47 protein-coding genes and 5 tRNA genes (2 of these 52 running past the window's edge) are annotated in these 57,671 nt (G+C 49.6%); 46 read left to right on the top strand and 6 right to left on the bottom strand.

Annotated elements, in window-relative coordinates:
• A protein-coding gene (envZ, locus tag CWI70_RS07140; RefSeq protein WP_126771809.1) for a two-component system sensor histidine kinase EnvZ crosses the window boundary here: on the top strand, positions 1-729 show its 3' portion. Its footprint begins 606 nt before the window's first position; only the last 729 of its 1,335 coding nucleotides appear in the window; its start codon lies off the left edge, out of view; it ends in the stop codon at positions 727-729.
• A gap of 8 nt (positions 730-737) precedes the next feature.
• On the opposite strand, the gene sthA is transcribed toward envZ, so the two are convergent.
• Positions 738-2,144 (bottom strand): Si-specific NAD(P)(+) transhydrogenase, encoded by a 1,407-nt coding sequence (gene sthA, locus CWI70_RS07135; protein ID WP_126771807.1) that lies wholly within the window; start codon positions 2,142-2,144, stop codon positions 738-740.
• A gap of 124 nt (positions 2,145-2,268) precedes the next feature.
• Between sthA and nudE the strand changes: the two genes are divergently transcribed.
• Together nudE and cysQ are read left to right on the top strand one after the other, a co-directional pair.
• Complete coding sequence (gene nudE / locus CWI70_RS07130) at positions 2,269-2,817, top strand: ADP compounds hydrolase NudE (RefSeq protein ID WP_126771805.1); 549 nt, start codon at positions 2,269-2,271, stop codon at positions 2,815-2,817.
• The gene (gene cysQ, locus CWI70_RS07125) at positions 2,814-3,653 is read left to right on the top strand and encodes a 3'(2'),5'-bisphosphate nucleotidase CysQ (protein ID WP_126771803.1); all 840 of its coding nucleotides are present in this window, start codon (positions 2,814-2,816) and stop codon (positions 3,651-3,653) included. Before nudE ends, cysQ begins: the two co-directional genes overlap by 4 nt.
• Here cysQ and CWI70_RS07120 read toward each other — a convergent pair.
• Together CWI70_RS07120 and CWI70_RS07115 are read right to left on the bottom strand one after the other, a co-directional pair.
• On the bottom strand, positions 3,622-3,843 hold the full coding sequence (locus CWI70_RS07120) for a YheU family protein (protein WP_126771801.1): 222 nt from the start codon (positions 3,841-3,843) through the stop codon (positions 3,622-3,624). The two genes, cysQ and CWI70_RS07120, sit on opposite strands and share 32 nt — an antisense overlap.
• On the bottom strand, positions 3,843-5,738 hold the full coding sequence (locus tag CWI70_RS07115) for an ATP-binding cassette domain-containing protein (RefSeq protein ID WP_126771799.1): 1,896 nt from the start codon (positions 5,736-5,738) through the stop codon (positions 3,843-3,845). Before CWI70_RS07115 ends, CWI70_RS07120 begins: the two co-directional genes overlap by 1 nt.
• Positions 5,739-5,807: 69 nt before the next feature.
• Here CWI70_RS07115 and CWI70_RS07110 point away from each other — a divergent pair, with 69 nt between their 5' ends.
• From CWI70_RS07110 to CWI70_RS07085, 6 genes are all read left to right on the top strand, one after another.
• A complete protein-coding gene (locus CWI70_RS07110) occupies positions 5,808-6,029 on the top strand; it encodes a YheV family putative zinc ribbon protein (RefSeq protein ID WP_126771798.1) in 222 nt (73 codons plus the stop codon).
• A 25-nt stretch (positions 6,030-6,054) separates the two neighbouring features.
• Positions 6,055-6,474, top strand: a complete 420-nt coding sequence (locus CWI70_RS07105; protein ID WP_126771796.1) for an MAPEG family protein — start codon at positions 6,055-6,057, stop codon at positions 6,472-6,474.
• Positions 6,475-6,477: 3 nt separating this feature from the next.
• On the top strand, positions 6,478-7,734 hold the full coding sequence (locus CWI70_RS07100; RefSeq protein ID WP_126771794.1) for an MgtC/SapB family protein: 1,257 nt from the start codon (positions 6,478-6,480) through the stop codon (positions 7,732-7,734).
• Between the two features lie 97 nt (positions 7,735-7,831).
• Positions 7,832-8,746, top strand: a complete 915-nt coding sequence (locus CWI70_RS07095; RefSeq protein WP_126771792.1) for a M14 family metallopeptidase — start codon at positions 7,832-7,834, stop codon at positions 8,744-8,746.
• A 68-nt stretch (positions 8,747-8,814) separates the two neighbouring features.
• Complete coding sequence (locus CWI70_RS07090; protein WP_126771790.1) at positions 8,815-9,261, top strand: YybH family protein; 447 nt, start codon at positions 8,815-8,817, stop codon at positions 9,259-9,261.
• Positions 9,210-9,800 carry a DUF1415 domain-containing protein gene (locus tag CWI70_RS07085; RefSeq protein WP_198677661.1) on the top strand — a complete coding sequence of 197 codons (591 nt, stop codon included), beginning with the start codon at positions 9,210-9,212 and terminating at the stop codon, positions 9,798-9,800. Before CWI70_RS07090 ends, CWI70_RS07085 begins: the two co-directional genes overlap by 52 nt.
• On the opposite strand, the gene queG is transcribed toward CWI70_RS07085, so the two are convergent.
• Positions 9,797-10,912, bottom strand: a complete 1,116-nt coding sequence (gene queG / locus CWI70_RS07080; protein ID WP_126771788.1) for a tRNA epoxyqueuosine(34) reductase QueG — start codon at positions 10,910-10,912, stop codon at positions 9,797-9,799. The genes CWI70_RS07085 and queG overlap by 4 nt on opposite strands.
• A gap of 64 nt (positions 10,913-10,976) precedes the next feature.
• Here queG and CWI70_RS07075 point away from each other — a divergent pair, with 64 nt between their 5' ends.
• The 31 genes from CWI70_RS07075 (at position 10,977) to CWI70_RS06925 (ending at position 45,165) form a co-directional block, all read left to right on the top strand.
• Positions 10,977-12,488, top strand: coding sequence for an NAD(P)H-hydrate dehydratase (locus CWI70_RS07075; RefSeq protein ID WP_198677660.1), 1,512 nt, complete (start codon positions 10,977-10,979; stop codon positions 12,486-12,488).
• Positions 12,485-12,961, top strand: a complete 477-nt coding sequence (tsaE, locus tag CWI70_RS07070) for a tRNA (adenosine(37)-N6)-threonylcarbamoyltransferase complex ATPase subunit type 1 TsaE (RefSeq protein WP_126771786.1) — start codon at positions 12,485-12,487, stop codon at positions 12,959-12,961. Before CWI70_RS07075 ends, tsaE begins: the two co-directional genes overlap by 4 nt.
• Positions 12,961-14,274 (top strand): N-acetylmuramoyl-L-alanine amidase, encoded by a 1,314-nt coding sequence (locus tag CWI70_RS07065; protein ID WP_126771784.1) that lies wholly within the window; start codon positions 12,961-12,963, stop codon positions 14,272-14,274. Before tsaE ends, CWI70_RS07065 begins: the two co-directional genes overlap by 1 nt.
• Positions 14,275-14,282: 8 nt before the next feature.
• A complete protein-coding gene (gene mutL, locus CWI70_RS07060) occupies positions 14,283-15,989 on the top strand; it encodes a DNA mismatch repair endonuclease MutL (RefSeq protein ID WP_126771782.1) in 1,707 nt (568 codons plus the stop codon).
• Positions 15,986-16,936 (top strand): tRNA (adenosine(37)-N6)-dimethylallyltransferase MiaA, encoded by a 951-nt coding sequence (gene miaA, locus CWI70_RS07055; protein WP_126771780.1) that lies wholly within the window; start codon positions 15,986-15,988, stop codon positions 16,934-16,936. Before mutL ends, miaA begins: the two co-directional genes overlap by 4 nt.
• A gap of 156 nt (positions 16,937-17,092) precedes the next feature.
• On the top strand, positions 17,093-17,347 hold the full coding sequence (gene hfq / locus CWI70_RS07050; RefSeq protein WP_126753540.1) for an RNA chaperone Hfq: 255 nt from the start codon (positions 17,093-17,095) through the stop codon (positions 17,345-17,347).
• 29 nt (positions 17,348-17,376) lie between these two features.
• Positions 17,377-18,672, top strand: coding sequence for a ribosome rescue GTPase HflX (gene hflX / locus CWI70_RS07045; protein WP_126771778.1), 1,296 nt, complete (start codon positions 17,377-17,379; stop codon positions 18,670-18,672).
• Positions 18,673-18,726: 54 nt separating this feature from the next.
• On the top strand, positions 18,727-19,923 hold the full coding sequence (hflK, locus tag CWI70_RS07040) for an FtsH protease activity modulator HflK (protein WP_126771776.1): 1,197 nt from the start codon (positions 18,727-18,729) through the stop codon (positions 19,921-19,923).
• A gap of 3 nt (positions 19,924-19,926) precedes the next feature.
• Positions 19,927-20,811, top strand: coding sequence for a protease modulator HflC (hflC, locus tag CWI70_RS07035; RefSeq protein WP_126771774.1), 885 nt, complete (start codon positions 19,927-19,929; stop codon positions 20,809-20,811).
• Positions 20,812-20,985: 174 nt separating this feature from the next.
• The gene (locus CWI70_RS07030) at positions 20,986-22,146 is read left to right on the top strand and encodes an aminotransferase class V-fold PLP-dependent enzyme (RefSeq protein WP_126771772.1); all 1,161 of its coding nucleotides are present in this window, start codon (positions 20,986-20,988) and stop codon (positions 22,144-22,146) included.
• An 81-nt stretch (positions 22,147-22,227) separates the two neighbouring features.
• Entirely contained in the window at positions 22,228-23,526 is a 1,299-nt protein-coding gene (locus CWI70_RS07025) for an adenylosuccinate synthase (RefSeq protein WP_126771770.1), read from the top strand.
• Between the two features lie 89 nt (positions 23,527-23,615).
• Positions 23,616-23,691 (top strand) — tRNA-Thr (locus CWI70_RS07020).
• Positions 23,692-23,706: 15 nt separating this feature from the next.
• Positions 23,707-23,791 (top strand) — tRNA-Tyr (locus tag CWI70_RS07015).
• Between the two features lie 63 nt (positions 23,792-23,854).
• Positions 23,855-23,929, top strand: a tRNA-Gly gene (locus CWI70_RS07010).
• A gap of 13 nt (positions 23,930-23,942) precedes the next feature.
• A tRNA-Thr gene (locus CWI70_RS07005) sits at positions 23,943-24,018 on the top strand.
• A 99-nt stretch (positions 24,019-24,117) separates the two neighbouring features.
• On the top strand, positions 24,118-25,302 hold the full coding sequence (tuf, locus tag CWI70_RS07000) for an elongation factor Tu (RefSeq protein WP_126771768.1): 1,185 nt from the start codon (positions 24,118-24,120) through the stop codon (positions 25,300-25,302).
• A 321-nt stretch (positions 25,303-25,623) separates the two neighbouring features.
• Positions 25,624-25,700 (top strand) — tRNA-Trp (locus CWI70_RS06995).
• A gap of 109 nt (positions 25,701-25,809) precedes the next feature.
• The gene (gene secE / locus CWI70_RS06990) at positions 25,810-26,190 is read left to right on the top strand and encodes a preprotein translocase subunit SecE (protein ID WP_126771766.1); all 381 of its coding nucleotides are present in this window, start codon (positions 25,810-25,812) and stop codon (positions 26,188-26,190) included.
• Between the two features lie 3 nt (positions 26,191-26,193).
• Positions 26,194-26,736: a transcription termination/antitermination protein NusG gene (gene nusG, locus CWI70_RS06985; RefSeq protein WP_126771764.1), complete on the top strand. Its 543-nt coding sequence runs from the start codon at positions 26,194-26,196 to the stop codon at positions 26,734-26,736.
• Positions 26,737-27,042: 306 nt separating this feature from the next.
• A complete protein-coding gene (gene rplK, locus CWI70_RS06980) occupies positions 27,043-27,474 on the top strand; it encodes a 50S ribosomal protein L11 (protein WP_126763538.1) in 432 nt (143 codons plus the stop codon).
• A 1-nt stretch (position 27,475) separates the two neighbouring features.
• On the top strand, positions 27,476-28,171 hold the full coding sequence (gene rplA / locus CWI70_RS06975) for a 50S ribosomal protein L1 (protein WP_126771762.1): 696 nt from the start codon (positions 27,476-27,478) through the stop codon (positions 28,169-28,171).
• Between the two features lie 256 nt (positions 28,172-28,427).
• Positions 28,428-28,946, top strand: coding sequence for a 50S ribosomal protein L10 (rplJ, locus tag CWI70_RS06970; protein ID WP_126771760.1), 519 nt, complete (start codon positions 28,428-28,430; stop codon positions 28,944-28,946).
• Between the two features lie 53 nt (positions 28,947-28,999).
• Positions 29,000-29,377 carry a 50S ribosomal protein L7/L12 gene (gene rplL / locus CWI70_RS06965; protein ID WP_126771758.1) on the top strand — a complete coding sequence of 126 codons (378 nt, stop codon included), beginning with the start codon at positions 29,000-29,002 and terminating at the stop codon, positions 29,375-29,377.
• Between the two features lie 215 nt (positions 29,378-29,592).
• Positions 29,593-33,621, top strand: a complete 4,029-nt coding sequence (rpoB, locus tag CWI70_RS06960) for a DNA-directed RNA polymerase subunit beta (RefSeq protein WP_126771756.1) — start codon at positions 29,593-29,595, stop codon at positions 33,619-33,621.
• A gap of 35 nt (positions 33,622-33,656) precedes the next feature.
• Positions 33,657-37,895, top strand: coding sequence for a DNA-directed RNA polymerase subunit beta' (rpoC, locus tag CWI70_RS06955; protein ID WP_126771755.1), 4,239 nt, complete (start codon positions 33,657-33,659; stop codon positions 37,893-37,895).
• 113 nt (positions 37,896-38,008) lie between these two features.
• The gene (locus CWI70_RS06950) at positions 38,009-39,622 is read left to right on the top strand and encodes a serine hydrolase domain-containing protein (protein WP_126771753.1); all 1,614 of its coding nucleotides are present in this window, start codon (positions 38,009-38,011) and stop codon (positions 39,620-39,622) included.
• A gap of 167 nt (positions 39,623-39,789) precedes the next feature.
• Positions 39,790-40,164, top strand: a complete 375-nt coding sequence (gene rpsL, locus CWI70_RS06945) for a 30S ribosomal protein S12 (protein ID WP_126771751.1) — start codon at positions 39,790-39,792, stop codon at positions 40,162-40,164.
• Between the two features lie 77 nt (positions 40,165-40,241).
• Positions 40,242-40,712, top strand: coding sequence for a 30S ribosomal protein S7 (gene rpsG, locus CWI70_RS06940; protein ID WP_126771749.1), 471 nt, complete (start codon positions 40,242-40,244; stop codon positions 40,710-40,712).
• 27 nt (positions 40,713-40,739) lie between these two features.
• Positions 40,740-42,863 (top strand): elongation factor G, encoded by a 2,124-nt coding sequence (fusA, locus tag CWI70_RS06935; protein ID WP_126771747.1) that lies wholly within the window; start codon positions 40,740-40,742, stop codon positions 42,861-42,863.
• A gap of 59 nt (positions 42,864-42,922) precedes the next feature.
• Positions 42,923-44,107 (top strand): elongation factor Tu, encoded by a 1,185-nt coding sequence (gene tuf, locus CWI70_RS06930; RefSeq protein ID WP_126771745.1) that lies wholly within the window; start codon positions 42,923-42,925, stop codon positions 44,105-44,107.
• A 260-nt stretch (positions 44,108-44,367) separates the two neighbouring features.
• Positions 44,368-45,165, top strand: a complete 798-nt coding sequence (locus CWI70_RS06925; RefSeq protein ID WP_126771743.1) for a type 2 periplasmic-binding domain-containing protein — start codon at positions 44,368-44,370, stop codon at positions 45,163-45,165.
• Between the two features lie 3 nt (positions 45,166-45,168).
• On the opposite strand, the gene glsB is transcribed toward CWI70_RS06925, so the two are convergent.
• The gene (glsB, locus tag CWI70_RS06920) at positions 45,169-46,125 is read right to left on the bottom strand and encodes a glutaminase B (protein ID WP_126771741.1); all 957 of its coding nucleotides are present in this window, start codon (positions 46,123-46,125) and stop codon (positions 45,169-45,171) included.
• Between the two features lie 9 nt (positions 46,126-46,134).
• Entirely contained in the window at positions 46,135-48,966 is a 2,832-nt protein-coding gene (uvrA, locus tag CWI70_RS06915; protein ID WP_126772797.1) for an excinuclease ABC subunit UvrA, read from the bottom strand.
• Between the two features lie 130 nt (positions 48,967-49,096).
• Here uvrA and CWI70_RS06910 point away from each other — a divergent pair, with 130 nt between their 5' ends.
• The 6 genes from CWI70_RS06910 to CWI70_RS06885 all read left to right on the top strand — a co-directional run.
• On the top strand, positions 49,097-50,482 hold the full coding sequence (locus CWI70_RS06910; protein WP_126771739.1) for an MFS transporter: 1,386 nt from the start codon (positions 49,097-49,099) through the stop codon (positions 50,480-50,482).
• Between the two features lie 15 nt (positions 50,483-50,497).
• Positions 50,498-51,052: a single-stranded DNA-binding protein gene (ssb, locus tag CWI70_RS06905; RefSeq protein ID WP_126771738.1), complete on the top strand. Its 555-nt coding sequence runs from the start codon at positions 50,498-50,500 to the stop codon at positions 51,050-51,052.
• 269 nt (positions 51,053-51,321) lie between these two features.
• Positions 51,322-52,281 (top strand): hypothetical protein, encoded by a 960-nt coding sequence (locus tag CWI70_RS06900; RefSeq protein ID WP_126771736.1) that lies wholly within the window; start codon positions 51,322-51,324, stop codon positions 52,279-52,281.
• 182 nt (positions 52,282-52,463) lie between these two features.
• A complete protein-coding gene (locus CWI70_RS06895; protein ID WP_126771734.1) occupies positions 52,464-53,396 on the top strand; it encodes a type 2 periplasmic-binding domain-containing protein in 933 nt (310 codons plus the stop codon).
• Positions 53,396-55,843, top strand: a complete 2,448-nt coding sequence (locus tag CWI70_RS06890) for a GGDEF domain-containing phosphodiesterase (protein ID WP_126771733.1) — start codon at positions 53,396-53,398, stop codon at positions 55,841-55,843. Before CWI70_RS06895 ends, CWI70_RS06890 begins: the two co-directional genes overlap by 1 nt.
• Positions 55,844-55,905: 62 nt before the next feature.
• Positions 55,906-57,671 carry the 5' portion of an alpha/beta hydrolase family protein gene (locus CWI70_RS06885; protein WP_126771731.1) on the top strand. The gene runs 193 nt beyond the window's last position, so only the first 1,766 of its 1,959 coding nucleotides appear in the window; it begins with the start codon at positions 55,906-55,908; its stop codon lies beyond the right edge, outside the window.

Genomic DNA, 57,671 nt, shown 5'->3' with positions numbered 1-57,671 from the left:
GTGGAACGTGGTTCTACTGAGGTCATTGCGGTAACCCGAGCATTTAATCAAATGACCCAAGGGGTGAAGCAACTCGAGCAAGATCGCGCCTTATTAATGGCTGGCGTATCACACGACTTGAGAACGCCGCTCACGCGTATACGTTTAGCGACAGAAATGATGCCACCGAGTGAAGACTTTCTCGCCGAGGGAATTATTAGTGATATTGACGATATGAATGCCATCATTGATCAGTTTATTGATTACGTGCGCATTGATACGCAAGCTGACACTGATTGTGAGAATCTTAACTACTTGGTTGAAGATGTTGTGGGCCATGTGCCGGAAAATTGGCAAGCTGACATCGTTGTGAACTACGGGGACATGCCTGAAATCCCGGTCCGAGCGATATCGATCAAGCGGGTCTTACTCAATTTGTTGGAGAACGCTGAACGCTACGGTAGCGGCAGAGTACTCATTGAAACCGGTTATAACACCGAACGCGAGCGCGTTTGGGTAACCGTGAGTGATGACGGTGAAGGTATCCCCGCTGCGCAAATTGAGCACGTATTGCAGCCCTTCACACAAGGCGACAAAGCGAGGGCAACCAAAGGCTCTGGCCTAGGTCTGGCGATCGTGAAGCGGATTGTTGAACGCCACGGCGGACGGATAACATTTGGTCGTAGTACGAAGCTTGGCGGCTTGGCAGTTCGAATTGAGCTGCCAAGCGTTAAAGCTGAGCCCTGCTAATAGCAACGTTAAGCGCGAATTCGGTTCAAACCGTTGAGCGCCGCGACGCGATATGCTTCGGCCATGGTCGGGTAGTTGAACGTGGTGTTAACGAAATACTCAAGGGTATTGCCACCGTTTTTCTGTTCCATGATGGCCTGACCAATGTGAATGATTTCGGCAGCGCGCTCACCAAAACAGTGAATACCGAGAACCTCTTTGGTTTCGCGGTGGAATAAAATCTTCAAACTGCCAACCGCCATATTGGAAATTTGCGCACGTGCTAAATGTTTGAACTGCGCACGACCCACTTCGTAAGGAACCTTTTGCTGGGTCAGCTCTTCTTCAGTTTTGCCCACCGAGCTAATCTCTGGAATGGTGTAGATCCCGGTAGGAATGTCACTAATCAAGCGTTGTTCGCACTCGCCCTCGAGCATTGCGGTCGCACAGATACGACCTTGGTCATAGGCGGCCGATGCTAACGATGGATAGCCGATGATATCGCCCACAGCGAAAACATTTTCGACTTCGGTTTGATACTGATTCGATACCTCAAGTTGACCGCGCGAATTTGGTTTTAAGCCTAACGCTTCAACATTCAGATCTTCGATATTACCCGACCGACCATTGGCGTATAGCAAGCAGTCGGCATCGAGACGTTTACCCGATTTGGTAAAGAGCGTTACACCTTCGTCGTGGCCTTCAATGCGTTCGTATTCTTCGTTGTGTCGAATGACCACACCGTTGTTACGCAGGTGGTAGCTCAGCGCGTCAGATATCTCGGCATCAAGAAACGAAAGCAAGCGATCGCGCGTGTTGATCAAATCCACTTTAACGCCCAACCCACGGAAAATACTCGCATATTCACTACCAATGACACCGGCACCATAAATAATGATGCTTTTCGGCTCGTGCTTTAATGAGAGGACAGTGTCCGAGTCATAAACACGCTCGTGCGTGAAGTCGACGTCAGGCGGATGATACGGACGCGAACCGGTGGCAATGACGATTTGCTTGGTGCCAATGTATTCGATGGTGCCATCGCCTTGGGTGATTTTGATGGTGTGAGGGTCTTCAAAGCTTGCGGTACCATGCAGCACCGTTACCCCATTGCGTTGGTAAAACCCGCTGCGCATTTGTACTTGCTGCTGAATGACGCCCTGCGCATGCTTCAATATGTCGGCAAATGACATACTGTGCGGAGCGCAAGCGCCCATAAATAGCGGGTTAGTGTTGTACTCGATCAAGCGACTGACGGAGTGACGCAGGGCTTTTGATGGAATCGTGCCCCAATGGGTACAACCACCGCCAAGGGAGTTATGCTTTTCGATCATGGCAACACTGCGACCTTTTTTGACCAATTGCATTGCTGCACCTTCGCCGCCAGGGCCGCTGCCGATGACTACTGCGTCAAATTGTGTCGTAACTTCGCTCATGAAAAGCTCCTGTTGGTTGTACCGCTTATAACGAGTCGCTATAGTAACCGAAACGGTCGGTGCAGAGCTAGTAATGCAGGCTTATTCCGGCTATTCGCAGAAAACATTTCGTTGGCGGTAAAGCATGGCCCGAAAACAAGTTCCGGAAATCCTTCAACGTCAAATTGTAGCTCGTAGTCGCTTGTTGCGCATCGAAGCTGTCGATTTGAAGTTTAGTAATGGTGTCGAGCGGCAATTTGAACGCATGCAAAGCAGTGGTCGTGGAGCGGTGATGATCGTGCCCTTTATTGACGACGAGCAAATCATGTTGGTGCGCGAATACGCGGCGGGACTTCATAATTATCAGCTCGGCTTCCCCAAGGGGCTGATCGATCCAGGCGAAACCCCAGAAGAAGCTGCTCTACGTGAGCTTAAAGAAGAAATAGGATACGGCGCACGGGAATTAATTCCTTTGAAAAGCGTGACCATGGCGCCGCAATTTTTTTCCGCTACTATGCATATCTTTATTGCCCGTGATCTGTACCCAGAGAAACTCGAGGGTGATGAACCTGAGCCGCTCGAGCAAGTACCTTGGCAATTGCATAAAGCAGAAGCCTTATTAGCCCAAGAGGATTTTACTGAGGCACGCAGTATTGCTGCATTATTAATGACCTTGAGGAAACTGCAAAAGTGAGCGCGAACGACGACGCTAAATTACTTGAAGGCGCGGCCTTAATCGCACAGCGTGCGGGCGACTTAATCATGGAGCTCTACGAAGAGCAGGCTTATGCCACGTACGAAAAAGCGGACGAATCGCCAGTTACTAGTGCGGACTACGCAGCGCACCGTTTCATCACTGAACAGCTGGCCGAGTTGTCACCCGACATCCCCATTCTTTCCGAAGAAGGTGCGCACTTATCGCTTGCAGAACGCCAGCAATGGTCACGTTATTGGCTGATTGATCCGATCGACGGAACCCAAGAGTTTATCGCGCGCAGTGGCGATTTTACCGTCGTCATCGCATTAGTTGAGCAACACCAACCGCACTTAGGTGTCATCTATTGGCCTGCCGGCGATAAGCTTTATCTGGCCCAGCGCGGAGCAGGGGCGTTTCGCCGTGACATTAATGGTGAGCAGCGTCTGCGCGTGCGACAGTTGCAACAACCTGACAGTGACCCAGTAATTTTAGCCATTAGTCGCCGACAACCACGTGAGCGGGTCATGCAACGCATGAATCCTGACCGCAATTTGAGTACCTTGCCAGCAGGTAGTTGCTCATTAAAGGCGTGTTTGATCGCTGAAGGGCAAGCAGATTGTTTCTTACGTGTTGGACCTACGGGTGAATGGGACACGGCAGCCGCCGACGTTATTGTTGGCGAAGCCGGCGGAAGTATTGTTAGCGAGTCGTTTACCCCGCTCACCTATAATGAAGAATCCCAGTTAGGCAACCCGAACTTCTTGATCCTAGGCGACCCTCGTGTGCCTTGGCAGGATGTTTTTATTCGGCATCGAAATCCGTCTGAGGCATGATATTCACGGTTTCATGTAATTCCGACCAGACTAAAATCGCTTCGCCACTGCGCAGTTGCTCGCGTACATCCTCGACCTTTTCGGCCAAGGACTTCTCGTCCTCACCGTAATCAGTGCCTTCACGTAGCACAAAGGCCTCGATAATGGCGTCTAAGGTTGCCGGGTCAATTTGCTGCCATGGAATTTGCATTAGCTGTTGGCCTCTTCAACTTGGAGTGCCTCTTCGGCCTCCATCCATTGTTCCTCTGCTTGGCTCAAAGTTTGCTGCAACGATGCTTGTTGCTGCAGCAACTCGGTTAAACGTGGCTTATTTTCCGCTTCGTAGAGGCTATTGTCGGCGAGTTGCGCGTTGATGTCCGCCAAGGCTTGCTCGCACTTGTGGACCTCTTTTTCATAGTTAGCCACCGCATCTTTGAACGGTTTAAGCTGCTGGCGGCGGGCGGCAGCTTCACGCTTTTCGGTCTTACGGTCAACCTTAGGACTTGATGGACTTTCTTGTGATTCACTACGCGCTTTTTGTTGGTTTTGCAGCCATTCGTGGTAGCTATCCAGATCGCCGTCAAACGGCTGCACTTGGGCGTTAGCAACCAAAAAGAATTCGTCAACCGTGGTGCGTAATAAATGCCGATCATGCGAAACAATAACCATGGCACCGGCAAAATCTTGTAGCGCATACACCAACGCTTCACGCATGACACTATCGAGGTGGTTAGTGGGCTCATCGAGTAGCAGTAAATTGGGCTTTTGATACACAATAATAGCGAGTACCAGTCGCGCTTTTTCGCCGCCTGACATAGGCGCAACTTGCCGCGTCGCTTGATCACCTGAAAACCCGAAGCTCCCTAAAAAATCACGTAGTTGTTGTTCAGTTGCGTGCGCATCAAGACGTTGAATGTGTTGTAGCGGCGTTGCTTGGCTATCGAGCAACTCCAACTGATGCTGCGCAAAATAGCCTAATTTAATACCGCTATTCAGTTGCAAGGTGCCTTGTTGCGGTTGGAGTTCACCGGCGAGCAGTTTGACTAAGGTGGATTTACCCGCGCCATTACGGCCCAGTAAGCCGATACGGCTACCCGGTACCAAATTGAATTTAATCGAGCGCAAAATAACCGTGTCACCATAACCAGCTTGCACGTCATCCAGCGTCAAAAGTGGATTCGGCAGCTGCTCTGGGTCGCGGAAACCAAATTGAAACTGACTGTTAGCGACCAGTGGCGCACTCGCGGTAAGGCGTTCAAGAGCCTTGATGCGACTCTGCGCCTGACGTGCCTTGCTTGCTTTGTAGCGAAAGCGGTCGATGTACTTTTGCAAATGTTTACGTTGCGCTTGCTCTTTCTCGAATTGTGCTTGCTGCTGGGCGATTTGTTCGGCGTATTGCCGCTCGAAGCTGGAGTAATTGCCATTGTACGAGGTTGCTGTTTGTTGCTCGATGTGCACGATTTGTTGGCATACCGCATCGAGAAAGTCGCGGTCATGCGAAATCAGTAATAAGGTTCCAGGGAAGCGTTGCAGCCAATCCTCAAGCCAGAAAATGGCATCGACGTCTAAGTGGTTGGTCGGCTCATCGAGTAACAACAGGTCAGCGCGAGCAATCAAGGCTTGCGCGAGGTTCAGGCGCATCCGCCAGCCGCCAGAAAAGGCTTTGACTGGCTGTTGAAACTGTTCATCACTAAAGCCAAGGCCTGCCAGTAATGACGCTGCGCGAGCAGGGGCCTCGTAGGCACCGATAGTGGCCAATTGATCGTGTAGGCGGCCAATAGCATGGCCATCATTCTGCACTTCAGCCTGCTTTAATTGATCCTCGAGGGCGCGTAACTCAGTATCACCATCAAGCACATAGTCGAGCGCAGCTTGTTCCAAACCTGGAGTTTCTTGCTTTACGCTGGCGATGCGCCATTGTTTAGGGACATCACACTCGCCTTGTTCGACTTGCAGTTCACCACGCATGAGCGCAAACAGGGAGGATTTGCCCGTGCCATTGCGTCCCACAACGCCGACGTGATGGCCAGGGAAAATGGTAATGTCGGAATTTTGCAGTAAGACGTTGCCGCCGCGCATAAGCGCCATGCCGCGGATAGAAATCATGCAGAACCTTGTGCTTGGTGTTGATTAATGAATCTGCGACAATTATACCTGAAGCAACACGAGGTGAATATGGCACGCACACGGAAACGATTTATTGCTGGCGCAGAATGCCCAGCTTGCGGAGCTGCAGATACGTTGCAGTTGACGATTAGCTCAGATGCAGCAGGTAATGTGCGTGAAGAGCAGGTGCAATGTGTGGCCTGCCAACATACGTTCAGTGATAAAGAAGAACCACAACAACAAACGTCAGCAAAAGACGACACATTGATTGGCTTATTTAAACCAGAGTAAATAAGCCAAACCACAAGGAGCTCTTATGAACACCTATGATCCGCTCGTGCTTACTGGTATATGGTTAATTATCGTTACATTACTGGTGCAGTGGGGAACGGCAGCAGCAGTCAAAGCAAAACAACCGGGCGCTATTCCTGGCAAAGTCCCTGAAAATATTAGCCATGACTCGTTGGTTTTCCGCACCCACCGTACTTTTATGAACTCCCTTGAAAATGTCCCGATGTTTTTGCTGAGCGTCTTTTTCGGCATGTTTTTAGGGCTTGATTCGGCATGGTTCGGCTATTGGGTGATGCTGTTTGCCGTCGCTCGAATCCTCCATATGGTCCTTTATTACGCTATAGCGACCGAAAAGAATCCAAGTCCACGGAGCTGGTTTTTCGTACTAGGTGCGGTCGCTAATATTGCCGTGTTGGTGCAGTGCGCCATGTTTATGTGGGCATGATGCATGGACTTTCTTGCGCTGGCATACGCGCTTGCGGTCGGTTTAATTATCGGTCTCGAGCGCGGCTGGAGCCAGCGCGGTAAAGGTGATGGCCAACGTTTTGCCGGTTTCCGCACTTTCGCGATAGTCAGTCTGGCTGGTGGCGTATTGCCGTTGCTGACCGAAATAATACCCGCGACATTCGTATTGGTGCTATGGGTTGCTGTGTTCTTTAGTATCACTGCGTTGGTGATAGCCGCACATTTATTAGAGGCGAGGCAAACTGCAGACTTTGGTATTACGACGGAGCTATCTCTCCTACTCACCTTTCTATTGGGCTCACTTTGTACCGCCGGTTTTGTCGACATTGCGGTGCCCATTGCGGTCATCACCGCATTGTTATTAAGCCTTAAACCATTACTCCACGGTTGGCTGGAAAGGTTACAGCAGCGCGAGCTCTTTGCGATTCTGCAGATGCTTTTGATCAGCGTTGTTTTGCTACCTCTTTTACCGAACCAAGGGTTGGGGCCGGGTGGTGTGATCAATCCTTATTTGATCGGTTGGATGGTGGTTCTCATCACGGGGATCTCCTTCGTCGGCTATTTCGCCATAAAGATGTTAGGGAGTCGCCGCGGACTTTTATTGACCGGATTACTAGGCGGTCTTGCCTCATCGACAGCGGTCACCCTAAGCTTTAGCCGGCTGGGCAAATTGCAAGAGCATGGACACCAACTGCTAGTGGCGGCGATTCTGCTTGCCGCTGGAACCATGTTTCCACGCATGCTGGTCGAAGTCGCGGTGTTGAATCGACCGTTGCTGCAAGAGTTGATCTTGCCGTTAGTGGTCATGATGAGTGTCACATACGTTGGGGTGATTTACCTTGTACGGCGCGCACATCGGGGCGCGAAACCGATAAATTTTGTTCTCAATAATCCATTCGATATTGTCACCGCACTGAAGTTTGCTGCTTTGTTGATCGCAATTCTGTTACTTGCGCACTATGCGCATCGGTATTTTGATGCGCTTGGTATCTACGCAGTGGCGGCGATTTCCGGTTTAACTGACGTCGATGCCATCACTTTATCTTTGGCAAAAATGGCTTCGAATGGCTTAGAACACGCCGTTGCGGTACCGGCGATTTTACTCGCAGCAAGCGTCAATACTGCGGTAAAAATGGGGATGGTTGGGCTGCTTGGTCATCCCGCAATGCGCATCTCCAGCTTATGCATTGCGAGCTTAGCTGTAACCGCCGGCTGGCTCACCTGGTGGTTGCTGTTGTAACTACTGGAGCCTTGTGCAGAAATCACCTAGACTATAGCGCCAAACGACAACATTGTTTGCTTCGGCAGCTAACTGTTAGCGAAGGAGTGGTAAGCCAATGAACCAAGATTATCCAATCGGTACCCCTGGCACCCCATGGGGCGATGCAGAAAAACAAGAATGGTACGCGCGGCAAAGTAAACAGCGCGACTATGGTAATGATGTGATCCGCCGTATCGATCACCTGCGCGAGCAGTTCGATGTGGAGACCTACGGTGAATTGAATTACGACGCTAAGAGTTATCCGTTATTTGTGGTGCGTAGCCGCAACTGGCGAGCTGAGTTGCCAACGGTATTGGTCACTGGAGGAGTGCACGGCTATGAAACCAGTGGCGTCCATGGCGCTTTGTACTTTCTTGAAACTGAAGCGGTGAACCACTTAGCGCACTTTAATATTATCGTTGCGCCGTGCTTGAGCCCTTGGGGCTATGAAACGATCAACCGTTGGAATCCTGATGCTGTTGATCCAAACCGCTCGTTCAAGCCGCAAAGTCCTGCCCAAGAATGTGCTTTGATCATGAACTACTTGAGTAAGCACAAGATCACTCCTGATGTGCACGTCGATTTGCACGAAACAACTGACACGGACAACAGTGAGTTTCGTCCTGCGAAGGCTGCACTTGATGGGACGACCAATACAAATTGGAATATTCCTGATGGTTTTTATCTGGTTGCTGATAGCAAGCGGGCAGAGCCTGAATTTCAGCGCGCGATCATTGAGACCGTAAAACCAATTACCCATATTGCGCCGGCCGATGACAGCGGTTGTTTGATTGGTGCGCCCATGATCCAAGAAGGCGTGATCGAATATGATGGCAAAGGGCTTGGCTTGTGCATGGGATTAACCGACGCGCGTTTTGTCACGACCACCGAAGTTTATCCTGATAGCGCGAACACGAATCCTGTGGAATGTGTTGATGCGCAAGTTGCCGCAGTCCGCGGTGCTTTGGAGTATGCAGCACAAGAACTCTAAATTTGCGCTTTTTTGAGTATTTACTAGGGTTGTTGTTGACTTTTTAAACAGAAAAAGGAGCAACAACCATGGTTAGGTTGATACTAAGTCTAGTTATCATTGGTGCTTGTTGTAGTTTTACGGCACACGCGAATGAAGCAGCTGAAGCGGCCATCAAGGCAGCTTATAACGACATCCATCAACGTTTTTTAGCTGGCGATGTTGGCGACGTTGGCGGTGATTTTTATACTAAAGATGCGCTGTTCTTCCCACCTATGGGAGGCAAAATCGATAGTACCGAGGGCATTACGCAAAGTTTTGTGGGGATGCTTGAGCATGGGTTGATTTTAAAACCGGTGCCGGTCGAAGTAGAAGTTTATGGCGATGTTGCCTACGAGCGGGGCATTGGTTACCTAAGTAATCAGCAAGGCGAACTGCTCAGTAAAGATGATTACATGGTGATCTGGAAAAAAGAGGACGGGCATTGGAAGATTTATCGCGACTTAGTCAGGGGAACCCCACCGCCAGCGAACTAACACTTGCCTGTAATGCGGTGCGCCAATGGGTTGCCGAGGTGGTAGTTGGCTTAAATTTTTGCCCGTTTGCGCATCGCGAAGTTGAAAAAAATCGTGTGCTTTACGTCGATAGTTCCGCGCAGTCTATAGAGTCTGCGCTCGAGGACCTTGCTAGCGCCATGCAACAACTGCTTGAAGATGAGCAAATTGAAACGACGTTGCTGGTGCTGAGCCAAGGTTTTCATGATTTTGATGACTATCTTGATTTGCTCGATTACGCCCAGATCACGCTGCGCGAGTTGAATCTTGAAGGTACTTTACAAATCGCGAGCTTTCATCCGCATTACCAGTTTGCTGATACCGCAGATGATGATGTGAGTAATTATACCAACCGCGCTCCATTCCCAGTGCTGCATCTGTTACGCGAGGCAAGCCTCGAAAAGGTGCTGGCGCGTTATCCAAACCCCGAGGCCATTCCCGAGCGCAATATTGAAGTTGCCCAACAGCGCGGCGTCATTTACTTTCAAGCGCTACTCGAACGCCTGCGCGACAATGGTTAAGCGTCGCGTGGTAGCCCTTTCTCGATAGCGCGGGTTAGGCGTAAGACTTGCTTGCTGGTGTCCGCAGCTTTATTGTGCTGACGTTGTAACGCCCAGTCGATATGTTCATCGACCATCGCATTGACCTGACCGCGTTGCGCTTTGAGTGCGCTAATAATCGTTTCATCGTGCGGTGCGTTACCTAACGCGACGGCGAGATTACGTTGCCAAGATGCAAAACCAATGCGACGAATCGGTGAACCTTCGGTGCGTTTTAAAAATGTGGCCTCATCCCAAGCCCAGAGTTCGAGTAACTCTGGGGTGTGCAGGTCTTTGCGCGGCGCAAAATCATCTTCAGCAGTGAGTTGCGAATAACGATTCCATGGGCAGATAAGCTGGCAATCGTCACAGCCATAAATGCGATTGCCCATCAGCGGTCGGAGCTCTTCGGGGATGGCTGATTTCAGCTCAATCGTGAGATACGAAATACAGCGTCGTGCATCCAGTTTGTAGGGCTCGACAATGGCTTGCGTTGGACAAATCGTAATGCAGGCTTTGCAACTTCCACACTTTTCTTCGACCGGTTGATCAACAGGAAGAGGCAAGTTCACCAGTAGCTCACCTAAGAAGAACCAAGACCCCCCTTGTTCGTCCAACACGAGCGTGTGTTTTCCGGTCCAGCCTAAACCTGCTTTGACTGCGAGAGGGCGTTCTAAAATGGGCGCCGAATCAACGAACGGGCGGTAATCGAGCTCAGCGCAAGCCTCTTTGATACGCTCACCGAGTTGTTTTAGGCGTTTTCGCATAAGCTTATGATAGTCACGTCCTAGGGCGTAGCGACTGATATAGCCTAGGCGTGGATTCTTCAGCGTTTTCGCGAAGCCAGCTTCGGCGGGTAGGTAATTCATACGTACTGAGATAGCGCGGACGCTCCCTTCGTGCAACTGATCGGGACGGGTTCGCAGCTCAGCGTGACGCTCCATGTAGTCCATTTCGCCATGCATTCCTTCGGCCAGCCATTGCTGCAATGCCGCACGCTCGCTACTAAGGTCGAGATCAGTAATCCCGACCTTCTGGAAACCGAGTTCTTGGCCCCATTTTTTAATATCTAACGCAAGTTGCTGGAAATCCATGTGATTCGTCTTATGCTTACAGGCGAGTGCTCAAAAATAACAAAAAACCAGTGGAGATGCACCGATGCAATTAAGTATGCAACAGCTTGTCTTTCGCACCAAGCAGGTTCGCGATCGAGAATTAGAAGCAGCGAAGAACCTTGGTGTCAGTCCCGCACAGTTGATGCAGCGGGCTGCACAAAGCTGTTTAGCGGCGCTTGAGCGGCAGCAACCAGCCCCAGCGCGCATCATGATCCTTTGTGGCCCGGGGAATAATGGCGGTGATGGTTGGGTGTTGGCGCGTTTAGCGAGTTGCGCAGGTTACCAAGTGACTGTGGTGGCGAGCGAGCCCAAAACCGAGTTAGCCAAGCAAGCAGCAGACGCATGGCATGATCAACAAGGACAAGTCGAGCCTTTAGCACAACTGGATCGGACCCACCTTGCTGAGTATGACATCATTGTCGACGCTATGATGGGGACAGGACTCACGCGTGATCTGGACCCGATGTATCAACGCGCTGTACATACCCTGAATGACGCCAAGCAGTTTCATAAACTGTGGGTGTTAAGCATTGATTGTCCTAGTGGCCTGCAAAGTGATACTGGCACACCTTGTCCAATTGCGGTGGAGGCGGACTACACCGTAACGTTTATCGCTTGGAAGCCTGGTTTACTGACCGGTCAAGGCTGCCATTATAGCGGTCGTTTAGAGCTTGCAGAGTTGGGCATTTCGGCGGCGTTTCGGCAGTTGGAACGACCGTTTGCCACCCTTATTGAGCAGGAAGAAGTGACCCGACACTTACCGCCCCGCCATCGAAGCAGTCATAAAGGTAGGCATGGGCATGTGGCAATTGTCGGCGGCAGACTAGGTTTGACCGGTGCGGTTGTACTGGCTGGCCAAGCAGCATTGCGCTCGGGAGCAGGAAAGGTCTCGGTGCTGACTCAACCCGAAAGCCAAGCTACGATTGCTGCAGCGCAACCTGAGCTAATGGTGCAACAAACCACGGCAGATGACCCCGCCGCCGTAATGCAGTTACTGCAAGGTTGTGATGTCGTAGTATTGGGCCCTGGTTTGGGTACCAGCAGTTGGGCGCAACGCTTATGCGAATGGCTCTTGCACAGCGATCTGCCCTTGGTCCTCGATGCCGATGGGTTAAATTTGTTAAGCGACCACAATGAGTGGTTGCCGCGGCAAGCCCCACTATGGCTGACGCCTCATCCCGGCGAGGCGGCCCGCTTGTTAAATTGTACGACTAAGCAAGTGGAACAAGATCGCTATGCAGCGGTCGAAGAGTTAAGTCATCGTTATCAAGCCTTTGTGGTACTCAAGGGAGCGGGTTCACTGATTACTCATCCCGAAGCAGCGCGTTTAAGGGTATGTAAGCGAGGCAGTCCAGCATTAGCCGTGGGCGGTGCGGGCGATGTGTTGAGCGGTATTGTTGGTAGTCTTATCGGTCAAGGCCTTGCCGCTGAGACGGTGCTTCCGGTCGCTACATGGCTGCACGCCGTTGCTGGTGAACACGCTGCAATTGCAGGTGAACGTGGTACACTACCGAGTGATTTATTTGGGCCGTTACGGAAGTTAGTGAATCCATGAGTGAAAAGCAGTTTTTCTTAGCGTCTGAAGCTGATTTATTGGCAGTCGCAGAGCGCCTAGCGCAGGTAGTCAATAACGCAAAGAATACCGATGATAAACCTTTAACCATTCACTTATTAGGCGAGCTAGGCGCAGGAAAAACCACGTTTAGTCGAGGCTTTATTCAAGCGTTGGGGCATCAAGGTAAGGTCAAAAGCCCAACCTATACGCTGGTTGAGAGTTATGAGTTGCCGCCATGGCAGATCCATCATTTTGATTTATACCGTCTTGCGGATCCTGAAGAACTTGAATTTATGGGCATACGTGATTACCTTGACAGTAATACAATAATTTTGGCGGAGTGGCCGCAGCGCGGAGCGGGTGTGCTACCAGAGCCAGATTTAAAGATTGTCATCGCTTACGCTGATAAGGCGCGAGATATGACAGTAGGTGCGCTAACTACACGAGGTCGAGAGCTCCTCGAAAAACTCTGATGCAACGTTTTTTTGTCACGGTCATGACGCTTGTACTGGCGGCTTTTGTGCTACCTGTGCATGCGGCAAACACAATTAAAAACATACGGATGTGGCCTTCGCCGGACAACACCCGTGTGGTCTTTGATATGGCTGGGGCTCCGGAGTATAGCTATTTCTCTCTCAACCAATCACATCCGTATCGTTTGGTGATTGATTTTCCGAGCACGGAACTTAACGTTAACCTAGCTCAGCTTGAATCAAGCTCATTGTTATTAAAGAAAATTCGTACCAGTACGCCCAAACTGCCTGGTAGCACGCGCATTGTGCTTGAATTAGACAAACAAGTAGATCCCGTTATTCAGGTGCTGCCACCACAAGAAATGCATGGGCACCGATTGGTTGTGGATCTCCCGGGGACGTCGTTAAAGCGTGATGAAGCGGCCTTGAGCGCTGATGATCTGCAAGAGCGCAAAGTCACCATCGCCATTGACGCTGGTCATGGCGGTGAAGATCCAGGCTCGATCGGCCCGTCGGGGACCTATGAAAAAGATGTCGTTCTAAAGGTCGCACGAGCGCTCGCAAAAATGATTAACGCTGACCCTGGTATGCAAGCTTATTTGATTCGCTCCGACGATTATTATGTCAATTTGAATGAGCGACCACGTAAGGCCGAACGCGTTAAAGCTGATTTATTTGTGTCAGTGCATGCCGATGGATTTACCTCGCCGCAGCCACGCGGAGCATCGATTTGGGTATTGTCGAATCGTCGTGCGAGTACTGAAATGGGTCGTTTGCTCGAGAATAAGGAGCGTTTATCTGATGTACTAGGTGGGGTTCCCGCAGTCGAAAATGAAGATAACTTTCTTAATGAAACGCTTATTTCGATGAGTATGGATCATGCGATGGCGAGTGGCTACGAAGCCGCCAGTGATGTACTTGGCGAACTGAAGCAAATTACGCGCATGCATAAAGCGAAACCGCAACATGCCAGTTTGGCCGTATTAACTTCCACAGCAATGCCATCGATGCTGGTTGAAACGGGCTTTATTACGAATCCATCGGAAGAGCAATTATTGCGTAGTAATCAGCACCAGCAAAAGCTGGCGCGAGCCATTTATCAAGGCGTGCGCAGTTATTTCATGCGGCGCCCACCCGACGGCACGATGTTCGCGAATAACCGAACCAACCGGCACGTGGTGCGCTCGGGCGAGTCGCTATCGATTCTGGCACAACGTTACAACACTTCTATTGCAGCAATTAAGGCACACAACAACTTGAATAGCTCGGTTATTCAAATTGGCCAAGTGCTCGAAATTCCGAGCCCCGAATAGGTTTACCCATGCCCATACAGTTACTCCCGATAAGCCTGGCGAACCAAATAGCCGCGGGCGAGGTGATAGAACGTCCTGCTTCGGTCGTCAAAGAGCTCATTGAAAACAGTTTGGACGCAGGGGCAGACCAACTCACGGTGGATATCGAGAAAGGCGGTCGGCGCCGAATTCGCATTCGTGACAATGGCGCAGGAATTGTCAAAGAGGAGCTGGCGCTGGCTTTGGCGCGTCACGCCACCAGCAAAATTCACTCGCTCGCAGACTTGGAGGCAATTCAAAGTCTAGGCTTTCGTGGCGAGGCGTTGGCGAGTATCAGTTCTGTGGCGCGCTTAACACTAACGTCGAAACCAGCAGCTCAAGAGCAAGCTTGGCGAGCCTGGGTTGAGGGCCGTGACATGAGTGCGGAATTAGCACCTGCGAGTCACCCCGATGGTACGACAGTTGATGTTGAAGATCTGTTCTTTAATACGCCGGCGCGGCGTAAGTTTTTGCGTACGGACAAAACCGAATTCACCCATATTGATGACCTGCTTAAACGCATTGCGTTGAGTCGTTTTGACGTTCGTATTGTGCTGAACCATAACCAGAAAACGGTGCGTAATTACCCTGCAGTGGCAGCGCAGGATGCGTTACAGCGCATCGCTAAAGTTGTCGGCAGTAGTTTTACCGACCATGCACATTTTATTGAAGCTGAACATTTGGGTGTGCGGCTCTGGGGGTGGGTGGTCGACGCTATTCACTGTCGACATCAGGGCGATGCGCAATATTTTTACGTGAATGGTCGCATGATGCGTGATCGCATGTTGAATCACGCGATAAGGCAAGCGTATGGTGACAGCCTGAGTGATGATCGCTCAGCAACTTATGTGTTGTATTTGGAATTGCCTCCTCACGATGTCGACGTAAACGTGCATCCCGCAAAACATGAGGTGCGCTTTCATCAGGCGCGGCAAATTCACGACTTTGTTTTGCAGACGGTTCGTGAAGGCTTACGCATTAACGCTGTAGGGGCGGCAGAGCATCAGTATAAGGCAGCTCCAGAAAGCCTACGACAACAAGTTGCAGAGTTGCAGCCACGCGCAACAACGCCTCTGCCCGGACTAAAGTGGCCGGCGCAAGGCCAGGGCCAAGCGCCGAGTGATACTCAGCAGATACCAGCAGCAGAGCGACTGAACATGTCGGAGTCTCCTGCCTTATTGACAGTACTGGCGGGGCGTTTTGCCCTTTTTCAACAGCCAACAAACGAGGCGCAAGAGCTTAAGCTGCTGCACTTGCAAGCCGTTGAGCAACATTACCATGCAGCGAAGTGGCAACAGCAATTTCAGACTGGGCTTGCCGGACAACCTTTACTGATCCCGGTAAAAATTACCGACACCGAATTGTTAGCTCGGGTGCAGCGTATCGACAACAAGCGCTGGGGGCAGTTAGGTATTCTGTTGGCGCAAGAAGGTCGAAATTGGCTTGTAAAGCAGGTACCAAGTGCACTGCGTAACAGTGACATTGCGGCGAGTCTGGTCGAGGTCGCCAGCATGTTAGAACGCCACGACGAACCTCCGCAAGAGTTTTGGTATTGGTTTGCACGCTTGCAAGTGAGTCAGCACTACAGCCACGTTCAAGCGGAACATTGGTGGCAGGTATGGCAACAAAAGCTCGCAGCTGACGATGTCTACACGTTGCCTGTCGAACTACCTGAATTACCGGAACCATTACGATGAATGAACCTTATGTCATCTGCCTTTACGGCCCCACTGCGGCGGGTAAAACTGGCTTAGCGATTGAACTGAGTCAACAACTGGGAGCGGACATCGTTTCGGTTGATTCTGCCTTAATCTATCGCGGCATGGATATTGGCACTGCGAAACCGACTGCCGAGGAACTAGCGGCTGCACCACACCGCTTGATTGATATTTGCGATCCTGCTGAGCGTTATTCGGCAGCACAGTTTGCTAACGATGCAAAACGTGAGATCGAGTCGATCTTGGCAAACGGACGGATACCGTTGCTGGTCGGCGGTACGATGATGTACTTCAAGACGTTGTTAGAGGGTATGTCGGAACTGCCGGAGGCTAATGAAGCGGTTCGTCGCGATTTGACTGCCCGTTTAGCGAGTGAAGGAAGTGACGCCCTGCACGCGGAGCTTGCAGCGGTTGACCCCGTTAGTGCTGCGCGGATACATCCGAATGATCCACAACGACTCATTCGTGCGTTAGAGGTGTATCAGATAAGCGGAAAGTCGTTGACCGAGCTAACGCAAACTCGACAGGGTGCGCTCAACTACCCAGTGATTCAACTTTCGGTCGCACCAGCGCAGCGTGAAGTATTGCACGAACGTATAGCTCTGAGGTTTCGACAAATGTTGGAACAAGGGTTCATTGACGAGGTCAAAGCCTTGCGTGCGCGTGGTGATTTACATTTAGACTTACCAGCGTTGCGCTGCGTGGGATATCGGCAGGTTTGGCAGTATTTGGACGGCGACGATGATTACCAAACCATGGTTGACAAAGGTATTTTCGCGACCCGGCAATTGGCGAAGCGGCAATTGACGTGGCTGCGCAAATGGCCGGGGGTGCGCTGGTTCGATAGTTTGGCACCAGATCTGCTTGACCAGTCACTAGCGTATTGTCGAGAAGTGCCTGAAAACTTTACACGAATCAAACCTTGAAAGCCTACAATTTGGCCTTATAGTTAAGGTAAGTACGAAAAACGATAACAGCGCAGCTGGTAAATGAGAAAGGTTAGACTATAGTTGAGCGGACTGGCACCTGTGGTCTGTAGTAAGCTGCCGGACTAAAACAATAAAAAGAAAAAGGATGCGAAAATGGCTAAAGGGCAAACTTTACAAGACCCGTTTTTGAATGCTTTGCGTCGGGAGCGCGTACCGGTGTCCATCTATTTGGTGAACGGTATCAAACTACAGGGGCAAATTGAGTCTTTCGATCAGTTTGTGATTTTACTAAAGAACACCGTCAGCCAGATGGTCTATAAGCATGCGATTTCGACCGTAGTACCGGCGCGAATTCCGCAAAACTACTTGCCGCAGCAAGAAGCGGCGGGTGATGAGGCGATTGATTAAACTAAGATTCTTGAAGGAGCAGTGATAGCTTGTTTGATAGGTTTGAAAGTGGTGAACAGGCTATCCTGGTGCACGTTGATTTCCCGGCGGAAACCGATCGGGAAGACCTCTCTGAACTTAAATTGTTGGTGTCTTCCGCTGGCGTCGAAACGCTTGCGGTGATTACTGCTGCGCGCTCGACACCGAGTTCGCGCTTTTTTGTGGGTAGCGGCAAGGCCGAGGAAATCGCCGAAGCCGTGAAGCTGCATAATGCTAATATTGTCATTTTTAATCATAGTTTGTCGCCTACCCAAGAGCGTAACCTTGAGAAATTGTGCCAATGTCGAGTATTAGACCGTACCGGCTTAATCCTTGATATTTTTGCGCAACGAGCACGGACTCACGAAGGTAAATTGCAGGTTGAGCTTGCTCAGCTTCGGCATATTTCGACCCGGCTTGTACGCGGTTGGACGCACTTGGAACGGCAAAAGGGTGGTATCGGGTTACGTGGTCCTGGTGAAACGCAGCTCGAGACTGACCGCCGTTTGATTCGTGGCCGTATTAAGAACATCCTCGGGCGCTTACAAAAGGTACAGAAGCAGCGCGAGCAGGGTAGACGCGCGCGTCAGCGTGCCGAAATACCTACGGTATCCTTGGTAGGCTATACCAACGCCGGTAAGTCGACGCTATTTAACCGAATTACTGAAGCCGATGTCTACGCCGCCGACCAATTGTTTGCGACGCTTGATCCGACCTTACGTAAGCTTGAGTTGCCTGACGTCGGGCCCATAATTTTAGCCGACACCGTAGGCTTTATCCGACATTTGCCGCATGAACTTGTAGCGGCTTTTAAAGCTACACTGCAAGAGACTCAAGACGCTGATCTTTTATTACACGTTATCGATATTAGTGATGAGCGGCAGCAAGAGAATGTCGAGCAGGTGACCGAGGTCTTACACGAAATTGGCGCTGATGAAGTACCGCAATTATTAATTTGTAACAAAATAGACCGACTCGATGCGGGCGAAGCGCGTATCGATTACGATGACCAGCAGCAACCTGTGCGGGTTTGGTTATCGGCACAAACAGGCGAAGGCGTGGAGCTGCTGAAGCAGGCGCTTGAACAACGCCTACGCCCAGCGATGGTCAATGTTGCGTTAAAGATCCCGCCGTCGATGGGTAAGTTGCGTGGTCGGCTTTACGCACTTAATAGTGTCACTGAAGAAGCGGCTTGTGACGATGGTGCGCTTGCCATGAAAGTGCGCATGTCGGCCGTGGATTGGCAGCGTTTATGTAAACAAGTTGCCGATGAGTATGGCGATAGTTTGCAAGGCTTTGTAGAATAGCTCATTACAGACGACAAAATTCATTTACAGTTCGATCGACAGTTGGAGTAGTCAATGGCCTGGAATCAACCGGGAAACGGTAACAATAACGACCGTGATCCATGGAAAAACCAAGGCGGTCGCGATCAGGGTCCACCGGACCTTGATGAAGCGGTACGCAATCTTTTAAGCAAATTTGGGATAGGCGGCTCAGGTAAGAAGGGCGGTGGTTCGTCATCGTCGAGCGGCGGTTTTCCAAGCAAAGGTTTCGGCATCATTGCTGTGTTGTTGGTAGTGGTATGGTTCATTGCCGGTTTTTACACAGTAAAAGAAGCAGAGCGCGGTGTGGTATTGCGTTTTGGTAATTTCCACAACCTCGTGGAATCAGGACTGCATTGGCGTCCGGTTTTCATCGACAGTGTTGAAATGGTCGATGTAAGTAACGTTCGCCAGTTCCAATCTGAAGGCTTCATGTTGACGCAAGACGAAAACGTTGTGCATGTTGAGCTTGATGTGCAATATCGCATCATCAATCCGCGTGACTACCTCTATGCCGTTGAGAATGCCGACAACAGCTTGGCGCAAGCCACCGATAGTGCCTTACGTTATGTTGTGGGTCACACGACCATGGACGAAGTATTAACCGTGGGTCGTGAAAACGTGCGAACTAATACTTTGGAGCTGTTGGAAAATATCATTGCGCCTTACCAGCTTGGTATTCAAATTGTTGATATCAACTTGTTGCCAGCGCGTCCACCAGAAGCGGTTAAAGATGCTTTTGATGATGCGATCGCTGCCCAAGAGGATGAGCAACGCTTTATTCGTGAAGCTGAAGCTTACGCGCGTGAAGTAGAACCAACCGCTCGTGGACAAGTGCGTCGTATTCTGCAAGAAGCGCAAGCCTATCGCGAACAGCAAGTGTTAAAAGCGCAGGGTGAAATTGCACGTTTCAACGAGTTGCTGCCGCAATACAACAAGGCACCAAAAGTGACGCGTGATCGTTTGTATTTAGAAACACTCGAGAAAATCTACGCGAATACCGCCAAGGTGATGGTTGATGTGGAAGGTAGCAACAACATGATGTACCTGCCACTAGACAAGATCCTCGAGCAACAACGCCGCAATACTGATAGTTCGAGCAACATGTCCGGCAGCAGCGACGGACAAAACTCAACCTCAACGAACTCGACGCGCTCTAACAACAGCCGTCAGGGTACATCCACGAATTCAACTGGCCGCACAAGTGACCGGTACGACGGAGGTCGAGGCTAAGCTATGAAAAACTTAATTGCAGTACTCGTTATCATTGCCGTGATCCTCGGTTTCTCATCGCTATTTGTGGTGAGCGAAGGTGAACGCGCGATCGTTATCCAATTTGGTAAGGTTCAGCGTGACGCGGACACTGGTATGCCAACGGTTTACGAACCAGGCTTACACTTTAAATTACCGTTGATCGAAAACGTTAAGCGCCTTGATGCACGTTTCAAAACGCTCGACGGCGACCCAGACCGGTTTGTTACCAGTGAGAAGAAAGACCTTATCGTTGATACCTATGTGAAATGGCGTATCTCTGATTTTGCCACTTATTACCTGTCGACAAACGGCGGTAATCAAGCGCAAGCCGAGGCCTTGTTGACACGTCGTGTGAACAGTGGTCTGCGTGCAGAGTTTGGTAGTCGTACGATTAAGGAAATCGTTTCAGGTGAACGTGACAACCTCATGCGCGAAGCTTTGATTCGCGGTGCAGACAGCGCGCAAGAACTCGGTATCGAAGTGATTGACGTGCGGGTGATGCAAATCAACCTGCCGACCGAAGTCAGTCAGTCGATCTTCCAGCGGATGCGCGCGGAACGTGAAGCTGTTGCGCGTGAACATCGTTCTGAAGGTCGTGAGCAAGCGGAATTCATTCGTGCCGACGTCGATGCTCGAGTGACCGTAATGCTTGCTGACGCTGAACGTCAGTCGCGTCAACTACGCGGTGAAGGTAATGCTGAAGCGGCTGGTATCTATGCCGAGGCGTACCAGCAAGATCCGGAGTTCTTCCAGTTCTTGCGAAGCTTGCAAGCTTATGAAACAAGCTTTGCACGAGGCAATGATGTGATTGTCCTCGAGCCTGATAGTGACTTCTTCAAATACTTGAAGAACATTTCAGGAGAATAATCGAGAGCCGGCCCAGCGCCGGCTTTTTTATGAGCGAAAGGCGTTGTTTTCTATTTGCTGTTTGCACGTTCACTCCGTTCACTTTTCGTTGAGAGCAGTATATGCTTGCTTTTTATGTCTCTGGTTTAAACGAACAACCAACAGCGAACAGCAAACATCGCTCTTTGAGGGTTTATGTCTTACAAGCAGTATTATCAACACTTTCTCAAACAGCATCCCGAGACCCTTCACTGCTCGCCGCACAGCCATCACTATTGGCCTGACGTTACCCGTGCCGCGCAGCTTGCTTATTGGGACGATAGTGCCAAAGGCGTTGATCACAAGTGGGATATGATTTTCGGTGAACGCCTGCCACGCGTGCAAAAACTGTTGGCAGAGCTACTTGACCATCCTGCACCAGAGCAATTTGTCTTTGCCAGTAACACGCATGAATTGTTGTACCGAGTGATCAGTTGTTTTGATCCAGCACAGCCGTTGCGGATACTGACGAGTGATGGTGAGTTTCATAGTTTTTCGCGGCAGGTTCGGCGGCTTGAAGAACGTGCGAATGTCGAAGTGGTGCGCGTCAGTTGTGAACCATACGCAACCTTTGCCGAGCGTTGGCAACAAGCCTTGCAACAGCAGTCGTTCGATTTAATTTTTTGCAGCCAAGTGTTCTTTAATTCCGGGGTCGTGGCGCCATGGGTTGGCACTTGGTTGGCGTGGGTGCCTGAATCAACCCAAGTGGTTATTGATGGGTATCATGGTTGTGGTGCCTTGCCGACGAGTTTGCATGATGTTGCTGACCGTATTTTTTATGTGGCGGGCGCCTACAAGTATTTGCAGGCCGGCGAAGGCTGTTGTTTCATGAGTGTGCCTAAGGGCACCGCTCTGCGCCCAGAGTATACCGGCTGGTTTGCTGACTTTGCTAACCTTGCGAAGCCCCAGCAAGCTACAGTGGAGTATGCTAATGACGGTATGCGTTTTGCCGGTGCGACCATGGACTTTACCGCGTTGTACCGACTCGAGGCCGTAGTGCAGTGGTGGCGCGAAGACGGTATTACCGTTGCTGCCATTCATCAGTATGTACAGCGGTTACAGGCCGATTTTTTGGCAGTGATTGATGAACTTGAACATCCGCTTTTGAATCGCGCCGCGCTATTGGTTGATGACTTAGCGGAACATGGTCATTTTCTTACGTTCGAGCTGCCATCAGCTGCAGAGGTCGCAACGTTGGCGCAGCAACTGCAACAAGGTGGTGTTGAAACCGACTACCGTGGTAAGCGCTTGCGTTTTGGATTTGCGTTGTACCACGATGCGTCTGACTATCAGCGCTTGAAAAAAGCGTTAAGCTGACCCCGATGGGCTACCGAAGGCGGCAAATACCTGTTAAAATCGCCGCCTGTTTTTTCAACAGTAACGCTGGTAGCACTAATCATGGGTAAAAACGTCGTAATTCTCGGCACGCAGTGGGGTGACGAAGGTAAAGGTAAGATTGTTGATTTACTTACCGATAAAGCTTCGTTGGCAGTTCGTTATCAAGGCGGACACAACGCCGGTCACACCTTAGTCATCGACGGCGAAAAAACCGTTCTTCATCTTATTCCATCAGCCATTTTGCGCGACAACGTGAAATGTGTGATCGGTAATGGCGTGGTACTTTCGCCGGAAGCCTTGATGGAAGAAATTGCCATGCTTGAAAAGCGCGGCGTTCCGGTTCGTGAACGTTTGCTTATTAGCGAAGCTTGCCCACTGATTTTGCCTTACCACATTGCGTTGGACCAAGCGCGCGAGAAAGCGCGTGGTAACAAGGCGATTGGTACTACTGGGCGTGGTATCGGCCCTGCTTATGAAGATAAAGTCGCGCGTCGCGGTTTGCGCGTCGGTGATTTATTTAATTTTGCGCGGTTTGAAGAAAAGCTGCGTGAAGTGGTCGAATTCCATAACTTCACCTTGGTAAATTATTATCAAGTTGAGGCAGTGAATGTTGATGACGTGCTCGCCTATTGCCGCGAAGTCGCTCAGCAGTTACAGGGCATGGTCGCCGACATTCCGTCGCTCCTTGATGATGCGCGGAAAGCTGGCGAGAACATCATGTTTGAAGGTGCGCAGGGCACTTTGCTGGATATCGATCACGGTACCTATCCGTACGTAACCTCATCGAATACCACAGCAGGTGGGGTTTCCACCGGTGCTGGCTTTGGTCCGCGTTACATTGACTACGTCTTAGGCATCGTGAAAGCCTACACCACACGTGTAGGTAGCGGTCCATTCCCAACCGAACTGGATTGTGATGTTGGTCAGCACCTTGGCGTGAAAGGGCATGAGTTTGGCGCTACCACCGGTCGCAAACGTCGTACAGGTTGGTTTGACGCCGTTGCAGCGCGCCGAGCGGTGCAAATTAATTCCGTGAGCGGGTTCTGCTTAACTAAGCTAGATGTTTTAGACGGTTTAAAAGAACTAAAAATTTGTACCGGTTACCAGCTACCTGATGGTACGATAACCGAGTACCCACCAATGGCGGCGGAAGACTACGAATGTGTAGAGCCGATTTACGAAAGTATGCCAGGCTGGGACCAAAGCACAGTAGGTATTACTGAGCACAAAGATTTACCAACAGAGGCGCTTGCTTACATCAAGCGTATTGAAGCACTAACTGGTGTTCCTGTGGACATTATTTCGACAGGTCCAGACCGCGCAGAAACGATTATTTTGCAACATCCGTTCGCAAATTAACCAAACAGTCGCGGAATCGTAAAAAAATCAGCATTTCCTATTGCATCATCAAAATCGATACAATAGAATGCGCTCCACCTAACCGGGGTGCCGGCATAGCTCAGCTGGTAGAGCAACTGACTTGTAATCAGTAGGTCGGGAGTTCGACTCTCTCTGCCGGCACCAACTCAAAATTTGTTCGGAGGGGTTCCCGAGTGGCCAAAGGGATCAGACTGTAAATCTGACGGCTCAGCCTTCGCAGGTTCGAATCCTGCCCCCTCCACCAATTTGCATTGTCTGTTTAATGCGGTGAGTTCAGAATGGTTTGAGGTGGCCCGATTCAAGGCATGCGGGTATCGTATAATGGCTATTACCTCAGCCTTCCAAGCTGATGATGTGGGTTCGATTCCCACTACCCGCTCCAATAATCTGTAAGTGCTGATATAGCTCAGTTGGTAGAGCGCACCCTTGGTAAGGGTGAGGTCGGCGGTTCAAATCCGCCTATCAGCACCATCTCATCGGTCCAACCCCTTCAAAACATTCTTCTCGGTTACGTAAACTTGACTCAATTTAGGTGTTTAACCACCGTACGTTGTCCAAAGAGAGGCTGTCATGTCAAAAGAAAAATTTGAACGTTCGAAACCGCATGTGAACGTAGGTACTATCGGCCACGTTGACCATGGTAAAACTACTCTGACTGCTGCGATCACTACCGTTTTGGCAAAAACCTACGGTGGCGCTGCGAAAGACTTCGCAATGATCGATAACGCACCAGAAGAAAAAGCGCGTGGTATCACCATCTCAACTTCACACGTTGAGTACGATACTCCGACGCGTCACTACGCACACGTAGACTGCCCAGGACACGCTGACTATGTGAAAAACATGATCACCGGTGCTGCGCAGATGGACGGCGCGATCTTGGTAGTAGCTGCCACTGACGGCCCTATGCCACAAACCCGTGAGCACATCTTGTTGTCACGTCAGGTAGGCGTACCGTTCATCGTTGTTTTCATGAACAAATGTGACATGGTAGACGACGAAGAGTTGTTGGAATTGGTAGAGATGGAAGTTCGTGAACTTCTTTCTGAGTACGACTTCCCAGGTGACGACTTGCCAGTGATTCAAGGTTCAGCGTTGAAAGCGTTGGAAGGCGAAGAGCAGTGGGAAACGAAAATCCTTGAGTTGGCAGAAGCTTTGGATAACTACATCCCAGAGCCAGAGCGTGATATCGATAAGCCGTTCATCATGCCAATCGAAGACGTATTCTCGATCTCAGGTCGTGGTACTGTAGTAACTGGTCGTGTAGAGCGTGGTATCGTTCGCACTGGTGACGAAGTTGAAATCGTAGGTATCAAAGACACGACGAAGACTATCGTAACGGGCGTAGAGATGTTCCGTAAGTTGCTTGACGAAGGTCGTGCAGGTGAGAACATCGGTGCGTTGTTGCGTGGTACGAAGCGTGACGAGATCCAACGTGGCCAAGTATTGGCGAAGCCAGGTTCAATCACTCCGCACACCAAGTTCGAAGCGGAAGTTTACGTATTGAACAAAGAAGAAGGCGGTCGTCATACTCCGTTCTTCAAAGGCTATCGTCCACAGTTCTACTTCCGTACAACTGACGTAACTGGTGCAGTGCAATTGCCAGACGGCGTAGAAATGGTAATGCCAGGCGACAACTTGAAGTTTGTTGTTGACTTGATTCACCCAATCGCGATGGACGAAGGCTTGCGCTTCGCAATCCGTGAAGGTGGCCGTACCGTAGGCGCCGGCGTAGTATCTAAGATCTTAGACTAATACTACGAAGTAGCCCGTAGTTCTACTACGGGTCTAGCTATAAAAGGGGAGCTTCGGCTCCCTTTTTTAATGCGCGAAAGGCGATGTTCGCTATTCGCTGTTTGCTGTTCGTCTAAAGCGAAAAATGATGTTCGCTATTCGCTATTTGCTCTTCGTCTAAAGCGTCGAGTGTTTAATGTTTTGGGTTTAAACAAACAGCGAACAGCGAACAGCAAACATCGCTTTTGCTTTAAGCAGACATCGCTCTTCGTTTGCTCTTGTTTTAAGCGCCTTGATCGGTATAATACAGCGTCCATTTTCCGTCATCAGATGGTTAATTGCAGGGGTGTAGTTCCAATTGGTAGAACAGCGGTCTCCAAAACCGACGGTTGGGGGTTCGAATCCCTCCACCCCTGCCAACATAAATTCGCTGTTTGCTATTTGCTGTTCGCTTTTTGTTTAGATCTTTTTTTCGAACAGCAAACAGCAAATAGCAAACAACGGTTTTTCTAAATACAGGATTGAATAATGAGTGCTACTTCCGAAACGCAAAGCAGTTCTTTCGATAGCATTAAGTGGATCATCGCTATCGCGCTTTTGGCTGCCGCTGTATTGGGTAATTACTACTACGGTGAAACAGTTTCTGTACTTTATCGCGCCATCGCGGTTGTCGTGCTTGTTGCAGTGGCGGGTATCGTTGCTGGCATGACCGGCAAAGGCCGTCGTTTTCGTAGCTTTGCGAAAGAAAGTCGCACTGAAGTACGTCGCGTCGTATGGCCTACGCGCCAAGAAGCAACTCAAACAACAATTATTGTGGTTGTCGCAACCGCGATTGTTTCATTGATTCTGTGGGGCATGGATGCGATTCTGGTACGCGTTGTTGGATTCTTCACCGGACTGGAGTTTTAAGCGATGAGCGAACTTAAAAAACGTTGGTACGTCGTTCAAGCCTTTTCAGGGTTTGAAGCACGAGTTGCGCAGTCATTGCGTGAACACATCAAAATGCATGGCATGGAAGACAAGTTCGGTGAAGTCCTAGTCCCAACCGAAGAAGTTGTCGAAATGAAGGCTGGTCAGCGTCGTAAGAGCGAACGCAAATTCTTCCCTGGTTATGTTCTAGTGGAAATGGCCATGGACGATGAGTCGTGGCACTTAGTGAAAAGCATTCCGCGTGTACTTGGCTTTATTGGTGGTAAGCAAGATCGCCCAACGCCAATTACGCAGAAAGAAGCTGACGCTATCCTCAACCGTCTGCAAGAGTCAGTTGATAAGCCTAAGCCGAAGACGTTGTTTGAGCCAGGTGAAGTTGTGCGTGTTAATGATGGACCGTTTGCCGACTTCAACGGAACCGTTGAAAGTGTTGATTACGAAAAGAGTCGCTTAACGGTATCGGTTTCGATCTTCGGTCGTGCAACACCAGTAGAACTCGAATTCGGCCAAGTAGAAAAAGCCTAAAACCTAAAAACGTTGTTTGCTATTCGCTGTTTGCACGCTCGCAGCGCTCGCTTTTCGTTTAAGGCCAAGACTAGATACTTTTGGGTTTAAACAAACAGCCAACAGCAAATAGCGAACACCGAATTAAGGCGGACGTTTTTTGTCCGCCCTGTATTGCATTGGAGTGCGATAACAGCTATACTTCGCCTCCTTTTTTACGTCGGGGAGCCGTTTGAGTAAGTCACCCCTTGGTTTTTGTTGCTTACGAAAAGCAGTAAAAATTGAAGACTTACAAGGCGTTAGACCCAAACCAAGAGGTATACAAACATGGCTAAGAAAGTTAGCGCTATCATCAAGCTGCAAGTTGCAGCTGGTGCAGCAAACCCGTCACCTCCTGTTGGTCCAGCACTTGGTCAGCACGGTGTGAACATCATGGAATTCTGTAAAGCGTTCAACGCGGCAACTGATCAGCTTGAAAAAGGCGCGCCAGTTCCTGTTGAAATCACAGTATTCGAAGACCGTTCTTTCACGTTCATCACGAAGACTCCTCCAGCTGCGTTCTTGTTGAAGAAAGCTGCAGGAATCAAGAGTGGTTCAGGTCGTCCTAACACTGAGAAAGTGGGTACTGTTACCCGTGCTCAGTTGGAAGAGATTGCCAAGGTTAAAGAGCCTGACTTAACAGCGGCTGACCTTGATGCAGCAGTACGTACTATCGCCGGCTCTGCACGTGCGATGGGCCTGAATGTGGAGGGTCTGTAAGATGGCTAAATTAAGCAAACGCGCTCGCCTGATCAAAGAGAAAGTTGAAGCTCGTGATTATGAAATCAACGAAGCTATCTCTCTTTTGAAAGAATTGGCAACTGCAAAATTCAAAGAAAGCGTTGATGTTTCTGTCAACCTCGGCATCGACGCTCGTAAATCTGATCAAAACGTTCGTGGCGCTACTGTATTGCCAAACGGTACCGGTCGTGACGTTCGCGTAGCTGTATTTACTAGCGGCGCAAACGTAGACAAAGCTAAAGAAGCTGGTGCTGACTTGGTTGGTATGGAAGACCTTGCAGAGCAAGTGAAAAAAGGCGAAATGAACTTTGACGTTGTTATCGCTTCACCTGACGCAATGCGTGTTGTCGGTCAGTTGGGTCAAATCCTAGGTCCACGTGGCCTAATGCCGAACCCGAAGACTGGTACTGTAACGCCTGACGTTGCGACCGCGGTACAAAACGCGAAAGCTGGTCAGATTCGTTATCGCAACGATAAAGCGGGTATCATCCACGCGACTATCGGTAAAGTTGATTTCGATAACGACAAATTGAAAGAAAACTTAGAAGCATTGCTGGCAGCATTGAAGAAAGCGAAGCCTTCTTCAGCGAAAGGTCAGTACATCAAGAAAGTGAGCTTATCAACGACTATGGGCGCTGGCGTAGCCATCGACCAAGGTACGTTAGAAGGCAAATAAGGTTTTATGGGTTGGAGTCGCCACTTCGTGTAATAGCTTAGTGAATGTGGCTCCCGTCCAAGACCGCAGGTGTCTCGCGGTGATTTCTGAGAAGAAATGATTAGCGACACTTAATTTCCTGCGCAGATGGTGTAATCCGGCTCAGACTCTCTGGGTAAGAGATTCACCGTGACAACGTGGTAGATGCAATTCCGGTCTACCTATGTGTAACGATAGTTCGCGGCTATGCCAAGAACTAAAAAAAGAGGTGATATCAGTGGCACTAGGTTTAGCAGCAAAAAAAGCAATCGTTAAAGAAGTTAACGAAGTTGCTTCAAACGCTCTATCCGTCGCTGTTGCTGAGTATCGCGGTATGGAAGTTGCGGACATGACCGTGCTGCGCCGTCAGGCGCGTGAGCAAGGCGTATATCTGAAAGTTATTCGGAATACCCTCGCGAAACGTGCTTTTGAAGGTACGCAGTTTGGCGACATGGACGAAGTACTGAAAGGTCCACTTGTTTACGGCTTTTCTTTGGATGCACCGGGCGCTTCAGCTCGTTTGTTCAAAGACTTCGCTAAAGAGAACAAGCACCTGAAAGTAACTGCTCTCCACATCGGTAGCGGTGTTATGGGCGCAGACAAACTTGATGCAGTTGCATCACTTCCGACGCGTGACGAAGCATTGGCGAAATTGCTGGCCACCTTCAAGGCACCTGTTAGTAAGTTCGTTCGTACAGTTAACGAAGTTCCTACTAAGTTTGTGCGTGTGTTGGCGGCAATTAAAGACGCTAAATAGAAGCGGTTTTTTAACCAATTTTTTTGTAATTTATAACCCAGGAGTTTAGAGTTATGGCTCTTACTAAAGAAGATATCTTGAATGCAATCGCTGAAATGCCAGTAATGGAACTGGTAGAACTGATCGAAGCTGCTGAAGAGAAATTCGGTGTTGACGCATCTGCTGCTGTTGCAGTAGCTGCTGGTCCAGCTGCAGGCGGCGACGCTGCTGCAGAAGAGAAAACTGAATTCGACGTAGTATTGAAATCAGCTGGTTCAAACAAAGTTGGCGCAATCAAAGCAGTTCGCGCAGCAACTGGTCTTGGCCTGAAAGAAGCGAAAGCTATGGTTGAGTCTGCACCGGTAGCCGTTAAAGAAGGCATCGCGAAAGACGAAGCTGAAGAACTGAAAAAGCAGCTTGAAGAAGCTGGTGCAGAAGTTGAAGTTAAATAATCAACGACTGACACAAAAACTGGCCGCATAGGCCTGGGCCTGGTGACTTTTTGAGTCACCAGGCTTTTTGCGCTGTTAAGCATGTATCATTTTTGCCCGTTATTGGGGTGCATGCTCGCGGTGACAAAAACGGGAACGACAAACTGTAACAAGTTTGTTTTTAACCATCGACTCCCCGGTGGTTAGGGTCATCAATCAGCTAGCTGAGGAACCCCATGGCGTACTCCTACTCTGAGAAAAAACGTATTCGCAAGGATTTTGGTAAGCGGCCTCATGTACTTGAAGTGCCTTACCTGTTGTCAATCCAATTAGATTCATTCAAAAAATTTATTGAGCTGGATCCAGAAGGTAATAATGGTCTGGAAGCAGCTTTCCGCTCAGTATTTCCGATTGCCGCCTATTCAGGTAATTCGGAATTGCAGTACGTGAGCTATCACCTTGGTGAGCCAGTATTTGACGTTCAAGAATGTCAAATTCGTGGCATTACATATTCTGCTCCATTGCGAGTGAAACTGCGCTTGGTTCTTTATGATAAAGAAGCAGCGGCAGGCACCGTTAAAGATATGCGCGAGCAAGAAGTCTATATGGGCGAAATCCCATTAATGACTGAAAACGGTACTTTTGTTATTAACGGTACCGAGCGTGTTATCGTTTCTCAGTTACACCGTTCGCCGGGCGTGTTCTTTGATCATGACAAGGGTAAAACCCATTCGTCAGGTAAAGTTCTTTATAACGCGCGGGTGATCCCATACCGTGGTTCTTGGTTGGACTTTGAGTTCGATCCGAAAGACAACGTATTTGTACGTATCGACCGTCGTCGTAAATTGCCGGCGTCGATTATTTTGCGCGCACTTGAGTACACCACTGAAGAAATCCTTGAGATGTTCTTCGACACGACGTACTTCCAGTTCCGTGGCAAGAAAGTATTCATGCAGTTGGTGCCTGAACGCCTGCGTGGTGAAACCGCTAAGTTTGATATTAAAAACGATGACGGCGAGATGATCGTCGAAAAAGGTCGTCGTATTACTGCGCGTCACATCAAGCAAATCGAAGGTTTGAACCAGCCTGAAATGGAAGTACCACTTGAGTACTTGGTAGGCAAAGTTCTAGCAAAAGATTACGTCAACAAGAAGACCGGCGAAGTGGTTGCAGAAGCAAACGCAGAACTGACTCTAGAATTGTTGGCTGAGTTGCGTGAAGCGGGCTTTAAGAAATTTGAAACTTTGTTTGTGAACGACCTCGATCACGGTCCGTACATGAGCGAAACCTTACGCATCGATCCAAGCAACAACCGCTTGGAAGCTTTGGTAGAAATCTACCGTATGATGCGTCCGGGCGAGCCGCCAACGAAAGAAGCGGCGGAAGCCTTATTTGATAACTTGTTCTTCAGCGATGACCGTTATGACTTGTCAGCGGTAGGTCGAATGAAGTTCAACCGCCGTTTGGGTCGCGATGACTTAACCGGTCCGGGTACCCTGACCAACGAAGACATCATTGATGTCATGCGTAAACTGATCGAAATCCGTAACGGTGTCGATGAAGTGGACGATATCGACCACCTCGGTAACCGCCGTATTCGTTCAGTGGGCGAAATGGCCGAAAACCAATTCCGTGTAGGTTTGGTGCGTGTCGAGCGTGCAGTTAAAGAGCGTTTGAGCCTTGGTGACCTTGACAGCATCATGCCGCAAGACTTGATCAACGCGAAGCCAATCAGCGCTGCGGTGAAAGAGTTCTTCGGTTCAAGCCAATTGTCACAGTTCATGGACCAGAACAACCCGTTGTCAGAAGTGACGCACAAGCGTCGTATTTCTGCGCTTGGTCCGGGCGGTTTGACTCGTGAACGTGCAGGCTTTGAGGTTCGTGACGTACACCCAACCCACTATGGTCGCGTGTGCCCAATCGAAACCCCTGAAGGTCCAAACATCGGTTTGATCAACTCGTTGTCGACTTTTGCGCGTACCAACGAATACGGTTTCTTAGAAACCCCGTATCGTCGCGTCGATAATGGCGTTATAACTGATGACGTAGACTATTTGTCAGCTATTGAAGAAGGTCAATTCGTCATCGCTCAGGCGAACGTGAAGACCAACGACAAAGGTGAGTTGACCGAAGACCTCGTGCCGTGTCGCCATAAAGGTGAAACGACATTGATGTCGAAAGAACAAGTCCAGTATATGGACGTGTCTCCACAGCAGATCGTTTCGATCGCGGCAAGCTTGATCCCATTCCTTGAGCACGATGATGCCAACCGTGCTTTGATGGGCTCGAACATGCAACGTCAAGCGGTACCAACATTGCGTGCCGATAAGCCGCTGGTAGGTACTGGTATTGAACGTACCGTTGCTGTGGATTCAGGTGTAACTGTTGTTGCGAAGCGCGGTGGTGTGGTCGATAAAGTTGACGCTAGCCGTATCGTGGTAAAAGTTAACGAGGAAGAAATGGTACCTGGCGAAGCTGGTATCGATATCTATAACCTTGTGAAGTACACCCGTTCAAACCAGAACACCTGTATTAACCAAATTCCTAACGTCAACGTTGGTGAGCCGGTCATGCGTGGTGATGTATTGGCCGATGGTCCGTCAACCGATATGGGTGACTTGGCCCTTGGGCAAAACTTACGCGTCGCGTTCATGCCTTGGAATGGTTATAACTTCGAGGATTCAATCTTGATCTCGGAGCGTGTGGTACAAGAAGATCGCTTGACCACTATCCACATTCAAGAGCTCAGCTGTGTCGCGCGTGACACCAAGCTAGGAGCGGAAGAAGTCACTTCGGACATTCCGAACGTTGGTGAATCTGCATTGAACAAGCTGGACGAATCAGGTGTTGTTTACGTTGGCGCCGAAGTAAGTGGTGGCGACATTCTGGTCGGTAAAGTAACGCCAAAAGGCGAAACGCAACTGACGCCAGAAGAGAAGCTTCTACGTGCAATCTTTGGTGAGAAAGCATCGGACGTGAAAGACAGTTCGTTGCGTGTGCCTAACGGTGTGACTGGAACCGTCATCGACGTCCAAGTCTTCACCCGTGATGGCGTCGAAAAAGACAAGCGTGCACTTGATATCGAGAACATGCAGCTTGAACAGGTTAAGAAAGATTTAACCGATGAGTTCAAGATTCTTGAGCGTGGTATCTATGAGCGTGCCCGTAGCCTGTTGCTGGCCAATGGTTTTGATGAGTCAAAACTAGCTGGTCTTGAGCAAAGCAAATGGTTGACGCAAAACTTGAAGAACGAAGACGCGCAGCAGCAGCTTGAGCAAATTGCTCAGCAGTACGAAGAGTTGCGCAACGACTTCGATAGCAAGTTTGAGAACAAGCGTCGTAAGATCACTCAAGGTGATGACCTTGCCCCAGGCGTGTTGAAGATTGTTAAGGTTTACCTAGCGGTACGCCGTCGCATCCAGCCGGGCGATAAGCTTGCTGGTCGTCACGGTAACAAAGGTGTTATCTCAACCATTCAGCCGGTTGAAGACATGCCTTATGACGCTGAAGGTAATCCGGTCGATATCGTTCTGAACCCGTTGGGCGTACCATCGCGGATGAACATTGGTCAGATTCTTGAGACGCACTTAGGTTTGGCGGCTCGTGGTATCGGTACCAAGATCGAGAAAATGATTAAACAGCAAGCGAAAGTTGCTGAGATGCGTGAATTCCTACAAAAAGTCTACGACTTAGGTGATACGCGTCAAGAAGTCGATATTAGCACCTTCAGCGATGACGAAGTAATGCGTCTCGCGAGCAACTTGAAGAAAGGTTTGCCAACGGCAACGCCTGTTTTCGACGGTGCGATCGAAAGTGAAATTAAAGAACTCCTGAAACTCGGTGACTTGCCTGAATCAGGCCAGATCACTTTGTATGACGGACGTACTGGTGAACGTTTTGAACGTGATGTAACGGTAGGTTACATGTACATGCTGAAACTCAACCACTTGGTTGACGATAAGATGCACGCCCGTTCAACCGGTTCGTACAGCTTGGTTACTCAGCAGCCGCTGGGTGGTAAAGCACAGTTCGGTGGTCAGCGCTTCGGTGAGATGGAAGTGTGGGCATTGGAAGCATACGGTGCGGCTTACACGTTGCAAGAAATGTTGACGGTGAAATCGGACGACGTAAATGGTCGTACGAAGATGTACAAGAACATCGTCGACAACGACTTGCGCATGGAAGCTGGTATGCCGGAATCCTTCAACGTATTGCTGAAGGAAATCCGCTCGCTAGGTATCAACATTGAGTTGGACCAAGACTGAGACCAAACCGGACGCTAATTGCCAGGAGATAAATCGTGAAAGACTTATTAAAGTTTTTAAAACCGCTAAACCAGACTGAAGAGTTCGATGCGATTCGCATCGGACTTGCTTCGCCGGATATGATCCGCAGCTGGTCTTACGGTGAAGTGAAAAAGCCAGAAACGATCAATTACCGTACGTTTAAACCTGAGCGTGACGGTCTGTTCTGTGCGCGTATCTTTGGTCCAGTCAAAGATTACGAGTGCTTGTGTGGTAAATACAAGCGCTTGAAGCACCGTGGCGTTATTTGTGAGAAGTGTGGCGTTGAAGTCACGCTGACCAAAGTTCGTCGTGACCGCATGGGTCACATCGAGCTAGCTAGCCCGGTTGCGCACATCTGGTTCTTGAAATCACTCCCAAGCCGTATCGGCTTGATGCTTGATATGACTCTGCGTGATATCGAGCGTGTGCTTTACTTCGAATCTTATGTTGTGACCGAAGCGGGCATGACGTCACTCGAGCGCGGTCAAATCCTGACCGAAGAAGAGTACTTGGATGCGTTGGAAGAGCACGGCGATGAATTCGAAGCGAAAATGGGTGCAGAAGCAGTACTTAGCTTATTGCAGCACATTGATATCGAAGCTGATATCAAACAACTTCGTGAAGAATTGCCAGAAACCAATTCTGAAACCAAGCGTAAGAAAATCAGCAAACGTTTGAAGTTGCTTGAGTCATTCCACCAGTCAGGTAATAAGCCTGAGTGGATGATCTTGAAAGTGTTGCCAGTGTTGCCGCCGGATCTACGTCCGTTGGTACCACTAGATGGTGGCCGTTTCGCAACCTCAGATTTGAACGACTTGTACCGTCGCGTCATCAACCGTAACAACCGTTTGAAGCGTCTTCTTGACCTTGCGGCACCAGATATTATCGTGCGCAACGAAAAACGTATGTTGCAAGAAGCGGTTGATGCCTTGTTGGATAACGGCCGTCGTGGTCGTGCCATCACTGGTACCAACAAGCGTCCTTTAAAATCTTTGGCCGACATGATCAAAGGTAAACAAGGTCGTTTCCGTCAGAACTTGCTTGGTAAACGTGTAGATTACTCGGGTCGTTCGGTTATCACCGTTGGTCCTAAGTTACGTCTACATCAGTGTGGTCTACCGAAGAAAATGGCATTGGAACTGTTCAAGCCATTCATCTACGGCAAGCTTGAAGGCCGTGGCCTTGCGACCACTATCAAAGCAGCGAAGAAAATGGTTGAGCGTGAGATCCCAGAAGTGTGGGACGTGCTTGACGAAGTGATCAAAGAACACCCAGTGATGCTGAACCGTGCACCAACATTGCACCGTTTGGGTATCCAGGCGTTCGAGCCGGTCTTGATCGAAGGTAAAGCGATTCAGTTGCACCCATTGGTGTGTGCGGCCTATAACGCTGACTTTGACGGTGACCAAATGGCCGTTCACTTGCCATTGACCTTAGAAGCGCAGCTTGAAGCGCGTGCCTTGATGATGTCAACCAACAACATCTTGTCACCTGCCAGCGGCGACCCGATCATCGTACCTTCGCAAGACGTTGTCTTGGGCTTGTATTACATGACGCGCGAAAAGATCAATGCGAAAGGCGAAGGCATGATCTTCAAAAACGCCAAGGAAGCCGAAAAAGCTTACCGTACTGGCGCTGCAGAACTTCACGCCCGCGTTAAAGTTCGTTTGCAAGAAGTGCAAATCAGCGAAGAAGGTGAGCGCACCGACACCACTATCGTGTACGACACGACTGTTGGTCGGGCGATCCTGTCACTGATTCTGCCTGAAGGTATGCCGTTCGAGATGATCAACCAGTCGATGGGCAAAAAGCAAATCGGCCGCTTGTTGAACCGCTCGTACCGTGACCTTGGCTTGAAGCCAACCGTTATCTTTGCTGACCAAATCATGTATACCGGTTTCCACTACGCGATGATCGCGGGTGCATCGGTAGGTATTGACGACATGGTTATCCCTGATGCGAAGAAAGTGATCATCGAAGCAGCGGAAGAAGAAGTTGCCGAGATCCAAGAGCAGTTCGAGCAAGGCTTGGTCACCGCGGGTGAGAAGTACAACAAAGTTATCGATATTTGGTCGACCGCGAACGAGAAAGTTTCCAAAGCTATGATGGAAAACCTCTCGAAAGAAATCGTGATCAACCGTGAAGGTAAAGAAGAAGAGCAAGACTCGTTCAACTCGGTCTACATGATGGCGGACTCAGGCGCTCGTGGTAGTGCCGCGCAGATTCGTCAGTTGGCCGGTATGCGTGGTTTGATGGCGAAGCCAGATGGCTCCATCATCGAAACACCGATCACGGCGAACTTCCGTGAAGGTCTGAACGTATTGCAGTACTTCATCTCAACTCACGGTGCGCGTAAAGGTTTGGCCGATACCGCATTGAAGACCGCAAACTCGGGTTACTTGACCCGTCGTTTGGTCGACGTTGCACAAGACGTTGTTATTGTCGAAGAAGACTGTGGTACTGAAGAAGGTCTCTTCATCAAACCATTGATCGAAGGTGGTGATGTTGTAGAACCATTGCGTGAGCGCGTCTTGGGCCGTGTGGTCTGTGATGACGTTCTGGTGCCAGGCTCGAACGACGTATTGATCGCACGTAACACCTTACTCGATGAGAAGATGTGTGATGTGTTGGAACAAAACTCAATCGACGAAGTAAAAGTACGCTCAGTTATTACCTGTGATACTGACTTCGGTGTTTGTTCGAACTGTTACGGTCGTGACTTGGCTCGTGGCCACTTGGTTAACCAAGGTGAAGCAGTGGGTGTTATCGCTGCCCAGTCTATCGGTGAGCCGGGTACCCAGTTGACCATGCGTACCTTCCACATCGGTGGTGCGGCATCGCGTGACTCAGCAGCCAACAGCGTACAAGTTAAGAACAATGGTACTCTGAAACTGCACAATGCGAAGTTCGTTGAGAACACCGACGGACACATCGTCATCACTTCACGTTCAACTGAACTGACGTTGATTGATGAGTTTGGCCGCGAGCGTGAGCGCTATAAAGTGCCTTACGGTGCAGTATTGAAGAAAAACGAAGGCGATAGCGTTGATGCTGGCGAAATCGTAGCGAACTGGGATCCGCACACGCACCCAATCGTTACCGAGGTAGCTGGTCGTCTGAAGTTTGTTGACTTAATTGATGGCGTCACCATGACCCGTCAAACCGACGAACTGACCGGTCTATCGAGCATCGTTGTGCTGGAAACCGGTCAACGTACCAGTGCCGGTAAAGACATGCGTCCGATGGTTAAATTGGTCGACGAGAAAGGTAACGATGTCAACATCGTCGGTACCGATATGCCTGCGCAATACTTCTTGCCAGGTAACGCGATCGTTAACCTTGAAGATAACGCTGAAGTAAAAGTTGGTGATACGGTTGCACGTATTCCACAAGAAGGTTCAAAAACGCGCGATATTACCGGTGGTCTACCACGCGTTGCCGACTTGTTCGAAGCACGTCGCCCGAAAGAGCCAGCTATCTTGGCGGAAATCACAGGTACTGTGAGCTTCGGTAAAGAAACCAAAGGTAAGCGTCGTCTATTGATCACCCCAACTGATGGCGGTGACCAGTACGAAGAGATGATTCCTAAGTATCGTCAGTTGAATATCTTTGAAGGTGAGCAAGTGACCAAAGGTGAAGTTATCGCCGACGGTCCTGAAGCACCACACGATATTCTGCGTTTGCGTGGCGTAAGCGCATTGGCGAACTACATCGTCAACGAAGTGCAAGAAGTTTACCGTTTGCAGGGTGTTAAGATTAACGATAAGCACATCGAGACCATCGTGCGTCAGATGTTGCGTAAGGCGATCATCCTGAATCCAGGTGAAACTGAATTGCTCGAAGGCGAAATGATGGAGCTTTCAGAAGTATTGGCGGCGAATGCGAAAGCCGAAGCCGATGGTAAAATCCCAGCGACCTATGAGCGTCAGCTGTTGGGTATTACCAAAGCTTCACTTTCAACGGAGTCGTTCATTTCAGCGGCCTCGTTCCAAGAAACGACCCGCGTACTTACTGAAGCAGCGGTACAAGGTAAGCAAGACCCACTACGTGGTCTGAAAGAAAACGTTATCGTGGGTCGCTTGATCCCAGCCGGTACCGGTTTCGCTTATCACCGCGACCGTGCGCGCAAGCGTATGGAAGCTCTTGCCCAAGGCGAAGCGCCGAAGCTTACTGCTGAACAAGCGGAACAGCAATTGGCCGACGCTTTGAACTTCGGTAATGACGAAGGTGAAAGTAGCGATAACGCTGAATAAGTTATCAGCGCTATACATCTGCTAACAATTAAAAGGCCAGTCGAATTCGACTGGCCTTTTTTGTTGGGCTAAATTCAGGTTTTATTTTCACCACTTCTATTGGGAGCAACCTCATGCGTTTTGCTTTGATGTTTTGCGCGGTTCTATTAACGGCGAGCGGAGTATTGTACAGCCCGCATCTGCAAGCGGAGGAAGTCGACTTAAAGGGCGTTTGGCGTGCCGAGTTGGAGTATCAACCTAACTTTAAGTTGGCATTGGGGCTGAACATTAGTGACCAAGGTGTAGCGTTTGTCAGCCCGAATCAAGGTGCGCAAGAATATGAAGTGGCTGATTTTAGTGTGAGTGAAGCCCAGGTCAGTTTCACTATACCTGCGCTATCGGCGCGCTTTCAAGGGCAGCACGAAAACGGGACCATCCGCGGTACCTTCACCCAGGGCCAAGATTTTCCGGTTGCGTTTCAACAACTCGACGCGACTGACCTCACGCGCCAACAACGCGAAGGGCAGTATGCAGGTGTGCTGCAAGCCGGCGCTAATGCACTGCCGTTGCAAGTCAATATTGCGGTGCTTGCGGACGGCTGGTTGGGAACTTTAGATAGTCCAGCACAGCAGTCCTTTGGCATACCGCTGAGTGAAGTACATATTGATGCTGAGCAACTGCGTTTCAACTCGCCGTTATTGCGCGCGAGCTATAAGGGCGAAACTGAAGCGCTCGGTAGTTATGCTGGGGTATGGGTGCAAGGTGTGCCTTTGCCATTAACCTTAACTAAGGTCACAGAAAATAATCCAGCTCCACAAGTTAAACAAGCGGAGTTCGGTGACCTAGGAGGAGCGGTCGCTGTGCTTAGCGGTGACGATGTCACCTTCGATTACTTTGCCGAACATGATGCGACGACCCAATACGAAATTGGCTCTGTGACGAAGACATTTATCGCGTATTTACTCGCAGATGCCGTGCTAAGAGAACAAGTAACATTGGCAACCGAGGTCAACAGCATTATTCCAGAGGCACCTGCTGGCGTGACCCTTGAACAACTGGCAGCCCATACCAGTGGTTTGGCCCGCTTACCGCCGGATTTGCTCAGCACAGCGAATCAGCAAGATCCGTACGCACATTACAATCGCGCCATGTTAGAGGCTAGTTTAGCTAGTGCCGATGTGGGGGCAAAGAGTCACAGCTATTCGAACTACGGCTTTGGCTTATTAGCCGAGGCCTTGGCGACGGTGGAAGAAACGACTTTGCCAGACTTGCTGCAAGATCGCATATTTGAGCCGTTCGGCATGACTGCCAGCTACGTGGCGCTGGCAGATAGTGATAATGACAACAACTTAGCGACGCCGCACGATAGCCTTGGTAATCCAGTGAGCCCTTGGCGGTTTCGAGCCCTTGCCGGAGCCGGCGCTATTGTTTCCACCTTGCCGGACATGGTTGCCTATGTACGCGGCATGCAAAAGCGCCTTGCCTCACAGCCCGAATTGCGTGAGCTGATGCTTACACCGCGCACTGAGTTTGCCTCGTGTTGCCAACAAGCGCTCGGCTGGATGTTGGAAGAGGATGCTGCAGCAAATACCTATGTGTGGCATAATGGGCAGACTGCTGGCTTTTCCAGTTATGTAGGTTTTTATCCAGATGGCTCACGAGCGGTCGTCTTACTGAATAATCAAGCAGCGTCGATCAATTCCGAGGCGAAACGGTTACTTACTGCGAAAGATAGTCCGCAAAACTAAGCCGATCAGGCCTGAAGCGACGACTTCAATCGTCGCTTTTCCTTGACAGTCCAATTATTGACCATTAAAATTCGGCCTCCCCGTAATTGGCGGGCGTTTAGCTCGTGGTCGCGGGGATTGGATTTTTTCACTCTGTTGAGCGACATCAACAAAATCAGGAGTTATGAATGGCAACAGTTAATCAGCTGGTGCGCAAAGGTCGTCAAAAGCCGGTTGTTAAAAGCAACGTTCCGGCACTTGAGGCTTGCCCACAAAAACGCGGTGTATGTACCCGTGTTTATACTACCACCCCGAAAAAGCCGAACTCAGCGCTACGTAAAGTATGCCGTGTGCGTTTGACGAACGGTTACGAAGTTTCTTCGTACATCGGTGGTGAAGGTCACAACCTGCAAGAACACTCAGTCGTATTGATTCGCGGCGGTCGTGTAAAAGACTTGCCAGGTGTTCGTTATCACACAGTGCGCGGTGCGCTTGACTGTGCCGGCGTAAACGATCGGAAACAAGGCCGTTCGAAGTACGGCGCGAAGCGGCCGAAGTCTTAACGGTTCTCCGTTAGTAAGGCCAAACACTGTAATTTAAAGTTTTGGGGAATACCCTGAATTAATCGGAGAATATTAAGATGCCTAGAAGACGCGTCATTGGTCAACGTAAAATCCTACCGGATCCTAAGTTCGGATCAGAGTTGTTGGCTAAATTTATCAATGTCGTCATGGTTGACGGCAAAAAATCTGTCGCAGAGAAAATTATCTACGGTGCTTTAGACATCATGGCTGAAAAGACCAAGAAAGAGCACTTAGAAGTATTTGAAGAAGCATTGGACAACGTACGTCCTACAGTAGAGGTTAAGTCGCGCCGCGTTGGTGGTTCTACTTACCAGGTACCTGTAGAAGTTCGTCCAGTGCGTCGTAATGCACTGGCTATGCGTTGGTTAGTTGATGCCGCGCGTACTCGGGGTGAAAAATCCATGGCTCAGCGCCTAGCAGGTGAAATGCTAGACGCATCTGAAAACAAAGGCTCTGCTGTGAAGAAGCGTGAAGACGTCCACCGTATGGCCGAAGCGAACAAAGCGTTCGCTCACTATCGCTGGTAAATTCACAGTTAACCTAAAGAGGAATTTATGGCCCGTAAAACTTCGATTGAGCGCTATCGTAATATCGGTATTTGTGCTCACGTAGACGCAGGTAAAACAACCACCACAGAACGTGTGTTGTTCTACACCGGTCTATCTCACAAAATTGGTGAGGTACATGACGGTGCAGCAACTACTGACTGGATGGCACAGGAACAAGAGCGTGGTATCACCATTACCTCAGCTGCCGTAACCTGTTTCTGGCGTGGTATGGACGCACAGTTCCCAGAACACCGCGTCAACATCATCGACACCCCTGGACACGTTGACTTCACCATTGAAGTAGAACGTTCTTTGCGTGTACTCGATGGTGCCGTAGTCGTTCTGTGTGCATCTTCAGGTGTACAACCGCAAACTGAAACTGTTTGGCGTCAAGCTAACAAGTATGAAGTTCCACGCATGGTATTCGTCAACAAGATGGACCGTGCCGGTGCAGACTTCTTGCGTGTTGTGAACCAGATTAAATCTCGTTTGAACGCAACGCCAGTGCCAATTCACTTGGCAATCGGTGCTGAAGATAACTTCAAAGGCGTCGTGGACTTGATCAAAATGAAGGCAATTAACTGGAATGAAGAAGATTCTGGTATGACCTTTACTTATGATCCGATCCCTGAAGACTTGGTTGATGAAGCTGAGCAGTATCACAACGAGTTGGTTGAAGCTGCCGCTGAAGCTAACGAAGAGTTGATGAACAAATACCTTGAAGAAGGTGAGCTGACTGAAGCAGAGATCAAACAAGGCTTGCGTGAGCGTACGTTGAACAACGAAATCGTACTTTGCTTATGTGGTTCTGCATTTAAGAACAAAGGTGTTCAGGCTGTACTTGATGCTGTTATCGAGTACCTTCCGTCACCGACAGAAGTTAAAGCGATTCGTGGTATTCTTGACGACGAGTCTGAAGGTGTTCGTAAATCAGATGATGCCGAACCTTTCGCAGCGTTGGCATTTAAAATCGCAACTGACCCGTTCGTTGGTACTTTGACGTTCTTGCGCGTTTACTCGGGCGTATTGTCACAAGGTGACACCGTATTTAACCCAGTGAAGAGCAAGCGCGAGCGTATCGGCCGTATGGTTCAGATGCATGCAAACGACCGTCAAGAAATCAAAGAAATCTTGGCAGGCGATATTGCTGCTGCGATCGGCTTGAAAGATGTTACGACCGGTGACACTTTGTGTGATCCGAACAACATCATCACGCTTGAGCGTATGGAATTCCCAGAGCCAGTAATCTCTGTTGCGGTTGAACCAAAAACTAAAGCTGACCAAGAAAAAATGGGTATTGCTTTAGGTAAGTTGGCTGCAGAAGATCCGTCGTTCCGCGTGAAGACTGACGAAGAGTCTGGTCAAACGATCATCTCTGGTATGGGTGAGCTTCACCTTGATATCATCGTTGACCGTATGAAGCGTGAATTCAACGTTGAGTGTAACGTAGGTAAACCTCAGGTTGCTTACCGTGAAACGATCCGTAAGGGCGTTGAAGTTGAAGGTAAGTTCGTACGTCAATCAGGTGGTCGTGGTCAATTCGGTCACGTTTGGCTGAAACTTGAACCTATGGAATTTGATGCTTCTGACGACGAAACGCCTAACTACGAATTCGTGAACGAAATCGTAGGTGGTGTAGTACCGAAGGAATATATTCCTGCGGTAGACAAAGGTATCCAAGAGCAAATGCAAAATGGTGTACTTGCTGGCTACCCACTACTTGGCGTAAAAGCAACGTTGTATGATGGTTCATACCACGATGTTGACTCATCAGAAATGGCGTTTAAAATCGCCGGTAGCATGGCCTTCAAAAAAGGTGCATTGCAAGCTAACCCAGCGATTTTAGAACCAATGATGAAAGTTGAAGTTGTTACTCCTGAAGAATTCATGGGTGACGTAGTTGGTGACTTGAACCGTCGTCGCGGTATCATCGAAGGCATGGAAGATGCTGCAGGTGATTTGAAAGAAGTTCGCGCGCAAGTTCCATTATCAGAAATGTTCGGTTACGCTACTGACCTGCGTTCGCAGACTCAGGGCCGCGCATCTTATGCAATGGAATTCTTGAAGTACGCTGAAGCACCAAACAACATTGCTGAGCAGGTTATTGCCGCTCGTCAAACTAAAGATTAAGTAGAGTCTGGTCCGGTTCTCTACGGGACCGGACTTTTAACTTAAGTTAAGGAAAAGTCATGTCAAAAGAAAAATTTGAACGTTCGAAACCGCATGTGAACGTAGGTACTATCGGCCACGTTGACCATGGTAAAACTACTCTGACTGCTGCGATCACTACCGTTTTGGCAAAAACCTACGGTGGCGCTGCGAAAGACTTCGCAATGATCGATAACGCACCAGAAGAAAAAGCGCGTGGTATCACCATCTCAACTTCACACGTTGAGTACGATACTCCGACGCGTCACTACGCACACGTAGACTGCCCAGGACACGCTGACTATGTGAAAAACATGATCACCGGTGCTGCGCAGATGGACGGTGCGATCTTGGTAGTAGCTGCCACTGACGGTCCTATGCCACAAACTCGTGAGCACATCTTGTTGTCACGTCAGGTAGGCGTACCGTTCATCGTTGTTTTCATGAACAAATGTGACATGGTAGACGACGAAGAGTTGTTGGAATTGGTAGAGATGGAAGTACGTGAACTTCTTTCTGAATACGACTTCCCAGGTGACGACTTGCCAGTGATTCAAGGTTCAGCGTTGAAAGCGTTGGAAGGCGAAGAGCAGTGGGAAGCGAAAATCATCGAATTGGCGGAAGCTTTGGATAACTACATCCCAGAGCCAGAGCGTGATATCGATAAGCCGTTCATCATGCCAATCGAAGACGTATTCTCGATCTCAGGTCGTGGTACTGTAGTAACTGGTCGTGTAGAGCGTGGTATCGTGCGCACTGGTGACGAAGTTGAAATCGTAGGTATCAAAGACACGACGAAGACGATCGTAACGGGCGTAGAGATGTTCCGTAAGTTGCTTGACGAAGGTCGTGCAGGTGAGAACATCGGTGCCTTGTTGCGTGGTACGAAGCGTGACGAGATCCAACGTGGCCAAGTATTGGCGAAGCCAGGTTCAATCACTCCGCACACCAAGTTCGAAGCGGAAGTTTACGTATTGAACAAAGAAGAAGGCGGTCGTCATACTCCGTTCTTCAAAGGCTATCGTCCACAGTTCTACTTCCGTACAACTGACGTAACTGGTGCAGTGCAATTGCCAGACGGCGTAGAAATGGTAATGCCAGGCGACAACTTGAAGTTTGTTGTTGACTTGATTCACCCAATCGCGATGGACGAAGGCTTGCGCTTCGCAATCCGTGAAGGTGGCCGTACCGTAGGCGCCGGCGTAGTATCTAAGATCTTAGACTAATACTACGACGTAGCCCGTAGTTCTACTACGGGTCTAGCTATAAAAGGGGAGCTTCGGCTCCCTTTTTTAATGCGCGAAAGGCGATATTCGCTACTCGCTGTTTGATGTTCGTTTAAACCCAAAACATGAAACACCAAACACTTTTAACAAAAAGTGAGCGCAGCGAACGTGCGAACAGCAAACAGCACTCTTTTTTTGCTCTTGACTTTTGCCCTTGCGCTGACGAAGATAGCTGCAATCCACGCAAAGGTGAGGATGCCGTGCGTTATTTTGTTTCTATACTGCTTACCCTTTTTATAGCTGTGCTTTCGGTACTACCAAGCAACAGCCGTGCGGCCGAAACTATTCGTATCGCAGCATACGACTTTCCTCCCTATTTCTCTGCATATGATACCGAGCACTTAGTAGGTGACCTCATAGAGGCTCTCAATGGCGCGCAGAGCGATTATCAATTTGAATTGCATGACGTGCCTTCCAAAGCTCGCTTTAAAGCGCTCAGTGACGCTGGATGCTGCCATTTAATGTTATTCGAGTCGCCAACGTGGGGGTGGGCTGAGCAAATGCCCCATTTAGAAGTCGGCGACCCCATGGTACTTGGTGCTGAGCGTTTGGTGGCAGTCAAGAAGCGTGATCAGCGTGGTGCTGAGTTCTTTCAACGTGAGGGACTACGATTTGGCGGGCTCATTGGCTACCACTATCCATTCTTAGGCAATCGGACTGATGCGGGAATACTCGAAGAACGTTTTAACGTGTACCTATCGTTAAGTCATGAAGTGAACATGAAGATGTTACTCAATGGCCGGTTCGACGTCGTGATGATCCATGATGAATATCTTTTGCAGCATCGTCAGCAACCCTGGTTTGACCGGTTATTACTCAATCCACAAGCCTATGGCGAGTACGAGCTACGCACCCTGATAAATCCCGAAAAAGGTTTTGCGCTGGCGGATTGGCGGCGTATCGTTGTGCCGCTCATTGAAAATGGCACCTTAGCCAGACTGCTGAGTAAGTATAAACTTCCGTGGCCGCCCAAGCGCACGCAGCTCGTCACGAACTAACGCTTAGTAAACGCTCAAGCCTAATTGATTGGCGAGATTGCGAATCATGGCCATACCACGGGCTGAGTTGCCAAAGCTATTAAGCGGTGGTGACCACGCTGCGATCACGCCATAATCCGGAACAATTGCTACAATCCCACCACCAACGCCACTCTTCGCCGGCAAGCCGACAGTAAAGGCAAACTGCCCAGATTGATCGTACATACCGCTGGTGCTAAGCAACGCGTTGATACGTTGTGCATCGCGATGTGAAGTGATTTGATTGCCGCTGCGCGGACACTTCCCGCGGTTAGCGAGAAAAGCAAAACTACGGGCGAGGTCTTCGGTCGACATGGTCAATGCGCATTGCCAGAAATAGTGATCTAGCACTTCTTCAACGTCCGACTCGATGTTACCAAAGCTTTTCATCAAGTACGCTAATGCGGCGTTGCGCGCACCGTGGTCTTTTTCAGATTCATGTACGCGACTATCGACACAGACGGTGTCGCGATTACACAGACCGCGGACCATACTTAACACTGCTGATTTACTGGCGGAGTAATGGCTTACCAAGACATCGCTCACCAGAATCGCACCAGCGTTAATCATCGGATTACGAGGAATGCCACGCTCCCACTCGAGCTGTACAATCGAGTTGAAAGGTTGGCCCGAAGGTTCCATTTGCACGCGTTCCCACAGGCTATCGCTCATGCGTTCCATGGCTAACATCAAACCAAAAATTTTAGAGATAGATTGGATTGAAAAGGTTGCCGTAGCATCGCCAACCGAGGTGACTTGACCGTCTAACGTCGCGACCGTGAGGGCACAATAATCAGACTTTACTTCAGCTAAAGCAGGGATGTAATCAGCGACCTTGCCGTCGTTCACGGTAAGCGCCTGCTGCAAAATCGTTTGCAGCAGGGTCTTCAGGTTGTCTGGGGCATGAATCGACTGCCCGCCGCTAATTACATCCTGTGTCATAGCCCTAGCTTAGCCTTGTTTCAATAACGGCGCCAGAAAGCGCGCGGTATGTGAACGTTCACACTCAACAATCTCTTCTGGAGCGCCTTCAGTGAGAATTTCACCACCGCCGGAACCACCTTCAGGCCCTAGATCGACAATCCAGTCAGCCGTCTTGATGACATCAAGATTGTGTTCGATGATCACAATAGTATTGCCGTGGTCACGTAACCGATGTAACACGGTTAATAGTTGTTGTATATCGTGGAAATGCAAGCCAGTAGTAGGCTCATCGAGAATATAGAGCGTCTTACCTGTGTCTCGCTTCGAGAGTTCGCGAGATAGCTTCACGCGTTGTGCTTCACCACCTGACAAGGTGGTCGCTGACTGTCCTAAGCGAATGTAACTTAGGCCAACATCCATAAGCGTTTGCAATTTGCGCGCGATCGCAGGCACTGGCGCAAAAAACTCGCGGGCGTCTTCAACGGTCATGTCTAACACTTCGTGAATACTGCAACCTTTGTACTTGATCTCGAGCGTCTCACGATTGTAGCGCTTACCCTTACAAATATCGCAAGGCACGTAGACGTCTGGTAAGAAGTGCATTTCAACTTTGATCACCCCGTCGCCTTGGCAAGCTTCACAGCGACCACCGCGGACGTTGAAACTGAAGCGGCCGGGTTTATAGCCCCGCGAGCGCGCCTCTTCTGTGCCAGCAAAAAGCTCACGAATCGGCGTAAAAATGCCAGTGTAGGTTGCTGGATTCGAGCGCGGCGTACGACCAATAGGGCTTTGATCAATATCTACCACTTTGTCGAGGTATTGCATACCGTCGATCGCATGATACGGGGCTGGCTCGTTGGCGGTCGCCTTATTGAGGTCGCGATGGGCAATGCGAAACAGCGTGTCGTTAATGAGGGTCGATTTGCCTGAGCCGGACACACCGGTGACGCATGACATCAAGCCAATCGGCAGCTTGAGTGTCACGTTCTTAAGATTGTTACCAGTAGCGCCTTCGAGGGTTAACCATTTATCAGTCGGTTGATTCCGCTGTTGCGGTATCTCGATCATTTTACGCCCAGAAAGGTAGTCGGCGGTGAGCGAACGCTCACTTCTTAAAATGTCATCGATGCTACCTTGGGCGACGATTTCACCGCCGTGGACACCCGCGCCGGGGCCAATATCGATCACATAATCTGCTGCACGAATAGCGTCTTCATCGTGTTCGACCACAATGACGGTATTCCCAAGATCACGTAAGCGCGTCAGCGTGCTCAGCAGGCGTTCGTTGTCACGCTGATGCAAACCAATCGAGGGTTCATCCAGTACGTACATGACCCCAACTAAACCGGCGCCAATTTGGCTCGCCAAGCGAATACGCTGAGCTTCGCCACCAGAGAGGGTCTCGGCACTGCGCGACAGACTAAGATAGTTCAAGCCGACATTGACCAAGAAGCCCAAACGGTCGTTGATTTCTTTTAAGATTTTTTCAGCAATCTGTGCTTTTTGGCCGTCGAGTTCAAGCTTGGTGAAAAACTCGAGGGCATCGCCAATCGAGCGTGCGACGACTTCCGGTAACGTAGTGTCGTTAACGTACACATGGCGAGCTTCTTCACGCAAGCGTGCACCGCCGCAACTTTTGCAAGGCTGAGCCGCAAGGTACTTCGCCAGCTCTTCGCGCACTGCGGTTGAGTCGGTTTCGCGATAGCGCCGTTGCATGTTGGGAATAATGCCTTCAAACGGGTGGCGGCGAACGACGCGGTCACCACGGTCATTCATGTAAGTGAATTCGATTTCGTCACGACCACTACCATACAGAATAACGCTGCGGTGCTTTTCACTTAACGAGTTAAAGGGCTGGTTCAGGTCAAAACCATAGTGTTTCGCCAGCGACTGCAACATTTGATAGTAATAGAAATTACGCTTATCCCAGCCACGAATCGCACCACCAGTTAAACTGAGCTCATCATTGTTGATGACTTTTTGTGGGTCAAAAAATTGCTCGATACCAAGCCCGTCACATGAGCTGCACGCACCAGCTGGATTATTGAATGAGAATAACCGCGGCTCGAGCTCCTGCATGCTGTAGCCACACTGGGGACAAGCAAAGTTGGCCGAGAAGATCATAGCGTTCAACTTCGAATCACTGTCTAGTGGTGCGACAATCGCTGTACCACCGCTGAGTTCTAAGGCGGTTTCAAAAGATTCAGCAAGCCGCAACTCCAAGCCTTCACGGACTTTGATGCGGTCGACGACGACTTCAATCGTGTGCTTTTTCTGTAGTTCGAGTTGCGGTGGATCGCTAAGGTCGCAGAGTTCGCCGTCAATCCGCGCACGGATAAAGCCTTGAGCCGCTAGGTTATCAAGTACTTTGGTGTGTTCACCCTTACGATCTTGGATGATCGGGGCCAAAATCATGAGCTTCTCGCCTTCCGGCAACTCCAGTACTTGGTCGACCATTTGTGAAACAGTTTGCGCGGCCAACGGTTCTTGGTGAGTCGGGCAACGTGGTTCACCCACGCGTGCAAACATCAAGCGCAGATAATCATAAATTTCAGTAATAGTCCCCACGGTAGAGCGTGGGTTATGTGATGTTGATTTCTGTTCAATGGAAATCGCTGGCGATAAACCTTCGATGCTATCGACATCAGGCTTTTCCATGAGTGACAAAAATTGTCTCGCGTAGGCCGATAATGACTCGACATAACGACGCTGACCTTCGGCGTATAGCGTATCAAACGCCAACGACGATTTGCCTGAACCGGAAAGCCCGGTGATCACGATAAGCTTATCGCGTGGCATAGTAAGCTGCAGATTTTTAAGGTTATGGGTGCGGGCGCCGCGTACTTCAATAAAGTCCATAGGGGTAACCTGTAACTCCGTTGGCGAATGTGAAACGAGCATTATCGCACAGTGACCACCTTCTGGTACAATCACCAGCAAAATTTTGTCGCTAGCTCGAACACATTGAATTCATAAGAATGAGAGATTGATGCCAAAGTCTGCGAATGAACAACGTCTGAGCCCTCTCGAACGCCGCTCATCTAGTGCCTTAGCTGCTGTCTTTGGACTACGGATGTTAGGCCTGTTTTTGATCATGCCAGTGATGGCGATTTATGGTCAGGCGTACCCGGATTACACACCATTGCTCGTCGGCCTGGCGATTGGTGCTTACGGTTTAACGCAAGCGCTGCTGCAAATACCTATGGGCATGTTATCGGATAAAGTGGGGCGCCGTCCGGTAATTATTGGCGGCTTACTTGTTTTCGTGGTGGGGAGTTTAGTTGCAGCCTACGCTGACACCTTAGTTGGTGTAGTTATCGGGCGGGCACTACAAGGCATGGGAGCGATTGCAGCCGCAATCTTAGCGCTCGCCGCAGATATTACCCGAGACTCACAACGGCCGAAAGTAATGGCCATGATCGGCATGTGCATCGGCTTGGCATTTGCCTTGGCGTTGATTTTAGGACCCTTACTTGGTCCTCATATTGGCTTGTCAGGGCTGTTCTTGTTTACTGCGGTCAGTGCCGTGTTTGGTTTGTTGGTTTTTGCCATTGCGGTACCCAAGGTTGAAGTGCGCGCCGCCCGGGGAGATCTGCTGCCGAGCAGCAAAGAGTTTGGCTTGATACTCAAGCATGGGCAACTAGCGCGGTTGAACATCGGTGTCTTTATTCTGCATTGTTTATTGACTGCTTTCTTTGTGGTCGTGCCAACGCAGCTGGTGGCCGGTGGCTTAGCAAGTGAACAACATGCGTGGCTCTACTTACCCACGTTGATGGGTTCGTTTGTGGTGATGGTACCGATGCTGATCGTGGCGGAAAAACGCCGTAAACAGCCTTTGTTCTTCCGCATTGCTATTGCATGTTTGGCATTGGCTGTCGGAATTATCGGATTTAGTGAAGGCTCATGGCTGATTTATGTGGCTGCAGTGTTGGTATTTTTCACCGGCTTTAACTTTTTAGAAGCGACTTTACCGTCGTTGCTGACACGCTTTGCTCCTGCGGGACGCAAGGGCAGTGCAAGTGGTATTTATGCAACCGCGCAATTTGCCGGAGCCTTTGTTGGTGGTGCTGCTGGTGGAGCGATTTTACAGTGGGGCGGGCTTATCGGCGTTGTCGCTTTCAGCTTAGTACTGTTACTATGTTGGCTGTTGGTGAGTGTTGGCATGGCACCGCCGCCACAATGGCAAAATGTGAGCTTTAGATTGCGCAAGTTGGCTGCAAACGAGGTCGATGAACTTGCGACCGAGCTAGCCGAGGTTACGGGCGTAGAAGAAGTTCGACTCGTCGCAAGCGAGCAAATCGCCTATTTAAAAGTACATAAAACTGATTACAATGAAGAACAAGTTACGGCGCTGGTGCAGCCGTATCAATCATGAGGAAAGGAGCAAGGCATGGCCAGTCGCGGCATTAATAAAGTCATTCTTATCGGTAACTTAGGCGCGAAGCCGGAGATCCGTTACACGCAAAACAACACAGCGATTGCCAACTTGTCGATTGCCACTAGCGAAACATGGAAAGATAAGCAAACCGGAGAGCCTCGGGAGCAAACCGAATGGCACCGTTGTGTGGCCTACCGCCGTCTTGCGGAGATTGCCGGCGAATACCTGGACAAAGGCTCAAAAGTTTACGTGGAAGGTCGCTTACAAACGCGCAAGTGGCAAGGTCAGGACGGCGTTGAGCGTTACACTACAGAAGTGGTGATTAACGATTTACAAATGCTTGATAGCCGTGGTGGTTCAGGTGGCGGTGGTTTCCAAAGCCAGTCGCAAGGCAGTGGTAGTTCGCACAACCAAGGTGGCCAACAAGCACAGGCCCAAGGCGGCAACTTTAACAATCAACAGCAACGCCCAGCGCAACAACCGCCGGCGCAACAGCAGCAGTCACAACAGCAGAATAACGACCCGTTTATTCCTGACAATGACTTTGATGACGATATTCCATTCTGATCTGATAACTATTTATTTGTAAGTTTATATTCATAGAAAGCCCTGTGTATGCAGGGCTTTTTTTTACCCTAACTTATTTCTCTTGCCCCTGATTCGCCATACAAAACTTAATACCGGAACAAATAATTCAGTGACGCAATTTCCTATAGGTTGCGAGGGTTAAGAGGGCTGAATCGACGTCGAAAGATAAAAAAACATTTAGTATTTGTAATTTAAAATTGACAAGGTAAGTTGTTAGTTGAAGACATAAGTAAATAAGGAGTATAGAAATGTCTAGTAGGTTATGTGGATGGACAATCGTAATTTTAATCGCGTTAACTTTATCAGGATGCTTCAGTGGAAGTAGTAACGAACCTTCTTCGGAAGATATTAAGAAAAGCTTGATGCTCAAGCTGCCTCCCATTGTGGTTGTCAATGAGCTGGATATCGATGTTTCTCAGAATACTGGAACTGAAGTTGAACCATTCGTTAGCTCGCGATTCAAGGGCGAGTTAGAGTTAACAGAGGCATTATACCAATCAGTAGATCATGTCATGGGAAAAGCGATCCTTGAAGAAACTGCCAGTGAAGGGACTAATTTTAAGGTATTTGGTATAAGTGAGGCTACGCTAAAGCTGGAAAGTTGGGATATAGAATTTGAAAAGCTCGACATATCTCCAAGAATAGCTGGCAAGCCTTTATCTGAATGGTCATCAGGCGGATACGTCTTTGCCGGTTCTGCAGCTGAAGAAGAACTTAGAAAAGCGTATGAAGAGAAGTTAGCGATCGAGAAGAAGGCCGAAGAAGAAAGAAGGCTTGAAGCTGAAAAGCTTGAAAAAGAAAGACTCGCGAAGCAAAGAATTGAAGAAGAAAGAAAGCGTGAATTGGCGGCTAAGAAAAAGGCGGCGGATATCAAAACATTGACCGCTATACTTACCTCGGGTAAGGCTCAAGTTGGTGAAGCCGGAGATAGAAGAAGCTCCTGGCCTTTCAGATTAACGTTTCAAGGTTTTGATGCATCTTCGAACAAGTTTACTGGGAAAATGGAGTGGCCCACACTTTCTGGTATTACGAAAATAGAAGGGACACTTATTGGTGATTCTCTCGTGTTCAAAGAAGTAGCCCATATAAAACGCGGAAGTGTCGACCTCAATACATTGTATGAATTACGTGTGACTGAAGGCGGCAAGGTAAAAGGGGTGTGGAATAGGCGCAGTCAAAATTACGTTTGGTTCGATATAAACACCTAAATTAATTTAATAGGCCTATGCAGTCGGCCCGCTCTCCTATTAAATGTGTTGTCATGCCCTGCCATTTAGCAGGGCTTTTTGTTTCGAAAAGTTTAGAAAAATCGAAAGTTCGATTCACACTTGCGGTGAAGCTGCTAAAATGTGTTGTATCAAGCACCTAACTAGATGAACACATTGTGATCATGCTGCGTTTTCTCTCGCTCGTTTGTTTATTTTTTCTCAGTGGCTGTGACCGACCCGCAGAGCGAGCGGTGATCGTGGGTAACTCTTGGCTTGGCGCTGCGCCCGTTTTTAGTGCTGCGGTTACGCACCCGCAACTCATACCTTCACAACTCAAGCCTGTCATGTTGGTTTCGGATGTAAGTGTGCTACGGATGTTGAGTAATGATGCCGCGGTTGGCGCATTTGTGTCGCTCGATAATGCCCTTGGCCTTAATACGATGACGCAAGGTGATTATTGCGTCGCAATGGTGCTCGACCATTCGAATGGTGCCGATGCGATTTTAGCCCGTGAAGGTTGGCAATCTGGTCAGCAGCAGTCGATTCATGTCGGACTCGAAGATAGCACCCTCGCTCGGTATGTACTCAGCCAATGGATGAAAGTCAACGGGATAGCCCCGGAGCGAGTTACCACACAGGCATTGCTACCCACCGAACATCTGCAGGCCTGGAGTAACGACAATGTCGATCTTATTGTCACCTATCAGCCTTTCGTGCAGCGCCTTCAGCAGCGAGGTGCCCAGGTGGTCTTTGATTCACAACATCAGGCACTGAAAATAACGGATGTGTTAATCATTAATAAGCGCCAGTGGCCGGAACTTGCACCAGCAATCATGCAGTTGCGTAATAAGGATTGGCAGCAAATCTTGACCTTGCTAAACGCAGAGCAAAACGAATTTTGGCAGGCTTTACAAGCGCTCACCGAGCTAGGAGATGAAGAATTACGAAGTGGTTTGCAGACGGTCGAGTTCATTTCTGCTGCTGCGCAAGGTCAAGCACTACAAGCGTTGCTGCAAGACCAGATACCACAAGTCAGCGAACACCTCAGGGAGTCCGGGGTTTACGATACGGTTGTTGGCCTCGAGCGCTGTGATCAGCTGAGCGAGGGGAGCTAGTGTATAGGTTACGTTGGTGGCAACGCCTGAGTTTACAAATTACCTTACCGATGTTGGCGGCAATGTTAGCCATTCTGGTAGGCCTTAGCTACTTTATGATTGCCGCCCAGCAACAGGCTGCGCTGCGCAGCGCGCAATTGGAGTTACGCAGTAGTCTTGCGGTGGCCCAAGGCTCGTTTAATCGTATGTATACCGCGGATCGCGCCATCGCAGTGCCAGAATTGTTAAGCGAGTTTCATGTGCATCCGCGGATTGTTAATGCCACTATTGTCAATGCCCGCAAAGACCTAGTCGCTGTGTATGAGCCTAATTTAATTCAGGGCGATGTGCAGCGCTTTGTGAATGAAGTTGACCCACAGCTTCTTAATTATGTTGCTACGACTGGCAAAACAGTCATTCACTTTCATCCCGAGCATAGTCACTTGGTTGCGGCGGCACCCATCATTGAAAGTCTCTCGGTAAGTCGGCAAACGCAACGCAATGTGCTGTTGGTCGAGTACCTGCATGCTCCTCATTGGTACCAGCTTGCAGGTATGCCTTGGTGGCCTTTGGGATTGCTATTGTTGTTATTTTTTGTGGTGGGTCTGGCGTTATGGTTGGCCTTGCAGCGGTTTATCGCGCGCCCGGCGAAAAGACTGGTTGATGCCGTTTTGCAATTTGGTCGTCACGGCTTCGTTAGTGACGAAAACTTGCCGCTTCGTTTACCGAATGAGTTTGGTATTTTAGCGCACAATATTCGCCTTGCGGCAAAAGAGCGTCGGCACCGTGAGGCGCAATTACGTAAATTGTCAGCAGCCGTAGAACAGGCGAACGAAAGCATCATGATCACCGATCTTGATGGCAATATTGAGTATGTTAATCCAGCGTTCTGTGAAACTACCGGCTATAGTGCCGATGAGGTGTTGGGCAAGAACCCTCGGCTTCTCTCATCAGGGCGCACTCCAGCGCACGATTATGAAGCACTTTGGCAGTCACTGAGTGACGGCAAAACTTGGCAAGGCGAGCTGTATAACCAAACCAAAGATGGCGTCGAGTTTCGTGAGTGGGCGACGATTTCACCGTTACGCGATGATCAGGGCAACACCACTCACTACTTAGCGAGCAAGCTGAATATCACGCAACGGGTTGAAGCCGAGGCAAAAATTGAATATTTAGCGTATTACGACTCGCTAACTGAGTTGCCGAACCGAACCAGTTGTATTCAACACCTAGCGCGGCTTTTGACGACGGGAAGTAGCGGTGAGTATGGTGCAGTGGTGCTGTTTGACTTAGATGGCTTGCAGCGCATCAATGATGTTCGTGGCTTCGAGTTCGGCGATGCGATTTTGCAGGCTACTGCGAGCCGGCTTCGGGCTAGTGTGGCAAATGAGCATGAGGCATTTGTGGCGAATCTGGGTGGTGATTTGTTTGCAGTTATACTTGCTCCTCGGTTGCTCGCGCATGACGAAGTTCTGGCCGACACTCAAGTGTTGGTAAAACTGATTCTGGGTGAACTTAGTCAGCCGTTGCGGGTACAAGATGAGCAACTGTCCGTCACCGCGAGTGCCGGTATCGTTATCTACCCAGAAGACGCTGAGTCCGCGGATGCCATTATCCGTCACGCAGAAACTGCGGTACACAACGCCAAAGATGCTGGGGGCAATCAGACCTCTGTGTATGACGTGTCCTATAGCACCGAGCTTGAGAAACGTTATGAAATCGAGCGTGAATTGCGCGAAGCCATCAACGGTGAAGGACTGGAACTTTATTTACAGCCCCAAATGTCAGCCACGGGAAGTCTTCTAGGAGTGGAAGTGCTGATACGATGGTTCCATCCCGAGAAAGGCATGATTTCACCCGGTGACTTCATTCCTGTGGCCGAACAAACAGACCTTATTGTCGATTTAGGTAAGTGGATCGTGCGGCATGCGTTACTCGAGATTAAACGTCTTCCTGCTCCTTTGACGTTGGCCATTAATATAAGCCCGCGACAGTTCCGCAAATACGACTTTGTGTACTGCATAGAGCGTGCTCTCGAGGATTCTGGAGCTGATGCGTCACGCCTCGTGCTTGAAGTTACTGAGAATTTATTCGTCGATGATACCAACGACATCGTCTTGAAGATGAAAGCGCTGCAACAAAGCGGCGTGCAGTTTTCGATTGACGATTTTGGTACGGGTTACTCATCACTGTCTTATTTGCGCAAGTTGCCGCTGCAAGAGCTCAAGATTGACCAGAGCTTTGTACAAGCGATAGACAATGCCGAGCAACGTACGATTGTTGACTCAGTGATGGCGATAGCGAAGAACCTTGGCTTGCGTATCGTCGCCGAAGGCGTGGAGACAGAGGCCCAAGCCCACTACTTGGCAGGGCGTGATCAAGATGTGGTTTTACAGGGTTATCTCTTTGATAAACCGCTTGCTATCGAAGCTTTTCATCAGCGCTACCTGAGTGACACTAAGCACTAGCAGCGCAAATTTACAAATTTGGACTAAACTTTGGCTCTAGAAAAAGGGAGAGGAGCCGACCCATGTTGATCCATAAACTGTCATTAACATTCTTTTTAAGCTTGGTGCTGTTAGCATGCAGTCCAGCTCAGGAGTCATCTTCTGGCGCTGCGCAACAAGCTGACAAAACAACGCAAACGCAGCCTGGCGTAGAGAATTATGCTGCAGAAACTTTTTTTGCCACCACCACATTGTTTGGTTCATCACTGAGCCATGACAACTCCGAGGTGCTGGTGACCAGCGATGCCGATGGCATCTTCAATGTCTATAGTTACCCAATCGATGGTGGACAACCTGCGCAACTTACCCGCTCAACCACCGACGCCTATGCGGGACTCAGCTGGTTCCCCAACGATAAACGCTTTCTGTATTCCGCTGACCAAGGCGGTAATGAGCTCAACCATATCTACGTTCGTGAACTAGATGGCAATGTGCAGGACTTAACGCCTGGAGAATCGCTCAAGGCGTCGTTTTTAGGCTGGCACGAAAACGAGCAGTCGTTTTATGTCATGACCAACGAGCGAGATCCTGCCAGCTTCGATATCTATCAGTATCAAGTTGACGATTACAGCCGCACGATGATCTTTCAAAACGACGCAGGTTGGGCCGATATGTTACTGGCGCCAAATGGTCAATGGCTGGCGCTGGCCAAAGTGAACAGCAATAAAGATACAGACCTGTATTTACGAGACTTGAGCGACGCGAATGCTGAGCCTTTGCTGGTCACTGATGATGCTGCCGCAGTCAATAACAGAATTTTTAGTTTTACGCCTGATAGTAAGCACTTGGTGTACGGTACTAATGCCCACGGTGAATTTGTCCAAGCGTGGCGCTATGACATTGCCGCCGCAACGCACCAAGAAGAATACGCAGCTGATTGGGACGTGATGTTTGTTTACTTTTCGGAACAGGGTAGCTACCAAGTGGTAGGCGTGAATGATGACGCCAGTACCGAGCTGACTATTCTCAATACTGAAACCGGTGAGCCGATCGCAATGCCCGACTATCCAGCAGGCGACTTACGGGGCGTTAATTTTTCTAACGATGAATCCGTCGTCGCGTTTTACGTGAACTCGGACACCTCACCGTCTAACTTATACACTTGGCGGATAGGCGAGGAAAAACTGGTTCAAGTAACGGATGCGCTAAGTCCTAAGATCGATAAAGCAGCTCTTGTTTCGAGCCAAGTGGTGCGTTTCGAGAGTTTTGACGGACTTGAGATCCCCAATATTTTGTACCGTCCGCATCAAGCGAGCACTGTGAATAAAGTACCTGCGGTGATTTTCATTCATGGTGGCCCAGGTGGACAAACGCGTAAAGGCTATAGTCCAACCATTCAACATTTGGTGAATCATGGCTACGCCATACTGGGCATCAATAACCGTGGCTCTTCCGGTTACGGCAAAACGTTTTATCACTTGGACGATCGTCGACATGGCGAAGATGATTTACAGGATGTGGTTTATGCGAAAAAATACCTGCAGAGTTTGCCATGGGTAGATGGCGAGAAGATTGCGGTGATGGGCGGCAGCTATGGTGGCTACTTGACCATGGCAGCCCTAGCCTTCACCGATGAATTCGATGCGGGGATCAACATTTTCGGGGTCACGAATTGGGTACGAACTCTGGAAAGTATCCCGCCATGGTGGGCAAGCTTTCGCCAGTCGTTATACGACGAGCTGGGAGATCCTGCCGAGCATGCGGAACGCCTGCGTCGTATTTCGCCGTTATTCCATGCTGACCAAGTGCAAGCGCCAGTACTGATCGTGCAAGGCGCGAACGACCCGCG

The organism is Pseudidiomarina homiensis, assembly GCF_003987225.1.
GTDB lineage: Bacteria > Pseudomonadota > Gammaproteobacteria > Enterobacterales > Alteromonadaceae > Pseudidiomarina > Pseudidiomarina homiensis.
Note: the sequence above shows the minus strand (reverse complement) of the source record. Positions and strands in the feature narration are given on the sequence as shown.

Coding starts and splice junctions, on each gene's coding strand:
- hflC (WP_126771774.1), top strand. CDS start 19,927: ATGAAAAACTTAATTGCAGTACTCGTTATCATTGCCGTGATCCTCGGT.
- rpoB (WP_126771756.1), top strand. CDS start 29,593: ATGGCGTACTCCTACTCTGAGAAAAAACGTATTCGCAAGGATTTTGGT.
- CWI70_RS06910 (WP_126771739.1), top strand. CDS start 49,097: ATGCCAAAGTCTGCGAATGAACAACGTCTGAGCCCTCTCGAACGCCGC.
- rplK (WP_126763538.1), top strand. CDS start 27,043: ATGGCTAAGAAAGTTAGCGCTATCATCAAGCTGCAAGTTGCAGCTGGT.
- glsB (WP_126771741.1), bottom strand. CDS start 46,125: ATGACACAGGATGTAATTAGCGGCGGGCAGTCGATTCATGCCCCAGAC.
- CWI70_RS07120 (WP_126771801.1), bottom strand. CDS start 3,843: ATGCAAATTCCATGGCAGCAAATTGACCCGGCAACCTTAGACGCCATT.
- CWI70_RS07090 (WP_126771790.1), top strand. CDS start 8,815: ATGGTTAGGTTGATACTAAGTCTAGTTATCATTGGTGCTTGTTGTAGT.
- queG (WP_126771788.1), bottom strand. CDS start 10,912: ATGGATTTCCAGCAACTTGCGTTAGATATTAAAAAATGGGGCCAAGAA.
- CWI70_RS07115 (WP_126771799.1), bottom strand. CDS start 5,738: ATGATTTCTATCCGCGGCATGGCGCTTATGCGCGGCGGCAACGTCTTA.
- sthA (WP_126771807.1), bottom strand. CDS start 2,144: ATGAGCGAAGTTACGACACAATTTGACGCAGTAGTCATCGGCAGCGGC.
- CWI70_RS07105 (WP_126771796.1), top strand. CDS start 6,055: ATGAACACCTATGATCCGCTCGTGCTTACTGGTATATGGTTAATTATC.
- fusA (WP_126771747.1), top strand. CDS start 40,740: ATGGCCCGTAAAACTTCGATTGAGCGCTATCGTAATATCGGTATTTGT.
- hflK (WP_126771776.1), top strand. CDS start 18,727: ATGGCCTGGAATCAACCGGGAAACGGTAACAATAACGACCGTGATCCA.
- CWI70_RS07025 (WP_126771770.1), top strand. CDS start 22,228: ATGGGTAAAAACGTCGTAATTCTCGGCACGCAGTGGGGTGACGAAGGT.
- CWI70_RS07100 (WP_126771794.1), top strand. CDS start 6,478: ATGGACTTTCTTGCGCTGGCATACGCGCTTGCGGTCGGTTTAATTATC.
- tuf (WP_126771745.1), top strand. CDS start 42,923: ATGTCAAAAGAAAAATTTGAACGTTCGAAACCGCATGTGAACGTAGGT.
- secE (WP_126771766.1), top strand. CDS start 25,810: ATGAGTGCTACTTCCGAAACGCAAAGCAGTTCTTTCGATAGCATTAAG.
- nudE (WP_126771805.1), top strand. CDS start 2,269: ATGGCCCGAAAACAAGTTCCGGAAATCCTTCAACGTCAAATTGTAGCT.
- hfq (WP_126753540.1), top strand. CDS start 17,093: ATGGCTAAAGGGCAAACTTTACAAGACCCGTTTTTGAATGCTTTGCGT.
- CWI70_RS06950 (WP_126771753.1), top strand. CDS start 38,009: ATGCGTTTTGCTTTGATGTTTTGCGCGGTTCTATTAACGGCGAGCGGA.
- uvrA (WP_126772797.1), bottom strand. CDS start 48,966: ATGGACTTTATTGAAGTACGCGGCGCCCGCACCCATAACCTTAAAAAT.
- CWI70_RS07065 (WP_126771784.1), top strand. CDS start 12,961: ATGCAACGTTTTTTTGTCACGGTCATGACGCTTGTACTGGCGGCTTTT.
- ssb (WP_126771738.1), top strand. CDS start 50,498: ATGGCCAGTCGCGGCATTAATAAAGTCATTCTTATCGGTAACTTAGGC.
- nusG (WP_126771764.1), top strand. CDS start 26,194: ATGAGCGAACTTAAAAAACGTTGGTACGTCGTTCAAGCCTTTTCAGGG.
- CWI70_RS07110 (WP_126771798.1), top strand. CDS start 5,808: ATGGCACGCACACGGAAACGATTTATTGCTGGCGCAGAATGCCCAGCT.
- CWI70_RS06895 (WP_126771734.1), top strand. CDS start 52,464: ATGCTGCGTTTTCTCTCGCTCGTTTGTTTATTTTTTCTCAGTGGCTGT.
- mutL (WP_126771782.1), top strand. CDS start 14,283: ATGCCCATACAGTTACTCCCGATAAGCCTGGCGAACCAAATAGCCGCG.
- tsaE (WP_126771786.1), top strand. CDS start 12,485: ATGAGTGAAAAGCAGTTTTTCTTAGCGTCTGAAGCTGATTTATTGGCA.
- rplA (WP_126771762.1), top strand. CDS start 27,476: ATGGCTAAATTAAGCAAACGCGCTCGCCTGATCAAAGAGAAAGTTGAA.
- rplL (WP_126771758.1), top strand. CDS start 29,000: ATGGCTCTTACTAAAGAAGATATCTTGAATGCAATCGCTGAAATGCCA.
- rpsL (WP_126771751.1), top strand. CDS start 39,790: ATGGCAACAGTTAATCAGCTGGTGCGCAAAGGTCGTCAAAAGCCGGTT.
- tuf (WP_126771768.1), top strand. CDS start 24,118: ATGTCAAAAGAAAAATTTGAACGTTCGAAACCGCATGTGAACGTAGGT.
- CWI70_RS06900 (WP_126771736.1), top strand. CDS start 51,322: ATGTCTAGTAGGTTATGTGGATGGACAATCGTAATTTTAATCGCGTTA.
- rpsG (WP_126771749.1), top strand. CDS start 40,242: ATGCCTAGAAGACGCGTCATTGGTCAACGTAAAATCCTACCGGATCCT.
- CWI70_RS07075 (WP_198677660.1), top strand. CDS start 10,977: ATGCAATTAAGTATGCAACAGCTTGTCTTTCGCACCAAGCAGGTTCGC.
- miaA (WP_126771780.1), top strand. CDS start 15,986: ATGAATGAACCTTATGTCATCTGCCTTTACGGCCCCACTGCGGCGGGT.
- CWI70_RS07030 (WP_126771772.1), top strand. CDS start 20,986: ATGTCTTACAAGCAGTATTATCAACACTTTCTCAAACAGCATCCCGAG.
- CWI70_RS07095 (WP_126771792.1), top strand. CDS start 7,832: ATGAACCAAGATTATCCAATCGGTACCCCTGGCACCCCATGGGGCGAT.